Below are 40,817 nucleotides of genomic sequence, written 5' to 3'. Positions count from 1 at the left end.
CGGAGCAGCCAGCATAAAGCGCAGCGCGGCGCTGCAAGCAAGACTCGTGCGCGGCACAGTAGTCGCAGCGACGCGGTAAGCCGCTGGTGCGAGGACCTCTCCCCGGCACGCCCCGCAAACCCAGCCACGGAGCCCGCCGCAGGCGCAAGCCCGCCGCAGGCGCACCCCGCCCGAAGGGCGCAAGCCCCGCCGCAGGCGCACCCCCGAAGGGCGCAAGCCCCGCCGCAGGCGAAAGCCCGCAGAGCAAGGCCCGAAGGGCAAAAAGGGCAAACCCTAAGAACGAACCGCCGCCGCAACAGCCGACCGAGACTGAACCTTCAACCGCAGAAACACATCCGCGACGTGCTTCTCGACCGTCTTCTCGCTGATCGTGAGCGTCGCCGCGATCTCGGCGTTGGTGCGTCCGGTGGCGACCAGCCGAGCCACCTCGTGCTGCCGCGGCGTGAGCGCGTCGAGCGCCGTCGACGGACGGGACGTCCCGGGCGGCAGGTAGCGGCCGATGCCGACCCGGCTGGGTGCGCCGAGGGCGTCCAGGACGGCGGCAATGTGGCCCTCGACGGTGCGTTCGGAGACGAAGAGCCGGTCGCCGATCTCCCGGTTGCGCAGGCCCTGCGCGGCGAGCAGCGCGACCAGCCGCTGCCGGTCGGTCAGCCCTTCCCAGCCGAGTCCGGGGACGTTGCGGAGCCGTCCGCCGCGCAGCGCCAGCTCGCGCGCGGCCCAGGTTCGCAGGGTCCGGGCACCGGTGCTGGCAGCGAGCGCGGCCACCGACTCGAGCTCGGCGATCTCGGCCGGGTCCACGCCCCGCGAGGCTCCGGCCTGGAGCAGCTGCGCGCGCAGGACCTCCAGGTAGCCGCCGGCCTGGGCGGCCCGCTCGCGGGAGAGCGCGGACTCGCGGGCGCCGGTCTCCGGGTCGTCGCGGGCGATCGCGATCCGCGCCCGGCACCGGGCCACCGCGGCGCCGGCCATGTCGTGACCGTCGAGCGGGTAGGCCTCGGCGAGGTCGAGCCAGTCGCCGGCGGCGAGGAGGTCCGCGCGTGCCAGGGCGGACTCGACCAGGATCTCGTACGCGTAGATCCGGTCCACGACCTGGAATCGGGGCAGGAACCGGCCACCGCCGCCGTGCAGCACCAGCCGGTCGAGGCCGGCTGCCCGTCCGGCGGCCTGCTCCGCGAACGCGGCCAGTACGAAGGACGCCGACTCCAGGTAGGTGCGCGGCGCGGGCAGCTCGTCCTCGAGGGTGGCGGCGTAGGCGGCGCTCAGGGTCGGGTCGCCCGCGTGCGCGGCGACGAAGGCCTGCACCCCGCGCGCGATCCGGTCCACCGCCGGCCACTGGTCCGAGCGCCGATCCTCCAGGACCAGGTCGATCTCCTCACGGGCCTCGGTGAACCGGCCCTGGAACGCCAGTGACCGGGCCAGCGCCACCTGGTTCCAGGCCCAGAAGGTGCCGCCGCCGATGGCCGTCAACCCGGGGACGAACGACCGTGCGAGCTCCTCGGCCAGGGTGATCTGCCCGGAGGACATCGCCGCCTCCACCGTCACGAAGGCGTGCACCCCGCGCCGGTCCTCCTCGGCGGGGTCGCCCTGCCCCGGAGCCGGGACCTCGGCCAGGCAGACCGCCGCGACGAACCCGGCCGTCGCGTCCCCGAGGGCTCCGGTGGCGTCGGGGAGCGTCGCCAGCGCCCCGTCGAAGTGGCAGTTCAGGATCTGGATGAAGGCCAGGACCGCCGAGGCACCCGGGCTCGGCCCGCTGGTGGCGATGTGCAGCTCGACCTCGGCGAGGGCTGCCACCGGATCGTGGGACAACGCGTCGACCACGTAGTCCGCGAGCCCCGCCATGGGAGGAATCTAGTCCTGGCGGGAGAATGCCGCCATGACTTCTCCGGACCTCGCGGGCACGGCCCGGGTGATCGTCATCGCCGGACCGTCGGGCTCGGGAAAGTCCCGGCTGACCCGCCGGCTCGGTCTCCCGGCGCTGAACCTCGACGACTTCTACAAGGACGGGGACGATCCGACGCTGCCGGTGGTCGCGGTGGCCGGCGGCGACCCGATCACCGACTGGGACTCACCGGAGTCCTGGAACGCCGCGGACGCGGTCGCCGCGATCGCCGAGCTGTGCCGAACCGGGTCCGCCCGGGTGCCGGCGTACGACATCGCGACGAGTCGCCGTACGGGGTCGCACCTGCTCGACCTCGGCGGCTCCGCGCTGCTGGTCGCCGAGGGGATCTTCGCGCAGGAGATCGTTGCCGAGTGCCGCCGCCTCGGGATCCTCGCGGACGCGCTCTGCATCACCCAGCACCCCGCCAAGACGTTCGTTCGGCGGCTCGGCCGCGACCTGCGCGAGCACCGCAAACCGCCGCTGGTCCTCCTCCGCCGCGGCCTGCACCTGGCGCTGGCCCAGCGGAAGGTGGTCGAGCACGCCGTGGCGCTGGGCTGCCGCGTGGTCGACCCGGAGACCGCCTACCGGGAGCTCCGCGGCGCCGGCCGCTCTTGACCCGCTCGTGAGGGAATGAGAGAGTTTCACTATTCTCTCTCATGGAGGCGCGATGACGATCACCGCACCGGCGACGCCCGACGTCCTCGACGCCGCCCTGGAGGCCTTCCTCGACTTCGGCGTCCGGCGGACCAGCATGGGCGAGATCGCGCGCCGGGCGGGGATCAGCCCGGCCACGCTCTACCGCCGCTACGCCCAGAAGTCCGACGTCGTGATGGGCGTCGGCCTCCGCGAGGCCCAGCGCATCCTGGCCCACCTCGAGGACGTGATCGACACCAGCGCTCCCCCGCTCGAGCAGCTCACCGCGCTGCACGTCGAGGTCGCCCACCAGCTGCGCTCCAACGAGCTGCTCCGGCGGGTGCTCGCCACCGAGCCGGAGACGGTGCTGCCCAAGCTCACCGTCGACGCCGACCCGATCCTCGAGATCGGCCGCGGCTACCTGGCCGGATTCCTGACCCGGCTCCAGCAGGAGGGCCACCTGCCGCCGTACGACGTCGCCCCGGTGGCCGACTGGCTGGCCCGGCTGGCGCAGTCCGACGTGCTGACGCCCGCCCGGGAGCCGCTCACCCCGGAGCAGACCGCGGTGTTCGTCCGCGACCACCTGGCCCCGTTCATCCGACTCACCGTCGACCCGAGGAGCTGACATGACCAGCACGCTGCCGACCCGGACGGCCGGTCCGGACCGACCCGAGCCGTCGCGCCCGCGACGGTGCGCCGAGCCGGGCGGCATCCTGTGGGAGAGCACCGGCCTGGTGACGTTCTCGCTGACCACCGGCAGCGCCTTCCTGCTGCAGACGATGGAGCCCTCGATCGGCGCCGTCGTGGACCAGCACTCGACCTTCCGGACCGACCCGATCGGCCGCGGGCTGCGCAGCCTCGCCTCGGTGATGATGTGGGTGTACGGCGACGAGGAGTCGATCGTCGAGGTCGAGCGCCTCCGCGAGATGCACGCCACCCTGAACGCGGTCGACGAGAACGGCGTCCGGCACATGGCGCTCTCCTCCGGCCCCTGGGCCTGGGTGCTGCTGACAGGCGTGCACGCCTACACCGAGGGCGCGCGGTACTTCGGTGACGGGACCGACCTCGACGTCGACGGCATGTACGAGGAGATGAAGCAGCTGATGCGCGGCTTCAAGGTGGCCGAGAAGGAGATCCCGCCGACGTACGCCGACTTCGTGCCGTTCTTCGAGCAGAAGATCGCCGATCAGCTGGAGAACAACCAGGTCTCCCAGGACTTCCTCACCGGCATCCGGAACCCCGGGCCGCCGCTGGGCACCCCCGCCCTGCTCAAGCCGGTCTGGCGGCTGCTGACCGGGCCGCTCGGCTACGTCCAGTACCTCGCCACCGTCGGCACCGTGCCGCCGGTCGCCCGCGAGAAGCTCGGCGTCACCTGGACCGCCGGCCAGGAGCGCCGGCTGCGCCTGCTCGGCAAGGTCGTCTCCCGCGTCGTCCCGCTGCTGCCCGAGCGGCTCCGCTACTTCCCGATCGCCTACGAGGCGCGCCGCCTCGAGCGCGACCACACCCGGAACACCGCCCGCCTCCGGAAGGTGATCGACCTGCGCCCGATGTAGCGGGCGCGCTACCCCCTGAGCTTCGCGTAACCGGGCTTGATCACCTGGTTGATGATCTCCAGCCGCTCCTCGAACGGCAGGAACGCCGACTTCATCGCATTCACGGTGACCCACTGCAGGTCGTCGAGGTCCCAGCCGAAGGCGTCGACCAGTGCGGTCATCTCCCGGCTCATCGAGGTCCCGCTCATCAGCCGGTTGTCGGTGTTGACGGTGATCCGGAAGCGCAGCTGCTTCAGGAGCCCGATCGGGTGCTCGGCGATCGAGTCCGCCGCACCGGTCTGGATGTTGGAGTGCGGGCAGAGCTCCAGCGGGATCCGCTTGTCCCGCACGTACGACGCCAGCCGGCCCAGCTTGGGCAGACCGTCGGCTCCGACGGTGATGTCGTCGATGATCCGGACGCCGTGCCCGAGCCGGTCCGCGCCGCACCACTGGATCGCCTCCCAGATCGAGGGCAACCCGAACGCCTCGCCGGCATGGATGGTGAAGTGCGCGTTCTCCCGCTGCAGGTACTCGAACGCGTCCAGGTGCCGAGTCGGCGGGTAGCCGGCCTCGGCACCGGCGATGTCGAAGCCCACCACGCCGCGGTCCCGGTAGGTCACCGCGAGCTCGGCGATCTCCCGGGAGTTCGCCTGGTGCCGCATCGCGGTCAGCAGCTGCCGTACGACGATGCCGGTGGCGGCCTGGCCCTCGTCGAAGCCGGCCTGGACGGCCTCCACGACCTGCTCCAGGGTGAGCCCGCCGTCCAGGTGCTGCTCCGGTGCGTAGCGGACCTCCGCGTAGACGACGCCGTCGGCGGCCAGGTCCTCGACGCACTCGCGGGCCACCCGACGGAGGTTCTCGGCGGACTGCATCACCGCGACGGTGTGCTGGAACGTCTCCAGGTAGCGCTCCAGCGAGCCGGAGTCCGCCGACTCGGTGAACCAGCGGCCGAGGCCGTCGGCGTCGGGTGCCGGCAGCTGGTGGCCGATCTCCGCCGCCAGCTCGACGATCGTCGCCGGCCGGAGACCGCCGTCCAGGTGGTCGTGGAGCAGGACCTTGGGAAGGCGGACGATCAGGTCACCGGTAAGTTCTGCCATGCCTCATCCAAGCACTCCCCATTCGAAAGAGTCACCCATGCGAGTCTTCACGACACTTGACGAGGTCCAGGCAGCCGCCGGGCACGAGATCGGCACCAGCGACTGGCTGGAGATCAGCCAGCAGCAGGTCAACGACTTCGCGGACGCGACCGGCGACCACCAGTGGATCCACGTCGACGTCGAGCGCGCCAAGGACGGGCCGTTCGGCCAGACCATTGCGCACGGGTACCTGACCCTGTCGCTGCTGCCGATGTTCAGCGCCCAGGTCTTCAGCCTGGAGACGCCCGGCGCGAAGCTCAACTACGGGATCAACAAGGTGCGCTTCCCGAACCCGGTCCCGGTCGGGGCCCGCGTCCGGGCACGGGTCTCCTTCGGCGAGGTCACCGACCTCCCGGCCGGCAAGCAGCTGATCCAGAAGTACGTGATCGAGGTCGAGGGCCAGGAGAAGCCTGCCTGCGTCGCGGAGACCGTGGTCCTGCTGCTCTCCTGACCCTCCCCCGATCCTTCCGGGCGCCGCTCAGCTGCTGCTGGACATCCCCAGGTCGAGGTCGCAGTCGGCCTTGGCGTTCTCGTCGATCGCCTTGGTCGCCGCGTTGAAGTCGTCGGTGCCGACCGCCTGGATCTTCTCCACCAGCGCCTGGAACTCGGCGGCGGTGGTGCCCTCGGGGAGCTTCCCGGCGGCCGCGGCACCGACCAGGTCGGCGATGCTGAGGCCGGCGTCGCTGAGCGCGTCGGTCAGGACCTTGATCTTCCCGTTGACGACGTCCCAGTCGTCGGAGACGTCCGACGGCGCCTTGTCGGCGATGGTCTTGGCGTCCTTGATGAACTTCTCGAACGCCTTCGCGTCCGGGACGGTGCTGCTGAGGCCGCCGCTGATCGCGTCCTTCGAGGCCTTCAACAGGTCGCAGTAGCCCTTGCCACTGCTGGCGTTGCCGTCCTTGTCGTCGCCGCCGCAGCCGCTGAGCAGGCTCGCGCCGAGCAGCAGGCCGGCCGCGATGATCGCCATCTTGCGCATGAGAGATCTCCAGTCTTGGGGTTGTCGGGTCAGGGTAGCGGCGATGCCGCCGCAGCGGGCCTCAGTCCAGGCGCGCGTGGATCAGCGGGGAGGGGACGAACGCCGCCGCACCGGTCTCGATGTCGAACCCGCCGGCCAGCGACTCCAGCGCCCGGTCGAACCGCTCCGGCTCGTCGGTGTGCAGCGTCAGCAGCGGCTCTCCCTGGACGACGGCGTCGCCCGGGCGGGCGTGCCACTCGACGCCGGCACCGGCCTGGACGCTGTCGCCCAGCGCGGCCCGCCCGGCGCCGAGACGCCAGGCCGCCAGGCCGACCGCCATCGCGTCGAGGCGGGTGAGGGTGCCGGAGGCCGGCGCGACCACGACCTGGGTTTCCCGGGCGGTCGGCAGAGCCGCGGCCGGATCGCCGCCCTGGGCCGCGATCATCGCGTTCCAGGCGTCCATCGCGGCACCGGACGCGAGCACCGCCGCCGGATCGACGTCGTCGCGACCGGCACCGGCGAGCATCTCGGCCGCCAGCGCCAGGGTCAGCTCGACCACGTCCGCCGGACCGCCCCCGGCCAGCACCTCGACCGACTCGCGGACCTCCAGGGCGTTGCCGGCAGTGAGCCCGAGCGGCGTGGACATGTCGGTCAGCAGCGCGACGGTGCGCACGCCCGCGTCCTTGCCGAGGCCGACCATCGTCCGGGCCAGCTCGGTGGCGCGGCCCAGGTCCTTCATGAAGGCGCCGGAGCCGACCTTCACGTCGAGGACCAGCGAGCCGGTGCCCTCGGCGATCTTCTTGCTCATGATCGAGGAAGCGATCAGCGGGATCGCCTCGACGGTGCCGGTGACGTCGCGCAGGGCGTAGAGCTTCTTGTCCGCCGGAGCGAGCCCGGCCCCGGCGGCGCAGATCACCGCGCCCACGGACTCCAGCTGCGCCATCATCTCCTCGTTGGAGAGGGCAGCCCGCCAGCCCGGGATCGCCTCGAGCTTGTCCAGGGTGCCTCCGGTGTGGCCGAGTCCGCGACCGGAGAGCTGCGGTACGGCGACCCCGCAGGCGGCGACCAGCGGCGCCAGCGGCAGCGTGATCTTGTCGCCGACGCCCCCGGTCGAGTGCTTGTCCGAGGTCGGCCTCGACAACGACGAGAAGTCCATCCGCTCCCCGGACGCGATCATCGCCGCGGTCCACCGGGAGATCTCCCGGGAACCCATCCCGTTGAGCAGGATCGCCATCGCGAGCGCCGACATCTGCTCGTCGCGGACGACGCCGTTCGTGTAGGCGTCGAGCACCCAGTCGATCTGGCTGTCGGTGAGCTCGTGGCCGTCCCGCTTGGCGGTGATCACCTCGACGGCGTCGTGCTGGGTCATGAGCTTCCTCCGGTCACCGGGACTGAGTGGTAGCCGCGCAGGACGAAGGTGCCGCGCGAGGTCGGCTCACCCGCGAGCCGGAGCCCCGGGTAGACGGCGAACAGGTGGGCCAGGGACTCGCTGAGCTCCATCCGGGCCAGCGGCGCTCCCAGGCAGAAGTGCACCCCGACGCCGAAGGCGACGTGCGGGTTGTGCTCGCGGTCGGCCCGGAAGGCGTCGGGGTCCTCGAACACGTCCGGGTCCCGGTTCGCCGCCCCGAGCAGCACGGCCACCTTCTGACCGGGCTCGACGGTGACCGACCGGCCCTCGGGCCCGACCTCGACCGGCTCGATCGCGGTCCGCTCGAAGAGCTGCAGGGCGGAGTCGAAACGGAGCATCTCCTCGACCGTGCGGGCCGTGTCGGCGGCCGGCACCAGGCCCCGCCGGAGCATCGCGACCAGCCCGTTGCCGAAGACGTTCACCGACGCCTCGTGCCCGGCGTTGAGCAGCAGCACCACCGCGGCAACGACCTCGTCGTCGGAGAGCTCGGTGGCGACCAGGTCGGTGATCAGGTCGTCGGCCGGATGCGCCCGGCGAGCCGCGGCCAGGTCGCGGACCAGGCCCGCGAAGTCCGTGGAGGCGGCGACCGCGGCGTCGACCACCGCGGCCGAGGGGGACGGCTCGTACATCCGGACGATTGCCTGCGACCACTCCCGCAGCTCGTTCACGTGCCCGCTCGGCACCCCGAGGAGCTCGGCGATGACCAGCACCGGGAGCGGCTCGGCGTAATCCGCGATCACGTCGAACTCGCCGCCCCGGGCACCCGCGTCGGCCAGCAGCCCGGCGGCCAGCTCGACCACCCGCGGCCGCAGCCGCTCGATGTGACCGCGCCCGAACGCAGAGGCCACCGGACGCCGCAACCGGGTGTGGGTCGGCGGCTCGTTCTCCATCATCTGGTTGCGGTGCAGCAGGTTGAACGGCTCCAGGTAGGACGCCGGCTCCTTGTCGGTCCACAGCCGGCCGAGCCGCCGGTCCCGCTGGACCGCGCTGACGGCCGCGTGGCTGAACACCAGGTACAGGCCCATCCCCTCGTGCCAGGCGACCGGGTGCTCAGCACGCTCGGCGGCGAAGTACGGGTACGGGTCGGCGATGACCGCGGGGTCGTTCAGGTCAAGCGAGGTCGTCGGCACCGAAGGCATCGGGCAGCACCTCATCCATCCGTCGTACGCCGGAGCTGGTCAGCACCTCGAGCTCGGCGCCACCGTGCTCCCAGAGCAGCTGCCGGCAGCGTCCGCAGGGCATCAGTACGTCGCCGCTGCCGTTGACGCAGACGAAGTGCGTCAGCCGACCGCCGCCGCTCAGCACGAGCTGGGAGATCAGCCCGCACTCGGCGCAGAGCGCCACCCCGTACGCCGCGTTCTCGACGTTGCACCCGGTCACGAAGCGGCCGTCGGCGACCCGGGCCGCCGCACCCACCGGGAACTTCGAGTACGGCGCGTAGGCACTGCCCATCGCCTTCTTGGCGGCCTGCACCAGGACGTCCCAGTCGAAGTTCACCCGGACGACCCCTTCCGGTAGATCCGGCCGTCGGCCGCGGGCATGCGGAGCCGTTGCGCCGCGAAGGCCAGCACCAGCATCGTGGTCACGTACGGCGCCATCTTGGTGAAGTCCGCCGGCACGATGTCCGTGGTCAGGTACCAGGTCAGGAACACCGCGCCGAGCACCACCGAGATGATCGCGTTGCGGCGGGAGCCCTTGAGCCACTGGATCACCGCGACGGCGACGAGCAGCCCGGCGACCACCAGCAGCAGCGCGTGCACCGAGTGGGTGCCGTCCCGGAACGGCAGTGCCTGGGTGTAGCCGAAGAGCCCCGAACCCATGAACATCCCGGTCGGGCGCCAGTTGCCGAAGATCATCGCGGCCAGGCCGATGTAGCCGCGGCCCTGGGTCTGACCGACCTGGAACCCCGAGGTCGACACCAGCGCCAGGTAGGCGCCGCCGAGACCGGCCAGGCCGCCGGAGATCATCACCGCGGTGAACTTGTAGCGGTAGACGTTGATGCCGACCGACTCGGCCGCCTCGGGAGCCTCGCCGCAGGAGCGGAGCCGCAGGCCGAACCGGGTCCGCCAGAGCAGGAAGAAGCTGCCCACGATCAGCGCCAGCCCGAGCAGGGTGAGCACCGAGAGGTTCTTGGTGAACATCTCCACCACGCTGGCCAGGTCGCTGACCAGGAACCAGTGCTTGTCCTCGAGGTTGCTCGCCGGCTCGGAGAGGAACGACAGGTTGATCTTCCCCGGGTCGGCCAGCGACGGCGACTGGGTCGGTCCGCCGCCGGGCAGGTCGGTGAACCAGGCCTCGGCGAGGAAGCCCGCGATCCCGGCCGCGATGATGTTGATCGCGACGCCGGAGACGATGTGGTCGACTCCGAAGATCACCGTGGCCAGCGCGTGCAGGGCGCCGCCGATCATCCCGAAGGCGATCGCGCCGAGGACACCGGCGAGGACGCCGTGGTGGTAGGTCACGTAGCCGGCGCCCAGGGTGCCCATGATCATCATGCCCTCGAGGCCGATGTTCACCACGCCGGCCCGTTCGGCCCAGAGGCCGCCGAGGCCGGCCAGCGCGATCGGCATCGTCGCGGTCAGCGTCACCGCCAGCGTGCCCGACGAGGTGATCTCGTCGGCACCGCTGATCACCCGGACGGCCGAGAGCAGCACGAAACCGCCGGCGATGAAGGCCAGCACCTGTAGCGGGAGAGCACCGCGATCATGCCGCTGCTCCCTTCTCCGCCGCGAGCGCATCGGCGACCGCCGCCTGCTCTATCCGGGTCCGTGCGCGCCGGACCACCTCGTAGGCGATCACCACCGCGATCACGATCACGCCCTGGGTGACCGCGACGATGTCCGGCGAGATCCCGGCCATGATGTTGAGCAGGTTCCCCTGCTCGGTGAGGAACGCGAAGATCAGGGCGCCGAAGGCGATCCCGACCGGGTTGTTGCGGCCGAGCAGCGCCACCGCGATGCCGGCGAAGCCGAGCCCGGCCTGGAACGAGGCACCGTAGTTGTGCGAGTTGCCGAAGAGGACCGGCAGCCCGACCAGACCGGCGACCGCTCCGGAGAGCAGCATCGAGATCACGATCATCCGCTTGGTGTTCACCCCGCTGGCGATGGCGGCCGACTCCGAGGAGCCGGTCGCGCGCAGGTCGAACCCGAACCGGGTCCGGTTGAGCACCAGCCAGAACAGCACGCCGACCACGACCGCGAGCAGCGACAGCCCGTAGAGCTTGGTGACGCTGTCGGAGAAGATCGTGATCCCGCCGACCCAGCTCTCCTCGGGGATCGGCTTGGTCTGGGTGGAGTTGCCGGTGCTCTGGCCCCACTTGGCCAGGAAGTATCCGACCAGCGGCCCGGCGATGGCGTTCAGCATGATCGTCGAGATCACCTCGCTGACCCCGCGGGTGGTGCGCAGGATGCCGGCGATGCCGGCCCAGATCGCTCCGGCGATCATCGCGACCAGGACCGCCGCGATCACGTTCAGCTTGCCGGGCAGCCACGCCTGGCCGGCGAAGACCGCGGCCGCGAACATGGCGACCTTGTACTGGCCCTCGACGCCGATGTTGAACAGGTTCATCCGGAACCCGATCGCTGCCGCCACCCCGGAGAGGTAGAGCACCGAGGCCGAGTTGAGGATGTTCACCAGGTTCCGGTTCTTCGGCCAGCTGAGCATCGTGTCCCAGAAGCCGCCGACGTCGTCGCCGGTGAGGAGCAGCAGCAGCGTGGTGAAGAGGCCCGCCACGATCAGCGCGAGCACCGGGGCCGCGAGGCCCAGCAGGACCCGTCGTAGGACGTTCATCGGTCGTCCCCCGCTCCGGTCATGGCCGAGCCGAGCTCCTGCGGCGTCACCGACTGCGGGTCGAACCTGCCGACGAGTCGGCCGCGGAGCAGGACCCGGATCGAGTCCGAGAGCCCGATCAGCTCGTCCAGGTCGGCGGAGATCAGCAGCACGGCCAGGCCGTCCTTGCGGGCCGCCTTGATGTGCGACCAGATCTGGGCCTGGGCGCCGACGTCGACGCCGCGGGTCGGGTGCGAGGCGACCAGGATCTTCGGGTCGCCGCTCATCTCACGGCCGACGATGAACTTCTGCTGGTTGCCGCCCGACAGCGCGCGGGCGTTGGTGCCGACGCCCGGGGTGCGGACGTCGTACTCGGCGATGATCCGTTCGGCGTCGGCGCGGGCGCCGCGCAGGTTGAGCCAGGGGCCGACCACCGAGGGCGGCCGGGACTGGTGGCCGAGGATCCGGTTCTCCCAGAGCGGCGAGTCGAGCAGCAGTCCGTGCCGGTGCCGGTCCTCGGGGATGTAGCCGATGCCGGACTCGCGGCGCTGCCGCGTCGTCCAGTGCGTGATGTCGGTGCCGGACATGGTCACGGTGCCGCGGGAGAGGTGCCGCATCCCGATGATCGCCTCGACGAGCTCGGTCTGGCCGTTGCCCTCGACGCCGGCGATGCCGACGATCTCGCCGGCGTGGATGTCGAAGGAGATCTCGGCGAGCTCCTGGCGGCCGTCCTCGTCGGTGACCTCGAGGTCGCGCACCGCGAGCAGCACCGTCTCGGTGACCGTCGACTCCTCGGTGCTCGGGGACGGCAGCTCGCTGCCCACCATCAGCTCGGCGAGACCGCGGGAGGTGGTCTCGGACGGCAGCACCGAGGCCACCGTGGTGCCGCGCCGGATCACGGTGATGTGGTCGGCGATCGCGAGCACCTCGTCGAGCTTGTGGGAGATGAAGATCAGGGTGTGGCCCTGGTCGCGCAGCCGGCGCAGGTTCTCGAAGAGCGCGTCCACCTCGTGCGGGACGAGGACGGCCGTCGGCTCGTCGAGGATGATGATCCGGGCGCCGCGGAAGAGCACCTTGAGGATCTCGACCCGCTGCCGCTCGCCGACGCCGAGCGACTCGACCAGCTCGTCGGGATCGAGACCGAAGCCGTAGACCTCGGAGATCCGGGTGATCTCGGCGCGGGCGTCGTCGCCGATGCCGTGCAGGCTCTCGGCCCCCAGGACGACGTTCTCCAGGACGGTGAGGTTGTCGGCCAGCATGAAGTGCTGGAAGACCATCCCCAGGCCGTGCGCGATCGCGTCCGACGGCGTCGCGAACGACACCTCGGCACCGTTGACCTTGATGGTGCCGTCGTCCGGCTTCTGGACGCCGTACAGGATCTTCATCAGCGTCGACTTGCCGGCGCCGTTCTCACCGACCAGGGCGTGGATCGTGCCGGCCTGGATGGTGATGTCGATGTCGTGGTTGGCGATCACGCCCGGGAACCGCTTGCCGATCCCGGTGAGCTCGATCGCGGTCTCCCCCGCAGCCACAGCTGATGTCACATTCCCTCCCGACAGAACGAGGCGAAGAACCAGGCGGGTGCCCGGGCAACACGCTAGCGCGTCGCCCGGGCACCCGGTTGAAACTGATTCAGTGCGACCTGGTGGTCACTTCACCTTGGCCGGATCCGTCGGTACGACGACCGCACCGGACTTGATCTTCTCGGCCGCCGCGTTGAGCTGCTCCGCGATGTCGTCGACGAAGCCACCGGAGGTGGAGTAGCCGACGCCGTCAGCAGCCAGGTCGTAGACCGTGAAGCCCGGCTTGGCCGTGTTGTCCTTGACCGCCTTGACGAAGTCGAACACCGCGGTGTCGACCCGCTTCAGCATCGAGGTCAGGATGAACGGCTGCTGCGCCGCGTCGACCGTCAGGTACTGGTCGGAGTCGACGCCGATGGCCCAGTGGCCCTTGCCCGCGGCCTGGACGGCGTCGAACACACCGAGACCGGACTTGCCGGCGGCGTGGTAGACGACGTCAGCGCCGGCGTCGAACATGGCCGTGGCCGCGTCCTTGCCGCCGCTCGGGTTCTCGAAGCCGGTCGCGCCGTCGTTCGGGTCCTCGGTCAGGTACTGGACGTCGACCTTGATGGTGCGGTCGACCGACTTCACGCCGGCCGTGAACCCGGCCTCGAACTTCTTGATCAGGTCGCCGTGGGTACCGCCGACGAAACCGACGTGCTTGTCCTTGGTCTTCAGCGCAGCCGCGACACCGACCAGGTAGGAGCCCTGCTCCTCCGCGAAGCCGAGGTCGGACAAGTTGTCGAGCGGCGCCTTCGGGATCGTCGAGGAGTACCCGTCGATGACCGCGAACTTCACGTTCGGGTACTCAGCGGCAACCGTGGCGGCGGCCGGCGAGTAGATGAAGCCGATCGCGATGATCGGGTTGAAGCCCGCATCCGCGAGGGTGCGCAGCCGCTCGGCGCGAATGTCGTCGTTCTCACCCGGGGCGGCCTTGGCCTCCTCGATGGTGGCACCCAGCTCCTTCTCGGCCTTCTCCATGCCCTTGTAGGCGGAGTCGTTGAAGGACTGGTCGCCTCGGCCACCCACGTCGTACGCGAGGCCCACCTTCGGGCCCTTGGCGGAATCGGAGCCGCCGTTCTCCTTCTTGTCATCTGATCCGCAGCCGGTCAGCGCCAGAGCCGCGACCGTGGCGATGACAGCAATCTTGCCCATGCGACGCAAGATGCCCTCCTAGGGGTGTTGGGGCGCGCCGCTCGGCACGGCGCGGATTTCGTCACCCTATGTGGGCGCGGTGACGGGCGATAGGACGTTTCCCGACTCAACGCGCTTTGTTACAGATCGGTGACCTGCGCCCCGATCGCGGCCGCCGCCAGCACCTTCGCGGCGATCGGGACCGCGCGTTCGTCGACACGCAGGTCGCCCTGGTGGAGGTCGTAGGTCGTCCCGCCGGGGGTCCGGGTGCCCAGCCGGGCCATCGCTCCGGGAACCTGCTGCAGGTACCAGGCGAAATCCTCCCCGCCCAGGCTCTGGGTGGTGGACAAGTGCCCCTCGGCGCCGACCACCGATTCGATCGCGCGCCCCAGCAGGGCGGTCGAGAACGGCTCGTTGACCACCGGCGGCACGCCGCGGACGTAGATCACCTCGGGGACGACGCCGTACGGGCCGACGAGCTGCTCGATCGTCGCGGTGACCAAGGTCTCGGCGTCCGCCCAGGCCACCGCGTCGAGCATCCGGACGGTTCCGGCGACCCGGCCGATCGCCGGGATCACGTTCATCGCGGACCCGGCCCGGACCAGTCCCCAGACCACGCTGACCCCGGCGCGCGGATCCAGCCGGCGGGAGAGCACGGCCGGCAGCTCGGTGATCACCTTGCCGAGCGCGAAGGTCAGGTCCTCGGTCAGGTGCGGGCGGGAGGTGTGCCCGCCCTTGCCGGTGAGCCTGATGTCGAGCGAGTCGGCAGCCCCGGTGAGCGGCCCCTCGCGCAGGCCCAGCGAGCCGACGTCCACCCCCGGGTCGCAGTGCAACCCGAAGATCCGGCCGACGCCGTCGAGAGCGCCCGCGCCGATCGCCGCCAGGGCGCCGCCGGGCATGATCTCCTCGGCCGGCTGGAAGATCAGCCGGACCCGGCCGGGCAGCTCGCCGGCGACCTCGGCGAGCGCGATCCCGGCACCGAGGAGCCCCGCCGTGTGCACGTCGTGGCCGCAGGCGTGCGCGACGCCCTCGACGGTGCTCCGCCAGGGGTCGTCGGTCAGGTCCGGGACCGGGAGCGCGTCCAGGTCGGCCCGCAGCGCCACCACCGGCCCGGGTCCCGAACCGATGTCGACCATCAGGCCGGTCTCGCCGAACAGCACCGGCTCCAGGCCGAGCTCGTCGAACCGCTTCACCAGCAGCTGGGTGGTGCGCTGCTCGTGCCAGGAGAGCTCCGGATTGGCGTGCAGGTCCCGGCGGAGCTCGGTCAGCTCCGGGGTCGCCGCGTCGATGCGTGCCAGCACGCGGTCGATCAGCGGCGAGGTGCTCATGACCGGAAGGCTATCCCTGGTCGCTGCGCTGGTCGTAGGCCGCGAGCAGCCGGTCGGCGGCGGCCGGTGCGGTCAGGTCGCCGGCCAGGACCGCGTCGCGCACCTGGTCGCGGATCGCCGAGACCCCGGGCGAGAGCCGCAACCGCTCGGCGAGCTCGTCGCGGACCAGCGCCCAGGTGAACTCGAGCTGCTGGGACGCCCGCTTGGCCACCAGGCCGGTGTCGCCGAGGTGGGCGCGGTGGTCGAGCACCCGCTGCCAGACGTCGCCGACGCCGACCCCGTTCAGCCCCGAGCAGGTCAGCACCGGCGGGACCCAGGCGTCGCCGCCGGAGTAGACCAGCCGGAGCGCCCCGGCCAGCTCGCGGGCCGCGGACCGGGCCTCGGTCTCCCGGTCGCCGTCGGCCTTGTTGACCGCGATCACGTCGGCGATCTCCAGGATGCCCTTCTTGATGCCCTGCAGCTGGTCGCCGGTCCGGGCCAGGGTGAGGAACAGGAACGTGTCGACCATCCCGGCGACGGTGACCTCGGACTGGCCGACCCCGACGGTCTCGACCAGCACCACGTCGTACCCGGCCCCCTCGAGGACCAGCATTGCCTGGGTGGTCGCCCGGGCCACCCCGCCCAGGGTGCCGGCCGACGGCGACGGCCGGATGTAGGCGTGCGGGTCCGCGGAGAGGGCCACCATCCGGGTCTTGTCACCGAGGACGGACCCGCCGGTGCGGACGCTGGAGGGATCCACCGCGAGGACGCCGACCCGGTGGCCGGCCGCGGTCAGGTGGGTGCCGAGGGCCTCGATGAAGGTGGACTTTCCCACGCCCGGTACGCCGGAGATGCCGACCCGGACTGCGCCCGTCCCCGACTCCCCCGAGAGCGCCGTCAGCAGCTCCCGGGAGGCGTCGCGGTGGTCGGGCCGCGAGCTCTCCACGAGCGTGATCGCCCGGCTCACCGCGGTCCGGTTGCCGGCGCGGATGCCGGCGACCAGGCCGTCGACGTCGATCGGTGGTTTCGACAAGCTCGACCTCCCGGACGGGTCAGTGACCCAGGCGGGCGGAGAGCTTGGCGAGGAGCTCGATCGCCGACTCGGCGATCACGGTGCCCGGCGGGTAGACCGCGGCAGCGCCCATCTCCAGCAGCGTCGGGACGTCGTCGGGCGGGATCACGCCGCCGACCACGACCATGATGTCGTCGCGCCCCAGGTCGGCCAGCGCCTTCTGCAGCGCCGGCACCAGGGTGAGGTGACCAGCAGCCAGCGAGTTCACCCCGACCACGTGCACGTCGGCGTCGACCGCCTGCTGGGCGACCTCTTCCGGCGTGCTGAACAGCGGGCCCACGTCGACGTCGAAGCCGAGGTCGGCGAAGGCCGTGACGATCACCTTCTGGCCGCGGTCGTGGCCGTCCTGGCCCATCTTGGCGACCAGGATCCGCGGGCGCCGGCCCTCGTCCTCGGCGAACTTGTCGGTCGCCGCGAGGACCTGGGCCACGGCCTCGTTGGCACCGGACTCACGCTTGTACACACCGGAGATCGTACGGATCACGGCCTGGTGCCGGCCGTAGACCTTCTCCAGCGCGTCCGAGATCTCGCCGACCGTCGCCTTGGCCCGGGCCGCGTCGACCGCGAGCGCGAGCAGGTTGCCGTCCAGCGAGCTCTTCGCGGCACCGCGCTCGGCGGAGGCGGTCAGCGCGTCCAGGGCCCGCCGTACGTCGTCGTCGTTGCGCTCGGCGCGCAGCCGCTCCAGCTTGGCGAGCTGCTGCTTGTAGACCTCGGCGTTGTCGACCTTGAGGACGTCCAGCTTGTCCTCGTCGGCGAGCCGGTAGGTGTTCACGCCGATCAGCTTCTGGGTGCCGGCGTCCAGGCGGGCCTGGGTGCGGGCGGCGGCCTCCTCGATGCGCATCTTCGGGATGCCCTGCTCGATCGCCTTGGCCATCCCGCCGGCCTGCTCGGCCTCGACGATGTGGCTCCACGCGCGGGCGGCCAGGTCGTGGGTGAGCTTCTCGACGTAGTACGAGCCGGCCCAGGGGTCGATGGTGCCGGTGGTGCCGGACTCCTGCTGGAGCAGCAGTTGGGTGTTCCGGGCGATCCGGGCGGAGAAGTCGGTCGGCAGCGCGATCGCCTCGTCCAGCGCGTTGGTGTGCAGCGACTGGGTGTGGCCCTGCGACGCGGCCATCGCCTCGATGCAGGTGCGCTGGACGTTGTTGAAGACGTCCTGGGCGGTCAGCGACCACCCGGAGGTCTGGCTGTGGGTGCGCAGGCTCAGCGACTTCGGGTTCTTCGGGTTGAACTGGGCCACCAGCTGCGCCCAGAGCGCCCGGGCCGCCCGCATCTTGGCGATCTCCATGTAGAAGTTCATCCCGATCGCCCAGAAGAAGCTGAGTCGGGGTGCGAACGCGTCGATGTCGATGCCGGCGTCCAGGCCGGCCCGAATGTACTCGACACCGTCGGCCAGCGTGTAGGCGAGCTCGAGGTCGTTCGTCGCCCCGGCCTCCTGGATGTGGTAGCCGGAGATCGAGATCGAGTTGAACCGCGGCATCTTCTGCGAGGTGTAGGCGAAGATGTCGGAGATGATCCGCATGCTCGGCGCCGGCGGGTAGATGTAGGTGTTGCGGACCATGAACTCCTTGAGGATGTCGTTCTGGATCGTCCCCGCGAGCTGCTCCGGCTTCACCCCCTGCTCCTCGGCCGCCGCGATGTAGAGGGCGAGGACCGGCAGCACGGCGCCGTTCATCGTCATCGAGACCGACATCTCGTCCAGCGGGATGCCCTCGAAGAGCACCCGGGTGTCGTAGATCGAGTCGATCGCGACACCGGCCATGCCGACGTCGCCGACCACGCGCGGGTGGTCGGAGTCGTAGCCGCGGTGGGTGGCCAGGTCGAACGCGACGCTCAGACCCTTCTGACCGGCGGCCAGGTTGCGCCGGTAGAACGCGTTGGACTCCTCGGCGGTGGAGAAGCCGGCGTACTGGCGGACCGTCCACGGCTGGGTGGTGTACATCGTCGGGTACGGGCCGCGCAGGAACGGCGCAAGTCCCGGGTAGGTGTCCTGGGCGTCCAGGCCGGCCAGGTGCTCGGGGCCGTAGACCGGCAGCACGCCGATGCCCTCGGGGCTCTCCCACGCCTCGGCCCCGGACGTCGAGCCTGTCGAGACGCCCGCACCCGCCAGCGGAAGGCCGGCGAAGCTCTCCGGAATCGTGCTCATGCCAGCTTCTCCCTCGTCCGGTTCAAGAAGTCGAGGGCATCAACGCCCATCGCGCAGGTGTCGTCGACGTCGACGCCCTCGGGGGCCTTGCCCGCGAGGATGACGTGGGTGGCACCGGCGGCGCGGAGTGCGGCTGCCGCCTCGGCGCCCCACGCGGCGTACGCCTTGTCGTTGCCGGTCAGGCAGACCACGCTGGGCTTGTTCCCGGGGCCGCCGGCGGTGCTCTCGTACGCCGCCAGCAGAGCGTCGACGTCGTCGTTGCGACCCGGGTTGACCACCGCGATGCCGCCGGCGGCGAACAGGTTGCTGGCGAAGGTGGCGCGCGCGGTGTGCGCGGCGACGGTGCCCATGGTGGCCAGGAAGACGGTCCCGGACGGGTTGTCGCGCAGCTCCTCGAAGGCGTGGCCCCAGGGGCGGACGACCTTGGCGCCGGGTGCGTACGGGCGGCGCTCCGGCAGGGTCTCGCCCAGGTTCGGGAACTCCGAGAGACCGGTCAGCGGCCGCTTGCGGAGGGCGATCTGACGCTCCCGCTCGGCGACGACCTGCTCGATCCGGGCGTGCACCGAGCCGTCGGCCAGCGCGGCCCGGGCTCCCCCGGCGGCCTCGATGGTCGAGAACTCCGCCCACCCGGCGATCGCCAGGTCGTCGGTGAGCTTCTCAATCGCGAACGCACCGCCGGCCGGGTCGGCGACCTTGGCCAGGTGCGACTCGTGGATCAGCAGCGCCGAGGTGTTCCGGGCGATCCGGCGGCTGAACACGTCCGGCAGGCCGAGGTGGGCGTCGAACGGCAGCACCGTCACCGAGTCGGCCCCGCCGACACCGGCGGCGAACGCGGCCACGCAGGTGCGCAGCATGTTCACCCACGGGTCGTACTTGCTCATCATCGGCCGCGAGGTGACCACGTGCTGGCGCTGGCTGCGGTCCTCGACGCCGCTGAGCTCGAGGACGCGTGCCCACAGCCGGCGGGCGGCGCGGAGCTTGGCGATCGTCGGGAACTGCTCGTCGGTGGCCGCGTAGCGGAACTCGATCAGCGCGGCCGCGTCGGCGGCGCTGTAGCCGGCGGCGACCAGGGCGCGCAGGTACGCCGCACCGACGGCCAAGGACCAGCCGAGCTCCTGGACGTCGGAGGCGCCGAGGTCGTGGACCGCCGTGCCGTCGACCACCAGTGCCAGGCAGCCGAGGTCGGTCGCGGTGTCGGCGACCGACGCGACGATGCCGGCCACGTCGAGGTCGGCGGCACCCGGGGCGGCCAGCGCGCCGAGCGGGTCGGCGCCGAGGTTGGTGCCGTCGGCCAGGGCGGTGCCCGCGGCGAGAGCGGCGAACGCCGCCGCCGCGGCGATGGGGTCGGAGGCGTCGAGGACGACCGGAGCGACGTCGAGCAGGACGCCGTCGAGCGCGGCGCCCAGGGCGTCGACCGGGAGCCCGCCGGCGCCGACCTCGAGCCAGATCGAGGTGACTCCGTTGTCGAGGTCGAGGAGCACGTCAGCCGCGGTGGCCTTGGCGTCCGGGTCCGCGAAGTAGGCCCGGACGTCCCACTCGCCGGCCCGGTCGGGGCGGCCGGAGGTCTGCAGGTCGTCGAGGAGCGCCGGCGTGCCCAGCGGGGTGATCGCGATGCCGTCGAGGGTCGTGCGGGTCAGCTTGGACCAGACCAGGTCGTCGGCGTCGCCTTCGGCGAGGCGTCCGGCCTTGCGGAGGACGCCCGCGGCCAGGTGCTCCCACTCGGCCTGCGTGTGCGCGTCCCCGGAGTCCAGGGGCACAGCAGTAGGGGCGGTCTCTGCCGGTGAGGTCATGGTTCGCAGAATAAATGCCCCGCGCTCCCCCGGGCCACGAACGGCCCATGTGTGAGATGTCTCAACCGTCGGTTCATCCGACTCTTACCGTGCGTTCACGGTCCTGTGATGCGTGCGGGGCAGCATCGAGGCATGCGGATCATGCTGGTCACCGAGACCTTCGCCCCGGCCGCCGACCCCGGCGCCGAGGCGGCCCGGCACATCACCGACGCGCTGATCACGGCCGGGCACGAGGTGCTGGTCTTCACCACCGGTCCGGGCAGCGACAGCTATCGGGGAGCACGTGTCGAGCGCACCAGGACGCTCTTCTCGGTCACCTCGGTACGACGCTCGGCCGCCGCCTTCTCCCCCGACGTCGCCCAGTTCCTCACCCCGCGCGCGATGGGTGCCGCCACGATGCGCGCCCTCGACGGCACCGGGATCCCGCTCGTGGTGCTCGACCCGACGCCGCTGCACCCGCGGACGGGCAAGGTGCTGGCCAGCAGCGCCGCGGCCGCCCGGGTGCTCTCGACGACCGGGATCCAGGCACGGGTCTGGCGGGCGGGGGTGCGCACCGACGAGCACCACCCGGGGCTGCGCTCCGCCGACCTGCACGACCGCTGGGCGAAGGTCGGTCGGCCGGAGGGCCCGCTCACCGTCGTCGGGTACGTCGGCCCGGTCGGCCAGCCGACCACGAAGGTGGTGCGCCGGCTGGGCCGGATCGCCGCCCTCGACGGGGTCCGGCTCGTCGTCCTCGGCTGCGGACCCGGTACGCCGGCGCTCAAGCAGGCCGGCGCGAAGATCGTCGGCGAGGCCTGCGGGCTGGAGCTGGCCCGCAGCATCGCCTCGCTCGACCTGCTGGTGCAGCCGCGGAAGCAGGACACCGGGCTGGCCGCCGTACGGAAGGCGCTGGCGAGCGACGTCCCGGTGGTCGCCTTCGGCACCGGCGCGGCCGCCGAGGTGATCACCGACGGGCGCAACGGACTGCTGGTCGGCAAGACCAGCGGGTCCGGTGGTTTGATCGACGCGGTCGCCAGGCTGGCGGGCGACCGGGCGCTCCGCGGCCGGCTCGCGGCGCACGGCCGGGAGTCGGTCGCCGAGCGCACCTGGGCGGACGCGATCGACGAGCTGGTCGGGTACTACGAGTCCTGCGCCTGACCCCTCAGAGCTCCACTCGCCCGTCGTCGTCCTTGTTCCGGATCCCGATCTTGCTGCCGAGCCAGACCAGCGGGTCGAACTTCCGGTCCGCGACCCTTTCCTTCATCGGGATGATGGCGTTGTCGGTGATCTTGATGCCCTCGGGACACACCTCGGTGCAGCACTTGGTGATGTTGCACATGCCGAGCCCGGCGGCGTCCTGGGCCAGCTTGCGGCGGTCGTTGGTGTCCAGCGGGTGCATGTCCAGCTCGGCGTACCGGAGGAAGAAGCGCGGGCCGGCGAAGGCCTGCTTGTTCTCCTCGTGATCACGGACGACGTGACAGGTGTTCTGGCACAGGAAGCACTCGATGCACTTGCGGAACTCCTGCCCGCGCTCGACGTCGACCTGCGCCATCCGGCGCTTGTTGTCGGCGTCGCGCGGGGGCGGCGCGAAGCTGGGCAGCTCCTTGGCCTTCTCGTAGTTGAACGAGACGTCGGTGACCAGGTCCCGGATCACCGGGAAGGTCCGCATCGGGGTCACCGTGATGGTCTCGTCCTCCTCGAAGTCCGACAGCCTGCACATGCACATCAGGCGCGGCTTGCCGTTGACCTCGGCGCTGCAGGACCCGCACTTGCCGGCCTTGCAGTTCCAGCGGACCGCGAGGTCGCCGGCCTGGGTGCCCTGGACGCGGTGGATCGCGTCGAGCACGACTTCGCCCTCGGACACCTCGACCGGATAGTCCTTGATCTCGCCGCCGGACTTGTCGCCGCGCCAGACCCGGAGCTTCAGGGTGTAGCCCATCAGTTCTTCCCTTCCTCAGTCTGGACGTTGGCCATCGGCGCTGCTGCCGCGAAGTACGTGGTCAGCTCCTCGGGCATCACCGGCAACGGCTTCTCGTGCAGCTCCACCCCGGTGCCGTCGGCGGTCAGGTTCACCACCAGGTTCTTCGTCCCCCACTCGGGATCGGTGGCCGGGTAGTCGTTGCGGGTGTGGCCGCCGCGGGACTCCTGCCGGGCCAGGGCGGCCTTGGCGATGGATTCGCTGACGATCAGCATGTTGCGCAGGTCGATGGCCAAGTGCCAGCCGGGGTTGTACTGCCGGTGCCCTTCGACCTTCATGGTCTTGGCCCGCTCCTTGAAGGCCTCGATCGCGACCAGCGACTCCTCAAGCTCCGAGCCCTCCCGGATGATGCCGACCAGGTCGTTCATCGACTGCTGCAGGTCGGACTGGATGGTGTACGGGTTCTCACCGCCCTCGACCTCGAAGGGTGCGAGAGCCGAGCGCTCAGCCGCCTTCACGTCGGCCTCGACGATCTTGGGCCGGTTCGCGCCGAGTCCCTTCGCGTACGCCGTCGCCGCGTCGCCGGCGCGCTTCCCGAAGACCAGCAGGTCGCCGAGCGAGTTGCCGCCGAGCCGGTTGGACCCGTGCATCCCGCCGGAGCACTCGCCGACGGCGTACAGGCCGGTGACCGCGCTCTCCTGGGTGTCCGCGTCCACCTCGACCCCGCCCATCACGTAGTGGCAGGTCGGGCCGATCTCCATCGGTTCGGCGGTGATGTCGACGTCCGCCAGCTCCTTGAACTGGTGGTACATCGAGGGCAGCCGCTTCTTGATGAACTCCGGCGTCCGGCGCGAGGCGATGTCGAGGTAGATGCCGCCGTGCGGCGTTCCCCGGCCGGCCTTGATCTCGGAGTTGATCGCCCGGGCGACCTCGTCACGGGGCAGCAGCTCGGGAGGTCGCCGGTTGTTCTTCTTGTCCTCGTACCAGGCATCGGCCTCCTCGACGGTGTCGGCGGTCTCGGCCTTGAAGAACTCCGGGATGTAGTCGAACATGAACCGCTTGCCCTCGGAGTTCTTCAGGATGCCGCCGTCACCGCGGACCGACTCGGTGACCAGCAGGCCCTTGACCGAGGGCGGCCAGACCATCCCGGTGGGGTGGAACTGGATGAACTCCATGTTGATCAGCGAGGCACCGGCCCGCATCGCGAGCGCGTGCCCGTCGCCGGTGTACTCCCACGAGTTCGAGGTCACCTTGAAGGACTTGCCGATGCCGCCGGTGGCCAGGATGACCGTCGGCGAGTCGAAGACGATGAAGCGCCCGGACTCGCGCCAGTAGCCGAAGGCGCCGGCGATGGCCTTCTCCCCGGACGTCGAGCTCGCCGAGACGAACACGTCGGTGATCGTGCACTCCATGAACACGTCGATGCCGAGCTGGACCGCACGCTGCTGCAGCGTCCGGATCATCTCCAGGCCGGTGCGGTCGCCGACGTGGGCGAGGCGCGCGTACTTGTGACCGCCGAAGTCGCGCTGGCTGATCAGTCCGTCCTCGGTGCGGTCGAAGAGCGCTCCCCAGTCCTCGAGCTCCATCACCCGCTCGGGGGCCTCCTGGGCGTGCAGCTGGGCCATCCGCCAGTTGTTCAGCATCTTGCCGCCGCGCATGGTGTCCCGGAAGTGCACCTCCCAGTTGTCCTCCGGCCAGCGGTTGCCCATCGCCGCGGCGATGCCGCCCTCGGCCATCACGGTGTGCGCCTTGCCGAGCAGCGACTTGCAGACGATCGCGGTCCGGGCGCCGGCCTCGTGCGCGGCGATCGCGGCGCGCAGGCCGGCCCCGCCGGCACCGATCACCACGACGTCGTACGTGTGCCGCTCCATGCCGCCCTCGGCGTCGCCGTCCAGGGCGTTCCCGGTCATCGGGTGCCGGCCCTCCTGGCCGACACCTGCGGTACCCGTGCTCATCAGAAGAACCTCGTCTCGGAGATCGTGCCGTTCGCGAGCAGGTACACGTAGAGGTCGGCGATGGCGACCGAGAACAGCGAGTACCAGGCGAACTTGGCGTGGTGGGCGTTCAGCTTCGACACCCAGGTCCAGGCCTTGTAGCGCACCGGGTGCTTGGAGAAGTGCCGCAGCCGGCCGCCGACGGCGTGGCGGCAGGAGTGGCAGGAGAGCGTGTAGAGCCAGATGAAGACGACGTTGACGAGCAGGATCAGCGTGCCGAGCCCGACGTGGCCGCCGTCGGCCTCCTTGAACGAGATCACCACGTCGAAGGAGAGCACGAAGCCGACCACGATCGCGGCGTACCAGAAGTACCGGTGCAGGTTGTTGAGGATCAGCGGCAGCCGGGTCTCGCCGGTGTACTTGGTGTGCGGCTCGGCCACCGCGCAGGCGGGCGGGCTCAGCCAGAACGCCCGGTAGTAGGACTTCCGGTAGTAGTAGCAGGTCATCCGGAAGCCGAGCGGGAAGATCAGGATGATCAGCGCCGCCGACAGCGGGAACCAGCCGAACGGCTGCCCGAAGTCCGAGGACCCCTTGACGCAGTCACCCAGGCACGGCGAGTAGAACGGCGAGAGGTACGGCTCGGCGTAGTAGTTGGCGTTCGCGAACGCCCGCCAGGTCGCGTAGACGATGAAGGCCGAGAACACGACGAAGGTGCTCAGCGGCGCGAGCCACCAGCGGTCCTGCCGAAGCGTCCGGGCGCCGATCGCGGCTCTTCCAGGTCCGTGGACACCCGTCCCTGCTGGTGCCTTCGTCGACGCCATTCCCACCTCCGTGGTCTCGTCAGCCGGTGATCGCGCCCTGTGCTCCAGGTCACGCCCGTCCGACTATGGCCGGAATGACGTGCGAAGGAAAGGGGGCACGACGGACGAAGTCGCGCAGAAGTTCCCGAGATTCGCCGAGGTGGGATGGATCACGTGACTACGTGCCAGTAGCCCTCGTGGCGAGCGGTAACGTGCCCTCGTGGCAATTCAGAATTCGGGCAAGACCCTGGTCAAGGGCGCCCGCGCAACGCAGAGCACCATCTTCCTCAAGATCCTGATGGCAGCCAGCGGAGTCGTCTTCATCGGCTTCACGCTCCTGCACATGTACGGGAACCTGAAGGCGTTCGGTGGTCACGACAAGTTCAACGAGTACGCGCACCACCTGCGCATCCTCGGCGAGCCGATGCTGCCGCACGAGGGCGCCCTGTGGATCATCCGCGCCGTCCTGCTGCTCTCCCTCGTCGTGCACGTGTACGCCGCCGCGAAGCTCTGGCGCCGCGCCAAGAACGCCCGCACCGTCAAGTACGAGGTGAAGAAGCACACCGGCGCGATCTTCGCGAGCCGGCTGATGCGCTGGGGCGGCGTCACGCTGCTGCTCTTCATCATCTGGCACCTGCTGAACTTCACGATCGGCAAGGTCAACGTCGACGGCGGCCCGACCAACGACCCGTACAACCTCCTGGTCGACACGTTCGACACCTGGTGGCTGACGCTGATCTACCTGGCCGCGATGGCGATGCTCGGCGCGCACCTGCACCACGGCATCTGGAGCGCCACCCAGACGCTCGGCCTGACCGGCAGCGAGCGCACCCGCGTCCTGGCCAAGCGGAGCGCGTTCACGCTCGCCGTCGTGATCGCCGGCGGTTTCTCGCTGGTCCCGCTTGCCGTCCTCACCGGCATCATCGAGAAGTAAGGGCTCCACCCATGACCGACATGCCGGACACCACGCTGACCTCTGACCCCTCGCACGACGCGCCGCTGCCCGTCGACACCGACGACGCGGCCGACTACTACACCCCGGGCGCCCCGATCGCGGACACCAAGGCCCCGCAGGGCTCGATCGACCAGCGCTGGCAGACCCGCAAGTTCGAGGCCCGGCTGGTCAACCCGGCCAACCGCCGCAAGCTCGACGTGATCATCGTCGGCACCGGCCTGGCCGGCGCCTCCGCGGCCGCCACCATGGGCGAGGCCGGGTACAACGTGAAGTCCTTCTGCTACCAGGACTCGCCGCGCCGGGCGCACTCGATCGCCGCCCAGGGCGGTATCAACGCGGCCAAGAACTACAAGGAGGACGGCGACTCGGTCCACCGTCTCTTCTACGACACCGTCAAGGGCGGCGACTACCGCTCGCGGGAGTCGAACGTCTACCGCCTCGCCGAGGTCAGCACCAACATCATCGACCAGTGCGTCGCCCAGGGCGTCCCCTTCGCCCGCGAGTACGGCGGCCTCCTCGACAACCGCTCGTTCGGCGGCGTGCAGGTCTCCCGCACCTTCTACGCCCGCGGCCAGACCGGTCAGCAGCTGCTGATCGGCGCCTACCAGGCCCTCGAGCGCCAGGTCGCCGCCGGCACCGTGGCGACGTTCACCCGGCACGAGATGCTCGAGGTGATCGTCGTCGACGGCAAGGCCCGCGGCATCATCGCCCGGGACATGGTCACCGGCGAGATCGAGACCCACCTGGCCGACGTCGTGGTTCTCGCCAGCGGCGGCTACGGCAACGTCTTCTACCTGTCGACCAACGCGATGGGCTGCAACGTCACCGCCGCCTGGCGGGCGCACCGCAAGGGCGCCTACATGGCGAACCCCTGCTACACGCAGATCCACCCGACCTGCATCCCGGTCTCCGGTTCGCACCAGTCCAAGCTCACCCTGATGAGCGAGTCGCTGCGCAACGACGGCCGGATCTGGGTGCCGAAGAAGAAGGCCGACTGCGGCAAGGACCCGCGGGAGATCCCCGAGGAGGACCGCGACTACTACCTGGAACGGATCTACCCGAGCTTCGGCAACCTGGTCCCCCGCGACATCGCCTCCCGGGCCGCGAAGAACGTCTGCGACGAGGGCCGCGGCGTCGGCCCCGAGGTCGACGGCGTCCGGCGCGGCGTCTACCTGGACTTCCGCGACGCCATCGCCCGGCTGGGCAAGGACGGCGTCGAGGAGAAGTACGACAACCTCCTCGACATGTACGAGCGGATCACCGGTGAGAACCCGTACGAGGTCCCGATGCGGATCTACCCCGCCGTGCACTACGTGATGGGCGGGCTCTGGGTCGACTACGACCTGCAGTCCTCGATCCCGGGTCTCTTCGTCACCGGCGAGGCGAACTTCTCCGACCACGGCGCCAACCGCCTCGGCGCCTCGGCGCTGATGCAGGGCCTCGCCGACGGGTACTTCGTGCTCCCGCACACGATCCGCGACTACCTCGCGGACGGACCGTTCGAGAAGGTCGACGAGGCGCACCCGGCCGTGGTCGAGGCCCGCACGTCGGTCACCGACCGGATCGAGCACTTCCTGACCGTGAACGGCACCCGCAGCGTCGACTCCTACCACCGCGAGCTCGGCCACATCATGTGGGAGTACTGCGGCATGGAGCGGACCGAGGACGGCCTGAAGAAGGCGATCGACCTGATCCGCACGCTGAAGGACGACTTCAACCGCAACCTCAAGGTGCTCGGCACCGCGGACAGCCTCAACCAGAGCCTCGAGAAGGCCGGCCGGGTGGCCGACTTCATCGAGCTGGGCGAGCTGATGTGCATCGACGCGCTGAACCGTCGCGAGTCCTGCGGCGGCCACTTCCGCGCCGAGTCGCAGACCGAGGACGGAGAGGCGCTGCGTCACGACGACCAGTACGCCTACGTCGCGGCCTGGGAGTTCGCAGGTGATGGCGAGAAGCCGGTCCTGCACAAGGAAGACCTCGTCTACACGGCCATCGAGATGAAGCAGCGGAGCTACAAGTGAAACTCACTCTCAAGATCTGGCGCCAGACCGACGCGAACGACGCCGGCGGGATGCACACCTACGACGTCGACGACGTCTCGGCGGACATGTCCTTCCTGGAGATGCTGGACGTCCTCAACGAGCAGCTCAACGCCAAGGGCGAGGAGCCGATCGCGTTCGACTCGGACTGTCGCGAGGGCATCTGCGGCATGTGCGGCCTGATGATCAACGGCGAGGCGCACGGCCCGGTGACCACCACCACCTGCCAACTGCACATGCGCTCGTTCACCGACGGCGAGACGATCACGATCGAGCCGTGGCGCTCGGACGCCTTCCCGGTGCTCAAGGACCTGGTCGTCGACCGGGGCGCGTTCGACCGGATCATCCAGCAGGGCGGGTTCATCTCGGTGAACACCGGCTCGGCTCCGGAGGCGCACGCCGTACCGGTCCCCCGGGACGACGCGATGCGCGCGTTCAACGTCGCCACCTGCATCGGCTGCGGCGCCTGCGTCGCGGCCTGCCCGAACGGGTCCGCGTCGCTCTTCATGGGCGCCAAGATCACCCACCTCGGCGAGCTGCCGCAGGGCCAGCCGGAGCGCGACTCCCGGGTCGTCAACATGGTCGCCCAGCACGACCACGAGGGCTTCGGCGGCTGCACGAACATCGGCGAGTGCACGGCGGCCTGCCCCAAGGAGATCCCGCTCGACGTGATCTCGCAGCTGAACAAGGACCTGCGCACGGCGATGAAGCACGGGCACTGAGCACCACCGGCTGATTCATTCCAAACCTGGTCAAATCGGACATTTGGGGCATATAGTCCTCTCCCATGAGGGAGACGACTGGACGACGGAGCGCCTGGGTGACCGGCGCGGCCCTGCTGACCACGCTGATGCTCGGCACCGTGATGACGACGGTGCCGGCTGACGCCCACTCCGAACGCCGCGCCGGAACCACGGTGACCGCCCGCTGGTCCGGTGCGGTGAACACCACCAGCCGGGACGCGGTCAACGCCGCCTACTGGGCCCAGTACGCGCCCAAGCAGCTGCTGAACATCGACTGGCTGCTGGGCAGCCTGCTCGGCTGCCTGCCCGGGCTGACGTCCGCGTCGACCAACGCGGCCACCCTCAGCTCGCTCAACTTCGTGCGCTCGCTGGCCGGGCTCGCTCCGGTGACGTTCTCCCGGACGCTCAACGACTCCGCCCAGAAGGCGGCCCTGATCATGGCGGCCAACGGCAACCTGAGCCACAACCCCAGCAGCAGCTGGAAGTGCTGGTCCTCGGCCGGCGCCAAGGCGGCCGGGCGGTCGAACCTCGCGCTGGCGTACCCGACGCTGCGCGCCGGCCAGATCATCGACCTGTACATGGACGACCCGGGCGCGACCAACGCCGCGGTCGGACACCGCCGCTGGCTCCTGAACCCGTTCTCGACGGTGATGGGCAGCGGCAGCACCAGCACTGCGAACGCCCTCACCGTGATGGGCCCGACCAGCGCGTCCCGGCCGAACCCGCGCTGGGTCGGCTGGCCGACGGCCGGGCACTTCCCCAACGCGATCGAGCCCCGAGGACGCTGGTCGCTCAGCTCCGGGCTGAAGTCGGTGAGCTTCGCCCGCGCCAAGGTCGCCGTCTACCTGAACGGCACCACCCGGATCCCCGTGCGCAAGTACGCCGTCCACACCGGCTACGCGCAGCCCACCCTGGTCTGGCAGATGCCGGCCAACTTCTCCAGGACGGCCGCCTACCGGGTCATCGTCACCGGCATCAAGAAGGCCGGCGTCCGGAAGACCTTGCGCGCGGCGTACACGGTTCGGCTGTTCACCCCCAGCCGCTGAGAGGTTGGGGGGTGGGCTCCTCCCTCGATGCCCGCCCCCCAGCTACCGCCCCCGCGGAAGGCCCGGTCAGCCGCCCAGGGTGAAGGCCCGGTCCGGCCGCCAGCCGTGGTCCTCGTCGTGCACGTAGAGCCAGAACTCGTCGACCCGGAACGCCGCCTCGTAGCCGGCGAGCTCGGTGAAGGCACGGTCGAGCAGGTCCTCGGCCAGGTGGTGCGCGATGGTCACGTGCGGGTGGTACGGGAACTCCACGTCGACCGCCAGCGGACCGCTCTGGGCTGCGGCGGCCAGCTGCTGGCAGCCGGCGATCCCGTCGATCACCCCGACGAAGACGACCGGCGAGGTCGGCCGGAAGGTGCCGGTGCCGTGCAGCCGGACGCCGAAGCCCTGCTGGCCCGCGGCGATGCCGGCCAGGTGCTCGACGACGGCCGGCAGCTCCTCGGTCGCGATCTCGGTCGGCGGCACCAGGGTGATGTGGGTCGGGATCAGCTTGGCGGTCTCGTCACCGAGGCCGACCCGGAACTCCTGCAGCTCCGACCCGGCCGGGTCCGGTACGGCGATCGAGACGCCGATGGTGGGCACGGGTGGTCAGGCTTTCAGGAAGCCGACGCGGTCGTAGACGTCGGCCAGCGTCTTCGCGGCGACCTCGCGGGCCTTCTCGGCCCCGCGGCGCAGGATCGAGTCCAGCTCAGCACGGTCCGCGAGCAGCTCGTGGGTCCGGTCGCGGAACGGCGTCACGAACTCGACCACGACGTCGGCGAGGTCACCCTTGAAGTCGCCGTACCCCTTGCCCTCGTACGACGCCACCAGGTCCTCGATGCTCCGGCCGGTGACCGCCGAGTAGATCGTCAGCAGGTTCGAGACGCCGGCCTTGGCCTCGGGGTCGAAGCGCACCACCGTGTCCGAGTCGGTGACCGCCGAGCGGATCTTCTTGGCCGAGCTCTTCGGGTCGTCGAGCAGGTCGATGATGCCGCTGGGAGACGAGCTGGACTTGGACATCTTCCGGGACGGCTCGGCCAGGTCGTAGATCTTGGCCGTCTCCTTGAGGATGTACGGCTCCGGCAGCCGGAAGGTCTTCTTGTAGCGGTGGTTGAACCGCTGGGCCAGGTCCCGGGTCAGCTCCAGGTGCTGGCGCTGGTCCTCCCCCACCGGCACGTACTGCGGGCGGTACAGCAGGATGTCGGCGGCCTGCAGGATCGGGTAGGTGAGCAGCCCGACCGAGGCGGAGCCCTCGCCGCCCTTGGCGGACTTGTCCTTGAACTGGGTCATCCGGCGGGCCTCACCGACGCTGGTCAGGCTGTTCAGCACCCAGGCCAGCTCTGCGTGCTCGTGCACCTGCGACTGGGCGAAGATCGCCGAGCGCTCCGGGTCGATCCCCATCGCGACCAGCTGCGCCGCGGAGACCAGGGTGCGCTCGGTCAGCTTCTTCGGGTCGTGCTCGTTGGTGATCGCGTGCAGGTCGGCAATGAAGAAGAACGGCTCGAAGTCGTCCTGCAGCGACACCCACTGCCGGGTCGCGCCGAGGTAGTTGCCGAAGTGGAACGAGTCCGCTGTCGGCTGGATCCCGGACAGGACGCGGGGACGGGACGGTTCGACCATACCGTCATTGTTCCAGTTGGGGTCCGCGACCATTCGCCGGGTGCGATCAGGCACAGACGCTGGGGTTACCTACCGCGTAGAACCGGCTCTCCGACTGCACCGAGGACCCCCAGGAGCCGAAGTTCGCCACCACCCAGGCGTTGCCCACGGCGACCGGCCCGGTAAGCGTGAAGCTGGTGCCGGTGACGGTCGCGGTGAGCGGGGAGAAGGTGGACCCGTAGGTCACGGTGTAGGAGACCGCGCCCGGGACGCCGGACCAGGTGAACCCCTGCGAGTTGTTACCGCTCGTCCCGCAGGTGAACGAGCTCGGCCGGGCCACCGCCGCGGTCGTGAACGCCCCGGTCCGCGCGGTGGCGACGTCCGTCCAGGCGGCCTGGGTGCTCGCGCTCCGGCCGGCCAGCGCCGACGGGGCCAGGGCACCCAGGGCGAGCACGGCGGCCAGGGCCGCGCGGGACCGGGCAGCGCGGTGGCGCGGCCGGGCCGCCTCCCCGATCAGCACCACCACCAGGAAGCCGACCAGCAGACCCAGCCCGACCAGGCCGGCGGGGCTGCCGACGAGGCTCCCGGCACGGCCGAGCACGGGAACGTCGAACAGCACCCGGTCGGCGCTGTCGACCGGGTACGACGCCTCGTCCGGCACCCGGTTGCCGTCGCCCTTCAGACGCAGCACGGCACGGTCGCCGGTCCGTTCGATCTCGACGATCCGGTGCGTCACCCGGCTGCCGGACCCGGTGCGCACCGAGACGACGTCGCCGCGACGCAGGTCGGCCGCGGGAACCGACCGGGCCACGGCCAGCGCGCCGGTCCGGATGGTCGGCGACATCGACCCCGATTGGAAGGCGAGAACCCGGAGGTCGAGGACCAGGCAGAGCGTCGCGGCGACGACGGCCAGCGCACCGAGGACCGCAACCACGCTGAGCAGCCACTCCTGGGCCGCGCCGACCGCCCGCCGCCAGGTCACGACAGGTCCGAGGTGCCGCTGAAGGTGAAGGTCGCCGACGTGGTCGCGCCCTGCAGCGCACTAGGTGCCGCGGCGGGGAGCAGCACCTCGACGCAGAGGGTCTCCGAGGCGCCGGCAGCCAGCAGCCGCCGGGTCGCCACCAGCGCGCCGTTCAGCGAGGCCCCGGTGCCGGCCAGCGTCGCCCCCGGGCAGGTGCGGGTCGGGCTGGTGCCGGTCGCCGCGGCGGCGCCGGTCACCTTCACGACCAGCGCGCCGGCCAGGTTCTTGCCGTCGGCGTTGGTGGCCGCGCTCGTGGCCGAGTACTTCAGCGGGGCGGTGCCCGCGTTCGACACGGTCAGCACGCCGGCCGCCGAGCTGCCGGGCACCATCCCCGCCAGCACGTGCGCCGGCAGCGTGACGTTGGTGTCGCCGCCGTTGACCTTGAGGTCGATGGTGCCGGCGGTGAAGGTCGCGCCCACCACGGTCACCTCGTCGGTCCAGGAGGCGCGGGTGCCCAGCACGCCCAGGCTGAGCGCCAGCCCGAGGCCGAGCGTGGCCCGCAGCCGGCGGGACGCGAGTCGGCAGCGGCGTCGGGTGCCGCGTTCAGGCGAGGTGTCGGTCATCGTGGTCGTCCTTCCGTCGGGCAGCGATCAGGGTGGTCAGGAAGCCGAGCAGGGTGAGCAGCAGGCCGACGACCAGCACCCGGAGCCCGGCGCCTCCGGTCTCGGGCAGCACCCCGGGCAGCAACCCAGGGGTCCCGGTCCCCGGCGGCGCCGCGGTGCCGGCCTGGCTGAGCACGACCTCGAAGGTCAAGGGCAGTCGCTGCAGCTGGGAGCGGTTCGGCGACGCGGGGCGGAAGCGGGCCCGGACCGAGATCCGGTCGTTCGCGCCGGCGGCCAGCACGACCCCGGGCAATCGGTGCGGCTGACCGTCCGCCGGGAGCGGCCTCCAGGCCCCCGTCCCACTCCGGACGGCCAGGTCCACGTCCCCGCGGGCAACCAGCCCGTCGGGGTCCTCGGTCCGGACCCGGACCGCGAGGTCGGCCCGGACCGAGGCCCGGTTGCCGACGAGAAAGCTCGAGACCCGGGTGTCGCCGGGAGCCCACCGGGTGGCCGGGCTGAACAGCGGCGTGGTCAGCGCGTCGGTCCAGGTGACGCCGTCGGTGCTGACCACCGCCTCTCCCTCGGCCGACGCCGGCGCGGGAGCCGCGAGGACCCAGCAGAGGGCCACCAGGACCAGGCTCACCGCGACCAGGGCAGCCCCGCACGCCCTGGTCACGCCGTCGCCCCTCGGCGGATCCGGTCACGTCCTGCGCTGGCCCACATCACGGCTGCGTAACCGGCCAGCCCGAGGGCGACCAGCACGGTCGCGGTGCGGCGCTGGTGACCGTCGAGCCAGAGGTTCACCCGGCCGAGGAGGGGCACGGCGTACCAGAGCCGGCCCTTCAGCTGGACCGGTCGCACCCAGGCGACGTCCGGGACCGGATTGGCGTCGCCCCGGGTCCGCCACCGGGGCTGCCCGTCCGCGCCCAGGCTGATCGCGTCCACCCGGTGGGTGACGACCTCGGGCTCACCGGAGACCCGCTGGAACGTGATCACGTCACCGATCCGGACGTCGCGGGCCCGGACCGGCCGGGTCACCACCAGCGTCCCGGGCGGCAGCTCGGGCCGCATCGACTCGGTCAGCACCGTGTACGGCGTCGCGCCGCCGAGCCGCGGGACCAGGACGGCCACCGTCACGGCAGCGACCGCCCCCGCGATCACCGTCCAGGTGATCGCGCGGGTGGCGACGCGCCCTCCGGTCCCGGTCATCACCGGTGGCGTCAGTCGTGGACCTGGGACAACGTGACCACGAAGTTGCCGAGCGCTGCCGTCCGGCTCCGGGTGGTGTTGTCCGCCGCCGCATCGAACCGCACCTGGATCTCGGCGACCAGGGTGTCCCCGTCGTTCGCCTCGGTGACCTCGGTGACCGGGGACCCGCCGATGGTGAAGCCACCGGCCACCTGCAACGAGGGAGCCAGGTCGCCCGACGCGACACCCCCGGTCGCCACGACGGTCGCCCGCAGGTGCTCGCCGACGGCGCCGATCGTGTAGCTGCACCTCTTGGTCAGGACGTCGCCCGGGACCAGGGTGTCGGTGGCCGGGTCGAAGGCGATCCCGGCGGGCGACTCCGCGGAGTCGAGGGTCCAGGCGGCCGTCGCGCAGGACCCCGCGGTGGCGTCGGTGAGGGAGAGCGTGCCGCTGTTGACCGCTCCCCCGGCGATCGTGGCGGAATCGCTCCAGTAGGCGAGCGAACCCACTCCGCCGAGCAGCAGCACGCCGGCTGCGGTCGCCGCGAGGGCTCCCTTGGTTGACTTGTTCATGACTCTCCTTGCGCTAGGGCTTCGCTTGGCTGTCACCCCTTATGACCTCGGACAGGGCCCTGCGGACACGCGCCGACGGATAAAATTTCAGCCCGTCCCGACCCGGCCCGTCGGGTACAGCGCCGCCACGCTGAACGAGAGCGGGTCGCCCTCGTTGAGCTCGACGTCGACCGCGCGCTCGCGCTCGGCGAACTCGAGCGCGGCCAGCCCGTCGGTGAACGGCCCGGAGTAGCTGACCGACCCGGTCGCCTCGTCCCGGCAGACCACGATGTGCGGCTGGTCCAGCTCGACCAGCTCGGCCGCAGAGATGATCCGGGCCAGGATCTCGTGGATACGGCGGATCTCGTCGCCGTTGATCATGGGTTTCCCCCGGTCGGCAGTCTGGGCTCTTCCCCTAAGGACCGCGGCGTAGCCGATCCATCACGCGTCGACGCCGACCAATCTCGTAACCTCACCCCCATGGCCGTACCGACCCTGACCGATGGCGTCGTCACCCTCCGGGCCCACCACGAGGACGACGTCCCCGGGGTTCTCGAGCAGAGCGTCGACCCGCTCAGCCGGCAGTGGACCCGGGTGCCGATCCCCTACGAGCTGGAGGACGCCCGCCGGTTCGTCCGCCAGGCGATGCCGGACGGCTGGGCGAGCGACCAGGAGTGGGGCTTCGCCGTCGAGGCGGTCGGTCCGGCCGGCGTCCCGGCGTACGCGGGCACCGTGAGCCTGCGCAACAACGGCCCCGGCCGGGCCGAGATCGCGTACGGCGCGCACCCGCGGGCCCGCGGCACCGGGGCCGTCGACCGGGCCCTCCGGCTGCTCCTGGACTGGGGCTTCGCCGAACGCGGGCTCGGCACCGTGATCTGGTGGGCGCAGGTCGGGAACTGGGCCTCGCGGAAGGCGGCCTGGCGGCTCGGCTTCTCCTGCGACGGGGTGGTCCGCGGCTGGCACGACCACCGCGACGGCCTGGTCGACTCCTGGGTCGGGACGCTCCGTGCCGAAGACCCGCGCACGCCGCGGCAGGACTGGTGGGTCGCCCCGACGATCCGCGGCGAACGGGTCGTCCTGCGCCAGCTCCGCGAGACCGACACCGGGCGCCTGGTCGAGGCGTACTCGGACCCGGTCAGCACCTATTGGTTCAGCCGGGTGCCGATGCCGTTCACCGACGCGGACGCGGCCGCGTTCCTGCTCTCCCGCGGCGAGCTGCTGGCCACCGCGTCCGCGATGCCGTGGGCGGTGGCCGACCCGGCCACCGACGAACTCCTCGGGATGGTCTCGGTCAAGGACCTGGACCAGCTCGCCGGCCCGGAGATCGGCTACTGGACCCATCCCGCGGCACGCGGCCGCGGCGTCGCCGCGGAGGCGGTCCGGCTCGCCGTCCGGCACTCCTTCATCGACGCCGAGGACGGCGGCCTCGGGCTCACCAAGCTGCGCCTGGTGGCCGCGGTCGACAACACCGCCTCACGGAAGGTCGCCGTGGCGAACCGCTTCCGCGAGGCGGGCATCGAGCGCGCCGGGACCCCGTGCCGCGACGGGGCCCACGACGCGGTCGTCTACGACCTGCTCGCGAGCGACCTCAGAGGCTAGCGAGCGCCTCGTTCAGGGTCGTGGACGGACGCATCACGACCGAGGCCTTGGCGTCGTCCGGGCGGAAGTAGCCGCCGATGTCCGCGGGACTGCCCTGGACGGCGAGCAGCTCGCCGACGATGGCCTCCTCGTTGCTCGCCAGGGTCGTCGCCAGCCCGGCGAACGCCTCAGCCAGCGCGGCGTCCTCGGTCTGCGCGGCCAGCTCCTGGGCCCAGTACAGGCCGAGGTAGAAGTGGCTGCCCCGGTTGTCGATCGTGCCCAGCTTGCGGCCCGGCGAGCGGTCCTCGTTCAGGAACGTCCCGGTGGCGCGGTCCAGGGTGTCGGCCAGGATCTGCGCCCGGGCGTTGCCGGTCGAGGTGGCCAGGTGCTCCAGGCTCGCGGCCAGCGCGAAGAACTCGCCGAGGCTGTCCCAGCGCAGGTAGTTCTCCTTGACCAGCTGCTGCACGTGCTTGGGCGCCGAGCCGCCGGCGCCCGTCTCGAAGAGGCCGCCGCCGTTCATCAGCGGGACCACCGAGAGCATCTTGGCCGAGGTGCCGAGCTCCAGGATCGGGAACAGGTCGGTGTTGTAGTCGCGGAGCACGTTGCCGGTCACCGAGATGGTGTCCTCGCCGCGGCGGATCCGCTCCAGCGAGAACGCGGTCGCCAGCTCGGGGGTCAGGATCTTGATGTCCAGGCCGCTCGTGTCGTGCTCGGGCAGGTAGGCGTTGACCTTGGCGATCAGGTTGGCGTCGTGCGCCCGGCTCTCGTCGAGCCAGAAGATCGCCGGCGTGGCCGAGGCGCGGGCGCGGGTCACGGCGAGCTTGACCCAGTCGCGGATCGGGGCGTCCTTGGTCTGGCAGGCGCGCCAGATGTCACCGGCCTCGACGTCGTGCTCGATCAGCGCCTCGCCGGCGCTGTTGAGCACCCGCACGGTGCCGGCCGCGGCCAGTTCGAAGGTCTTGTCGTGCGAGCCGTACTCCTCGGCCGCCTGGGCCATCAGGCCGACGTTCGGGACCGAGCCCATCGTGGCCGGGTCGAAGGCGCCGTGCTTGCGGCAGTCGTCCAGGACGGTCTGGTAGACCCCGGCGTACGAGGAGTCCGGGATCACCGCGAGGGTGTCGGCCTCGTTGCCGTCCGGACCCCACATGTGGCCCGAGGTGCGGATCATCGCGGGCATCGAGGCGTCGATGATGACGTCGCTCGGCACGTGCAGGTTGGTGATGCCCTTGTCCGAGTCGACCATCGCCAGGCGCGGTCCGTCGGCGATGCCCCGGTCGAACGCCGCCTTGATCTCGGCGCCGTTCGGCAGCGCGTCGAGGCCGGCGAGGATGGCGCCGAGGCCGTCGTTCGCGGAGAGGCCGGCGGCGGCCAGGTCGTCGCCGTAGGTGGCGAAGACGTCGGCGAAGAACGCCTTCACGACGTGGCCGAAGATGATCGGGTCGGAGACCTTCATCATCGTCGCCTTGAGGTGGGCGGAGAAGAGCACGTCGTCGGCCTTGGCCTTCGCGATCGCGTTGACCAGGAACGCCCGCAGGTGCGACACCTGCATCACGGTGGCGTCGACGACCTCACCGGCGAGGACGTTCAGGCCGTCCTTCAGCACGGTCGTGGTGCCGTCCTCGGCCTCCAGGACGATCGAGAGGGTGTCGTCGGCGGCGAGCACGACGGACTTCTCGTTGGACTTGAAGTCGTGCTGACCCATCGTCGCGACGTTGGTCTTCGAGTCGCTGGTCCAGGCGCCCATCGAGTGCGGGTGCGTCTTCGCGTAGTTCTTCACGCTCGCGGGGGCGCGGCGGTCGGAGTTGCCCTCGCGGAGCACCGGGTTGACCGCGCTGCCCTTCACCTTGTCGTACTTGGCGCGGGTCTCGCGGTCGGCGTCGGTCTGCGGGTTCTCCGGGTAGTCCGGGATCGCGAAGCCCTGCTCCTGCAGCTCCTTGATCGCGGCCTTGAGCTGCGGGATGGAGGCGGAGATGTTGGGCAGCTTGATGATGTTCGCCTCGGGCGTCTTGGCCAGGGCACCCAGCTCGCCCAGCGCGTCGTCCGCGAGCCCGAACTGGGCCAGGATCCGGGCCGCCACCGAGATGTCCCGGGTCTCGACGGCGACGCCTGCGGTGCCGGCGTACGCGGAGATGATCGGGAGGAACGAGTACGTCGCCAGCAGCGGCGCCTCGTCGGTGAGCGTGTAGATGATCGAGGCGGGGGCGTTTGATTCAGTCACGACCGCAAGATATCCCACCGCCGAGGTCCCACTATCAGGCGTCTCGGGGCTCTAAGGTGCAAAACGGCACTGTCCGTTTCCACTTCCCCCTCAGGAGGCGTCATGTCTGACACTGCAACCCCTGCGACACCTGCCATCGCTTCGCGCCTGGGAGCCGAGGTGCTCGGCACCTTCTGGCTCGTCTTCGGCGGCTGCGGCACGGTGATCTTCGCTGCCAGCTCCGGGTTCGACTTCGACCGGGTCGCGATCGCGCTCGCGTTCGGCCTCACCGTCGTCACCGGTGCCTACGCCTTCGGGCACATCTCCGGTGCGCACTTCAACCCCGCCGTCACCATCGGGCTGGCCACCGCGAAGCGCTTCGACTGGAAGGACGTCCCGGCGTACGTCGTGGCGCAGGTCGTCGGCGGTACCGTCGCCGGCGCGGTCCTGCTGGTCATCGCAAAGGGCATGGACGGCTTCGAGGCCGACGGCAACATGGCCACCAACGCCTACGGCGGCGACGGCTACTCGCTGCTGGCCGTGCTGATCGCCGAGGTCGTGCTGACCGCGGTCTTCCTCTACGTGATCCTCGGCGCGACCGCCAAGGCCGCGACCGCCGGGTTCGCGGGCCTGGCGATCGGTCTCTGCCTGACCCTGATCCACCTGATCGCGATCCCGATCGACGGCACCTCGGTCAACCCGGCGCGTTCGCTCGGTGTTGCCTGGTTCGGTGGTGGCGACGCCCTCGGCGACGTCTGGCTGTTCATCGTCGCGCCGATCGCCGGTGCGATCATCGCCGGAGTCACCCACGCGCTGATCGTCGGCGAGAAGGACTGACCCACCCGCTCAGCCGAACGGCTCCCCAGGTCCGAGGACCTGGGGAGCCGTTCGCTTTGACGTGAGGCTCAGGCCAGGTCGAACCGGTCCAGCTCCATGACCTTGGTCCACGCCGCCACGAAGTCGGCGACGAACTTGCCCTGGGCGTCGTCGCTCGCGTAGACCTCGGCGAGCGAGCGGAGCTGCGAGTTCGAGCCGAACACCAGGTCCGCCGAGGTGGCCGTGTTCCGGACCGCACCGGTGCCGGCGTCCCGGATCTCGTAGACGTTCTCGACCGACTCCGAGGTCACCCACTCGGCGCCGGGCGCCAGCAGGTTGACGAAGAAGTCGTTGGTCAGCGTGCCCGGCCGGTCGGTGAGGACGCCGTGCGCCAGACCGTCGACGTTCGCGCCGAGGACCCGGAGGCCGCCGACCAGGACCGTCATCTCCGGCGCGGTCAGGGTGAGCAGGTTCGCCCGCTCGACCAGCAGCCGCTCGGCCTCGACCTTCTCGCCGGCGCGCAGGTAGCTGCGGAAGCCGTCGGCGCGAGGCTCCAGGACGTCGAACGACTCGGCGTCGGTCTGCTCCGCGGTGGCGTCGGTGCGACCCGGGCGGAACGGCACCGTGATGTCGTGGCCGCCGTCCTTCGCGGCCTTCTCGACCGCCGCGACGCCACCGAGGACGATCACGTCGGCCAGCGAGACCTGCTTGCCGCCGGCGGCGTTGAACGCGGCCTGGACGCCCTCGAGGGCGGTCAGCGCCTTGGCCAGCTCGGCCGGCTCGTTGACGGCCCAGTCGCGCTGCGGCGCGAGCCGGACCCGGGCACCGTTGGCGCCGCCGCGGCTGTCGGTCCCGCGGTAGCTGGCCGCCGACGACCAGGCCGTCGCGACCAGGCGCGAGACCGGGAGCCCGGTAGCCAGGATGCTGGCCTTGAGCGCGGACACGTCGGCGTCGTCGATCAGGTCGCCCTCGACCGCCGGCACCGGGTCCTGCCACAGCTGCGCCTCGGGGACCCAGGGCCCCAGGTAGCGGGCGATCGGGCCCATGTCGCGGTGCAGGAGCTTGTACCAGGCCTTGGCGAAGGCGAGCCGGAACGCGTCCAGGTCCTCCAGGAATCGCCGCGAGATCACCTCGTACGCCGGGTCCATCCGCAGCGCGAGGTCGCTCGTGAGCATCGTCGGCAGCTGCTTCTTCTCCGGGTCGAACGCGTTCGGGATCGTCGGCTCGGCGTCCTTGGCGACCCACTGGTTCGCACCGGCCGGGCTCTGGGTGAGCTCCCACTCGTAGCCGAAGAGGATCTCGAAGAAGCTATTGTCCCAGGTGATCGGCGTGTTGGTCCAGGTCACCTCGAGCCCGCTGGTGATCGCGTCGACGCCCTTGCCGGAGTTGAAGCTGCTCTTCCAGCCGAGGCCCTGGCTCATCACCGGGCAGCCCTCGGGCTCCGCGCCCACGTGGTCGGCCGGGCCGGCGCCGTGGGTCTTGCCGAAGGTGTGGCCGCCGGCGATCAGCGCGACGGTCTCCTCGTCGTCCATCGCCATCCGAGCGAAGGTGTCGCGGATGTCGCGGGCCGAGGCCAGCGGGTCCGGGTTGCCGTTCGGGCCCTCCGGGTTGACGTAGATCAG

General features: G+C 70.8%; 38 protein-coding genes (1 of these 38 cut by a window edge). 11 read left to right on the top strand and 27 right to left on the bottom strand.

Features of this window, described 5'->3' with window-relative positions:
* Positions 1-273 precede the first annotated feature (273 nt).
* On the bottom strand, positions 274-1,836 hold the full coding sequence (locus tag EFK50_RS14805; protein WP_123228276.1) for a helix-turn-helix transcriptional regulator: 1,563 nt from the start codon (positions 1,834-1,836) through the stop codon (positions 274-276).
* Positions 1,837-1,870: 34 nt separating this feature from the next.
* On the opposite strand from EFK50_RS14805, the gene EFK50_RS14800 reads away from it, so the two are divergent.
* The 3 genes from EFK50_RS14800 to EFK50_RS14790 are packed head-to-tail and all read left to right on the top strand — an operon-like array spanning position 1,871 to position 4,062.
* Complete coding sequence (locus EFK50_RS14800; protein WP_123228275.1) at positions 1,871-2,491, top strand: uridine kinase family protein; 621 nt, start codon at positions 1,871-1,873, stop codon at positions 2,489-2,491.
* Between the two features lie 52 nt (positions 2,492-2,543).
* Positions 2,544-3,134, top strand: coding sequence for a TetR/AcrR family transcriptional regulator (locus tag EFK50_RS14795; RefSeq protein ID WP_123228274.1), 591 nt, complete (start codon positions 2,544-2,546; stop codon positions 3,132-3,134).
* Position 3,135: 1 nt separating this feature from the next.
* Positions 3,136-4,062 (top strand): oxygenase MpaB family protein, encoded by a 927-nt coding sequence (locus EFK50_RS14790; protein ID WP_123228273.1) that lies wholly within the window; start codon positions 3,136-3,138, stop codon positions 4,060-4,062.
* An 8-nt stretch (positions 4,063-4,070) separates the two neighbouring features.
* Here the strand turns inward: EFK50_RS14790 and EFK50_RS14785 are convergent, their stop codons facing one another.
* Entirely contained in the window at positions 4,071-5,138 is a 1,068-nt protein-coding gene (locus EFK50_RS14785) for an adenosine deaminase (RefSeq protein ID WP_123228272.1), read from the bottom strand.
* 37 nt (positions 5,139-5,175) lie between these two features.
* Between EFK50_RS14785 and EFK50_RS14780 the strand changes: the two genes are divergently transcribed.
* Positions 5,176-5,628 (top strand): MaoC family dehydratase, encoded by a 453-nt coding sequence (locus EFK50_RS14780; RefSeq protein ID WP_123228271.1) that lies wholly within the window; start codon positions 5,176-5,178, stop codon positions 5,626-5,628.
* 27 nt (positions 5,629-5,655) lie between these two features.
* On the opposite strand, the gene EFK50_RS14775 is transcribed toward EFK50_RS14780, so the two are convergent.
* The 12 genes from EFK50_RS14775 to EFK50_RS14720 form a co-directional block, all read right to left on the bottom strand.
* Positions 5,656-6,153: a hypothetical protein gene (locus tag EFK50_RS14775; protein ID WP_123228270.1), complete on the bottom strand. Its 498-nt coding sequence runs from the start codon at positions 6,151-6,153 to the stop codon at positions 5,656-5,658.
* A gap of 61 nt (positions 6,154-6,214) precedes the next feature.
* The gene (locus EFK50_RS14770; protein ID WP_123228269.1) at positions 6,215-7,501 is read right to left on the bottom strand and encodes a thymidine phosphorylase; all 1,287 of its coding nucleotides are present in this window, start codon (positions 7,499-7,501) and stop codon (positions 6,215-6,217) included.
* Entirely contained in the window at positions 7,498-8,679 is a 1,182-nt protein-coding gene (locus EFK50_RS14765) for a cytochrome P450 (RefSeq protein WP_123228268.1), read from the bottom strand. The genes EFK50_RS14770 and EFK50_RS14765 overlap by 4 nt, the downstream gene beginning before the upstream one ends.
* Positions 8,651-9,037, bottom strand: coding sequence for a cytidine deaminase (locus tag EFK50_RS14760; protein WP_221177405.1), 387 nt, complete (start codon positions 9,035-9,037; stop codon positions 8,651-8,653). The genes EFK50_RS14765 and EFK50_RS14760 overlap by 29 nt, the downstream gene beginning before the upstream one ends.
* A complete protein-coding gene (locus tag EFK50_RS22520) occupies positions 9,034-10,221 on the bottom strand; it encodes an ABC transporter permease (protein WP_221177404.1) in 1,188 nt (395 codons plus the stop codon). Before EFK50_RS22520 ends, EFK50_RS14760 begins: the two co-directional genes overlap by 4 nt.
* Before the next feature lie 22 nt (positions 10,222-10,243).
* A complete protein-coding gene (locus tag EFK50_RS14750) occupies positions 10,244-11,329 on the bottom strand; it encodes an ABC transporter permease (protein WP_123228265.1) in 1,086 nt (361 codons plus the stop codon).
* The gene (locus tag EFK50_RS14745; RefSeq protein WP_246004164.1) at positions 11,326-12,852 is read right to left on the bottom strand and encodes an ABC transporter ATP-binding protein; all 1,527 of its coding nucleotides are present in this window, start codon (positions 12,850-12,852) and stop codon (positions 11,326-11,328) included. The genes EFK50_RS14750 and EFK50_RS14745 overlap by 4 nt, the downstream gene beginning before the upstream one ends.
* Positions 12,853-12,957: 105 nt before the next feature.
* On the bottom strand, positions 12,958-14,022 hold the full coding sequence (locus EFK50_RS14740) for a BMP family lipoprotein (RefSeq protein ID WP_221177403.1): 1,065 nt from the start codon (positions 14,020-14,022) through the stop codon (positions 12,958-12,960).
* Between the two features lie 119 nt (positions 14,023-14,141).
* Complete coding sequence (locus EFK50_RS14735; RefSeq protein ID WP_123228263.1) at positions 14,142-15,329, bottom strand: amidohydrolase; 1,188 nt, start codon at positions 15,327-15,329, stop codon at positions 14,142-14,144.
* A 10-nt stretch (positions 15,330-15,339) separates the two neighbouring features.
* Complete coding sequence (gene meaB, locus EFK50_RS14730) at positions 15,340-16,341, bottom strand: methylmalonyl Co-A mutase-associated GTPase MeaB (RefSeq protein WP_221177402.1); 1,002 nt, start codon at positions 16,339-16,341, stop codon at positions 15,340-15,342.
* A gap of 19 nt (positions 16,342-16,360) precedes the next feature.
* Complete coding sequence (scpA, locus tag EFK50_RS14725; protein ID WP_123228262.1) at positions 16,361-18,523, bottom strand: methylmalonyl-CoA mutase; 2,163 nt, start codon at positions 18,521-18,523, stop codon at positions 16,361-16,363.
* The gene (locus tag EFK50_RS14720; protein ID WP_123228261.1) at positions 18,520-20,313 is read right to left on the bottom strand and encodes a methylmalonyl-CoA mutase family protein; all 1,794 of its coding nucleotides are present in this window, start codon (positions 20,311-20,313) and stop codon (positions 18,520-18,522) included. Before EFK50_RS14720 ends, scpA begins: the two co-directional genes overlap by 4 nt.
* Before the next feature lie 132 nt (positions 20,314-20,445).
* On the opposite strand from EFK50_RS14720, the gene EFK50_RS14715 reads away from it, so the two are divergent.
* Entirely contained in the window at positions 20,446-21,450 is a 1,005-nt protein-coding gene (locus EFK50_RS14715; protein WP_123228260.1) for a glycosyltransferase, read from the top strand.
* A gap of 4 nt (positions 21,451-21,454) precedes the next feature.
* Here EFK50_RS14715 and EFK50_RS14710 read toward each other — a convergent pair whose 3' ends face one another.
* The 3 genes from EFK50_RS14710 to EFK50_RS14700 are packed head-to-tail and all read right to left on the bottom strand — an operon-like array spanning position 21,455 to position 24,965.
* Positions 21,455-22,231, bottom strand: coding sequence for a succinate dehydrogenase/fumarate reductase iron-sulfur subunit (locus EFK50_RS14710; RefSeq protein WP_123228259.1), 777 nt, complete (start codon positions 22,229-22,231; stop codon positions 21,455-21,457).
* A complete protein-coding gene (locus tag EFK50_RS14705; RefSeq protein ID WP_246004163.1) occupies positions 22,231-24,165 on the bottom strand; it encodes a fumarate reductase/succinate dehydrogenase flavoprotein subunit in 1,935 nt (644 codons plus the stop codon). Before EFK50_RS14705 ends, EFK50_RS14710 begins: the two co-directional genes overlap by 1 nt.
* Positions 24,165-24,965 carry a hypothetical protein gene (locus EFK50_RS14700; RefSeq protein WP_123228258.1) on the bottom strand — a complete coding sequence of 267 codons (801 nt, stop codon included), beginning with the start codon at positions 24,963-24,965 and terminating at the stop codon, positions 24,165-24,167. The genes EFK50_RS14705 and EFK50_RS14700 overlap by 1 nt, the downstream gene beginning before the upstream one ends.
* Positions 24,966-25,164: 199 nt before the next feature.
* On the opposite strand from EFK50_RS14700, the gene EFK50_RS14695 reads away from it, so the two are divergent.
* The 4 genes from EFK50_RS14695 (at position 25,165) to EFK50_RS14680 (ending at position 29,727) form a co-directional block, all read left to right on the top strand.
* A complete protein-coding gene (locus tag EFK50_RS14695; RefSeq protein ID WP_246004162.1) occupies positions 25,165-25,878 on the top strand; it encodes a succinate dehydrogenase cytochrome b subunit in 714 nt (237 codons plus the stop codon).
* Between the two features lie 20 nt (positions 25,879-25,898).
* Positions 25,899-27,920, top strand: coding sequence for a fumarate reductase/succinate dehydrogenase flavoprotein subunit (locus EFK50_RS14690; RefSeq protein ID WP_123228684.1), 2,022 nt, complete (start codon positions 25,899-25,901; stop codon positions 27,918-27,920).
* Complete coding sequence (locus EFK50_RS14685) at positions 27,917-28,660, top strand: succinate dehydrogenase/fumarate reductase iron-sulfur subunit (RefSeq protein ID WP_123228257.1); 744 nt, start codon at positions 27,917-27,919, stop codon at positions 28,658-28,660. The genes EFK50_RS14690 and EFK50_RS14685 overlap by 4 nt, the downstream gene beginning before the upstream one ends.
* A gap of 65 nt (positions 28,661-28,725) precedes the next feature.
* A complete protein-coding gene (locus EFK50_RS14680; protein ID WP_123228256.1) occupies positions 28,726-29,727 on the top strand; it encodes a CAP domain-containing protein in 1,002 nt (333 codons plus the stop codon).
* A gap of 66 nt (positions 29,728-29,793) precedes the next feature.
* On the opposite strand, the gene EFK50_RS14675 is transcribed toward EFK50_RS14680, so the two are convergent.
* The 8 genes from EFK50_RS14675 to EFK50_RS14640 all read right to left on the bottom strand — a co-directional run bounded on the left by EFK50_RS14675 (position 29,794) and on the right by EFK50_RS14640 (position 34,985).
* Positions 29,794-30,306, bottom strand: coding sequence for a 2'-5' RNA ligase family protein (locus EFK50_RS14675; protein ID WP_123228255.1), 513 nt, complete (start codon positions 30,304-30,306; stop codon positions 29,794-29,796).
* Between the two features lie 6 nt (positions 30,307-30,312).
* Positions 30,313-31,323, bottom strand: coding sequence for a tryptophan--tRNA ligase (trpS, locus tag EFK50_RS14670; protein ID WP_123228683.1), 1,011 nt, complete (start codon positions 31,321-31,323; stop codon positions 30,313-30,315).
* A 46-nt stretch (positions 31,324-31,369) separates the two neighbouring features.
* Entirely contained in the window at positions 31,370-32,284 is a 915-nt protein-coding gene (locus EFK50_RS14665; RefSeq protein WP_123228254.1) for a signal peptidase I, read from the bottom strand.
* Positions 32,281-32,886 carry a SipW-dependent-type signal peptide-containing protein gene (locus tag EFK50_RS14660; protein WP_123228253.1) on the bottom strand — a complete coding sequence of 202 codons (606 nt, stop codon included), beginning with the start codon at positions 32,884-32,886 and terminating at the stop codon, positions 32,281-32,283. Before EFK50_RS14660 ends, EFK50_RS14665 begins: the two co-directional genes overlap by 4 nt.
* A complete protein-coding gene (locus EFK50_RS14655) occupies positions 32,867-33,541 on the bottom strand; it encodes a hypothetical protein (RefSeq protein WP_123228252.1) in 675 nt (224 codons plus the stop codon). The genes EFK50_RS14660 and EFK50_RS14655 overlap by 20 nt, the downstream gene beginning before the upstream one ends.
* The gene (locus EFK50_RS14650; RefSeq protein WP_123228251.1) at positions 33,538-34,074 is read right to left on the bottom strand and encodes a signal peptidase I; all 537 of its coding nucleotides are present in this window, start codon (positions 34,072-34,074) and stop codon (positions 33,538-33,540) included. Before EFK50_RS14650 ends, EFK50_RS14655 begins: the two co-directional genes overlap by 4 nt.
* Before the next feature lie 11 nt (positions 34,075-34,085).
* Positions 34,086-34,625 carry an alternate-type signal peptide domain-containing protein gene (locus EFK50_RS14645; protein WP_123228250.1) on the bottom strand — a complete coding sequence of 180 codons (540 nt, stop codon included), beginning with the start codon at positions 34,623-34,625 and terminating at the stop codon, positions 34,086-34,088.
* A gap of 87 nt (positions 34,626-34,712) precedes the next feature.
* Entirely contained in the window at positions 34,713-34,985 is a 273-nt protein-coding gene (locus tag EFK50_RS14640) for a hypothetical protein (protein WP_123228249.1), read from the bottom strand.
* Positions 34,986-35,084: 99 nt separating this feature from the next.
* Between EFK50_RS14640 and EFK50_RS14635 the strand changes: the two genes are divergently transcribed.
* Positions 35,085-36,203: a GNAT family N-acetyltransferase gene (locus EFK50_RS14635; protein WP_123228248.1), complete on the top strand. Its 1,119-nt coding sequence runs from the start codon at positions 35,085-35,087 to the stop codon at positions 36,201-36,203.
* On the opposite strand, the gene EFK50_RS14630 is transcribed toward EFK50_RS14635, so the two are convergent.
* On the bottom strand, positions 36,193-38,400 hold the full coding sequence (locus tag EFK50_RS14630) for an NADP-dependent isocitrate dehydrogenase (protein WP_123228247.1): 2,208 nt from the start codon (positions 38,398-38,400) through the stop codon (positions 36,193-36,195). The genes EFK50_RS14635 and EFK50_RS14630 overlap by 11 nt on opposite strands.
* A 102-nt stretch (positions 38,401-38,502) precedes the next feature.
* On the opposite strand from EFK50_RS14630, the gene aqpZ reads away from it, so the two are divergent.
* Complete coding sequence (gene aqpZ, locus EFK50_RS14625) at positions 38,503-39,216, top strand: aquaporin Z (RefSeq protein ID WP_123228246.1); 714 nt, start codon at positions 38,503-38,505, stop codon at positions 39,214-39,216.
* Between the two features lie 68 nt (positions 39,217-39,284).
* On the opposite strand, the gene katG is transcribed toward aqpZ, so the two are convergent.
* On the bottom strand, positions 39,285-40,817 hold the 3' portion of the coding sequence (gene katG, locus EFK50_RS14620) for a catalase/peroxidase HPI (protein WP_123228245.1). Its footprint extends 612 nt past the window's final position; the window shows 1,533 of its 2,145 coding nt (coding positions 613-2,145); its start codon lies off the right edge, out of view; its stop codon occupies positions 39,285-39,287.

Source organism: Nocardioides marmoriginsengisoli (assembly GCF_003725695.1).
In the GTDB taxonomy this organism is placed as follows: Bacteria; Actinomycetota; Actinomycetes; order Propionibacteriales; family Nocardioidaceae; genus Marmoricola; species Marmoricola marmoriginsengisoli.
Note: the sequence above shows the minus strand (reverse complement) of the source record. Positions and strands in the feature narration are given on the sequence as shown.

Coding starts and splice junctions, on each gene's coding strand:
- EFK50_RS14805 (WP_123228276.1), bottom strand. CDS start 1,836: ATGGCGGGGCTCGCGGACTACGTGGTCGACGCGTTGTCCCACGATCCG.
- EFK50_RS14800 (WP_123228275.1), top strand. CDS start 1,871: ATGACTTCTCCGGACCTCGCGGGCACGGCCCGGGTGATCGTCATCGCC.
- EFK50_RS14795 (WP_123228274.1), top strand. CDS start 2,544: ATGACGATCACCGCACCGGCGACGCCCGACGTCCTCGACGCCGCCCTG.
- EFK50_RS14790 (WP_123228273.1), top strand. CDS start 3,136: ATGACCAGCACGCTGCCGACCCGGACGGCCGGTCCGGACCGACCCGAG.
- EFK50_RS14785 (WP_123228272.1), bottom strand. CDS start 5,138: ATGGCAGAACTTACCGGTGACCTGATCGTCCGCCTTCCCAAGGTCCTG.
- EFK50_RS14780 (WP_123228271.1), top strand. CDS start 5,176: ATGCGAGTCTTCACGACACTTGACGAGGTCCAGGCAGCCGCCGGGCAC.
- EFK50_RS14775 (WP_123228270.1), bottom strand. CDS start 6,153: ATGCGCAAGATGGCGATCATCGCGGCCGGCCTGCTGCTCGGCGCGAGC.
- EFK50_RS14770 (WP_123228269.1), bottom strand. CDS start 7,501: ATGACCCAGCACGACGCCGTCGAGGTGATCACCGCCAAGCGGGACGGC.
- EFK50_RS14765 (WP_123228268.1), bottom strand. CDS start 8,679: ATGCCTTCGGTGCCGACGACCTCGCTTGACCTGAACGACCCCGCGGTC.
- EFK50_RS14750 (WP_123228265.1), bottom strand. CDS start 11,329: ATGAACGTCCTACGACGGGTCCTGCTGGGCCTCGCGGCCCCGGTGCTC.
- EFK50_RS14740 (WP_221177403.1), bottom strand. CDS start 14,022: ATGGGCAAGATTGCTGTCATCGCCACGGTCGCGGCTCTGGCGCTGACC.
- EFK50_RS14735 (WP_123228263.1), bottom strand. CDS start 15,329: ATGAGCACCTCGCCGCTGATCGACCGCGTGCTGGCACGCATCGACGCG.
- scpA (WP_123228262.1), bottom strand. CDS start 18,523: ATGAGCACGATTCCGGAGAGCTTCGCCGGCCTTCCGCTGGCGGGTGCG.
- EFK50_RS14720 (WP_123228261.1), bottom strand. CDS start 20,313: ATGACCTCACCGGCAGAGACCGCCCCTACTGCTGTGCCCCTGGACTCC.
- EFK50_RS14715 (WP_123228260.1), top strand. CDS start 20,446: ATGCGGATCATGCTGGTCACCGAGACCTTCGCCCCGGCCGCCGACCCC.
- EFK50_RS14710 (WP_123228259.1), bottom strand. CDS start 22,231: ATGGGCTACACCCTGAAGCTCCGGGTCTGGCGCGGCGACAAGTCCGGC.
- EFK50_RS14705 (WP_246004163.1), bottom strand. CDS start 24,165: ATGAGCACGGGTACCGCAGGTGTCGGCCAGGAGGGCCGGCACCCGATG.
- EFK50_RS14700 (WP_123228258.1), bottom strand. CDS start 24,965: ATGGCGTCGACGAAGGCACCAGCAGGGACGGGTGTCCACGGACCTGGA.
- EFK50_RS14690 (WP_123228684.1), top strand. CDS start 25,899: ATGCCGGACACCACGCTGACCTCTGACCCCTCGCACGACGCGCCGCTG.
- EFK50_RS14680 (WP_123228256.1), top strand. CDS start 28,726: ATGAGGGAGACGACTGGACGACGGAGCGCCTGGGTGACCGGCGCGGCC.
- trpS (WP_123228683.1), bottom strand. CDS start 31,323: ATGGTCGAACCGTCCCGTCCCCGCGTCCTGTCCGGGATCCAGCCGACA.
- EFK50_RS14660 (WP_123228253.1), bottom strand. CDS start 32,886: ATGACCGACACCTCGCCTGAACGCGGCACCCGACGCCGCTGCCGACTC.
- EFK50_RS14650 (WP_123228251.1), bottom strand. CDS start 34,074: ATGACCGGGACCGGAGGGCGCGTCGCCACCCGCGCGATCACCTGGACG.
- EFK50_RS14645 (WP_123228250.1), bottom strand. CDS start 34,625: ATGAACAAGTCAACCAAGGGAGCCCTCGCGGCGACCGCAGCCGGCGTG.
- EFK50_RS14640 (WP_123228249.1), bottom strand. CDS start 34,985: ATGATCAACGGCGACGAGATCCGCCGTATCCACGAGATCCTGGCCCGG.
- EFK50_RS14635 (WP_123228248.1), top strand. CDS start 35,085: ATGGCCGTACCGACCCTGACCGATGGCGTCGTCACCCTCCGGGCCCAC.
- aqpZ (WP_123228246.1), top strand. CDS start 38,503: ATGTCTGACACTGCAACCCCTGCGACACCTGCCATCGCTTCGCGCCTG.